This window comes from Moritella viscosa, assembly GCF_900120065.1.
GTDB lineage: Bacteria > Pseudomonadota > Gammaproteobacteria > Enterobacterales > Moritellaceae > Moritella > Moritella viscosa.
Map to the genome: position 1 here is coordinate 1 of NZ_FPLG01000037.1, position 57671 is coordinate 57671.

59 protein-coding genes and 1 pseudogene (1 of these 60 running past the window's edge) are annotated in these 57671 nt (G+C 39.8%); 40 read left to right on the forward strand and 20 right to left on the reverse strand.

Features of this window, described 5'->3' with window-relative positions; genetic code table 11:
- Window positions 1-293: 293 nt before the first annotated feature.
- The 20 genes from BT797_RS05460 to BT797_RS05555 all read left to right on the forward strand — a co-directional run bounded on the left by BT797_RS05460 (window position 294) and on the right by BT797_RS05555 (window position 17989).
- Complete coding sequence (locus BT797_RS05460) at window positions 294-1364, forward strand: class I SAM-dependent methyltransferase (protein WP_045109804.1); 1071 nt, start codon at window positions 294-296, stop codon at window positions 1362-1364.
- 205 nt (window positions 1365-1569) lie between these two features.
- Complete coding sequence (locus tag BT797_RS05465) at window positions 1570-2346, forward strand: beta-ketoacyl synthase chain length factor (RefSeq protein WP_045109805.1); 777 nt, start codon at window positions 1570-1572, stop codon at window positions 2344-2346.
- Complete coding sequence (locus tag BT797_RS05470; protein ID WP_045109806.1) at window positions 2339-3112, forward strand: lysophospholipid acyltransferase family protein; 774 nt, start codon at window positions 2339-2341, stop codon at window positions 3110-3112. The genes BT797_RS05465 and BT797_RS05470 overlap by 8 nt, the downstream gene beginning before the upstream one ends.
- Window positions 3105-3368 (forward strand): phosphopantetheine-binding protein, encoded by a 264-nt coding sequence (locus BT797_RS05475; RefSeq protein ID WP_045109807.1) that lies wholly within the window; start codon window positions 3105-3107, stop codon window positions 3366-3368. Before BT797_RS05470 ends, BT797_RS05475 begins: the two co-directional genes overlap by 8 nt.
- Window positions 3369-3381: 13 nt before the next feature.
- The gene (locus BT797_RS05480; protein WP_045109808.1) at window positions 3382-3633 is read left to right on the forward strand and encodes an acyl carrier protein; all 252 of its coding nucleotides are present in this window, start codon (window positions 3382-3384) and stop codon (window positions 3631-3633) included.
- A 30-nt stretch (window positions 3634-3663) separates the two neighbouring features.
- Entirely contained in the window at window positions 3664-4284 is a 621-nt protein-coding gene (locus tag BT797_RS05485) for a COG4648 family protein (RefSeq protein ID WP_075471290.1), read from the forward strand.
- Window positions 4285-4287: 3 nt separating this feature from the next.
- Window positions 4288-5730 (forward strand): AMP-binding protein, encoded by a 1443-nt coding sequence (locus BT797_RS05490; RefSeq protein WP_045109810.1) that lies wholly within the window; start codon window positions 4288-4290, stop codon window positions 5728-5730.
- Window positions 5723-6178, forward strand: a complete 456-nt coding sequence (locus BT797_RS05495) for an ApeI family dehydratase (protein WP_045109811.1) — start codon at window positions 5723-5725, stop codon at window positions 6176-6178. Before BT797_RS05490 ends, BT797_RS05495 begins: the two co-directional genes overlap by 8 nt.
- The gene (locus BT797_RS05500; RefSeq protein WP_075471291.1) at window positions 6175-6912 is read left to right on the forward strand and encodes a glycosyltransferase family 2 protein; all 738 of its coding nucleotides are present in this window, start codon (window positions 6175-6177) and stop codon (window positions 6910-6912) included. Before BT797_RS05495 ends, BT797_RS05500 begins: the two co-directional genes overlap by 4 nt.
- Before the next feature lie 19 nt (window positions 6913-6931).
- Window positions 6932-7876, forward strand: a complete 945-nt coding sequence (locus BT797_RS05505) for a lysophospholipid acyltransferase family protein (RefSeq protein WP_075471292.1) — start codon at window positions 6932-6934, stop codon at window positions 7874-7876.
- A gap of 13 nt (window positions 7877-7889) precedes the next feature.
- Entirely contained in the window at window positions 7890-9437 is a 1548-nt protein-coding gene (locus tag BT797_RS05510; protein ID WP_045109814.1) for an HAL/PAL/TAL family ammonia-lyase, read from the forward strand.
- A 62-nt stretch (window positions 9438-9499) separates the two neighbouring features.
- Entirely contained in the window at window positions 9500-9928 is a 429-nt protein-coding gene (locus BT797_RS05515) for an acyl-CoA thioesterase (protein ID WP_045109815.1), read from the forward strand.
- Complete coding sequence (locus BT797_RS05520; RefSeq protein ID WP_045109816.1) at window positions 9921-10559, forward strand: outer membrane lipoprotein carrier protein LolA; 639 nt, start codon at window positions 9921-9923, stop codon at window positions 10557-10559. The genes BT797_RS05515 and BT797_RS05520 overlap by 8 nt, the downstream gene beginning before the upstream one ends.
- Window positions 10546-12975: an MMPL family transporter gene (locus BT797_RS05525; protein ID WP_045109817.1), complete on the forward strand. Its 2430-nt coding sequence runs from the start codon at window positions 10546-10548 to the stop codon at window positions 12973-12975. Before BT797_RS05520 ends, BT797_RS05525 begins: the two co-directional genes overlap by 14 nt.
- A complete protein-coding gene (locus tag BT797_RS05530) occupies window positions 12972-13595 on the forward strand; it encodes a DUF3261 domain-containing protein (protein WP_170860721.1) in 624 nt (207 codons plus the stop codon). Before BT797_RS05525 ends, BT797_RS05530 begins: the two co-directional genes overlap by 4 nt.
- Window positions 13592-14809 (forward strand): beta-ketoacyl-ACP synthase, encoded by a 1218-nt coding sequence (locus tag BT797_RS05535; RefSeq protein WP_075471293.1) that lies wholly within the window; start codon window positions 13592-13594, stop codon window positions 14807-14809. The genes BT797_RS05530 and BT797_RS05535 overlap by 4 nt, the downstream gene beginning before the upstream one ends.
- Entirely contained in the window at window positions 14806-15285 is a 480-nt protein-coding gene (locus tag BT797_RS05540; RefSeq protein WP_420271257.1) for a hotdog family protein, read from the forward strand. The genes BT797_RS05535 and BT797_RS05540 overlap by 4 nt, the downstream gene beginning before the upstream one ends.
- Window positions 15278-16003, forward strand: a complete 726-nt coding sequence (gene fabG, locus BT797_RS05545; protein ID WP_045109819.1) for a 3-oxoacyl-ACP reductase FabG — start codon at window positions 15278-15280, stop codon at window positions 16001-16003. Before BT797_RS05540 ends, fabG begins: the two co-directional genes overlap by 8 nt.
- Window positions 16003-17229 carry a beta-ketoacyl-ACP synthase gene (locus BT797_RS05550; protein WP_075471294.1) on the forward strand — a complete coding sequence of 409 codons (1227 nt, stop codon included), beginning with the start codon at window positions 16003-16005 and terminating at the stop codon, window positions 17227-17229. The genes fabG and BT797_RS05550 overlap by 1 nt, the downstream gene beginning before the upstream one ends.
- Window positions 17230-17353: 124 nt before the next feature.
- Window positions 17354-17989, forward strand: coding sequence for a hypothetical protein (locus BT797_RS05555; protein WP_045109821.1), 636 nt, complete (start codon window positions 17354-17356; stop codon window positions 17987-17989).
- A 34-nt stretch (window positions 17990-18023) separates the two neighbouring features.
- Here the strand turns inward: BT797_RS05555 and BT797_RS05560 are convergent, their stop codons facing one another.
- The 3 genes from BT797_RS05560 to BT797_RS05570 are packed head-to-tail and all read right to left on the reverse strand — an operon-like array spanning window position 18024 to window position 20911.
- Window positions 18024-19130, reverse strand: a complete 1107-nt coding sequence (locus BT797_RS05560; RefSeq protein ID WP_082276014.1) for a FecCD family ABC transporter permease — start codon at window positions 19128-19130, stop codon at window positions 18024-18026.
- Entirely contained in the window at window positions 19131-20096 is a 966-nt protein-coding gene (locus BT797_RS05565; protein WP_075471295.1) for an ABC transporter substrate-binding protein, read from the reverse strand.
- Between the two features lie 14 nt (window positions 20097-20110).
- Window positions 20111-20911 (reverse strand): ABC transporter ATP-binding protein, encoded by an 801-nt coding sequence (locus tag BT797_RS05570; RefSeq protein ID WP_045109823.1) that lies wholly within the window; start codon window positions 20909-20911, stop codon window positions 20111-20113.
- Window positions 20912-21189: 278 nt separating this feature from the next.
- On the opposite strand from BT797_RS05570, the gene BT797_RS05575 reads away from it, so the two are divergent.
- Window positions 21190-21936, forward strand: coding sequence for a DNA-3-methyladenine glycosylase I (locus tag BT797_RS05575; protein WP_045109824.1), 747 nt, complete (start codon window positions 21190-21192; stop codon window positions 21934-21936).
- 11 nt (window positions 21937-21947) lie between these two features.
- Window positions 21948-22466, forward strand: coding sequence for a DUF1439 domain-containing protein (locus BT797_RS05580; RefSeq protein ID WP_244534141.1), 519 nt, complete (start codon window positions 21948-21950; stop codon window positions 22464-22466).
- A 62-nt stretch (window positions 22467-22528) separates the two neighbouring features.
- Here BT797_RS05580 and BT797_RS05585 read toward each other — a convergent pair whose 3' ends face one another.
- Window positions 22529-24445 (reverse strand): methyl-accepting chemotaxis protein, encoded by a 1917-nt coding sequence (locus tag BT797_RS05585; RefSeq protein ID WP_075471296.1) that lies wholly within the window; start codon window positions 24443-24445, stop codon window positions 22529-22531.
- 265 nt (window positions 24446-24710) lie between these two features.
- On the opposite strand from BT797_RS05585, the gene BT797_RS05590 reads away from it, so the two are divergent.
- Window positions 24711-25043 (forward strand): PBPRA1643 family SWIM/SEC-C metal-binding motif protein, encoded by a 333-nt coding sequence (locus BT797_RS05590; RefSeq protein WP_045109826.1) that lies wholly within the window; start codon window positions 24711-24713, stop codon window positions 25041-25043.
- A 472-nt stretch (window positions 25044-25515) separates the two neighbouring features.
- On the opposite strand, the gene btsR is transcribed toward BT797_RS05590, so the two are convergent.
- The 3 genes from btsR to BT797_RS05605 form a co-directional block, all read right to left on the reverse strand.
- Window positions 25516-26232, reverse strand: a complete 717-nt coding sequence (btsR, locus tag BT797_RS05595; protein ID WP_045109827.1) for a two-component system response regulator BtsR — start codon at window positions 26230-26232, stop codon at window positions 25516-25518.
- A gap of 3 nt (window positions 26233-26235) precedes the next feature.
- Entirely contained in the window at window positions 26236-27927 is a 1692-nt protein-coding gene (locus BT797_RS05600; protein WP_075471297.1) for a sensor histidine kinase, read from the reverse strand.
- A gap of 454 nt (window positions 27928-28381) precedes the next feature.
- The gene (locus BT797_RS05605; protein ID WP_075471298.1) at window positions 28382-28837 is read right to left on the reverse strand and encodes a GAF domain-containing protein; all 456 of its coding nucleotides are present in this window, start codon (window positions 28835-28837) and stop codon (window positions 28382-28384) included.
- Between the two features lie 229 nt (window positions 28838-29066).
- Between BT797_RS05605 and BT797_RS23795 the strand changes: the two genes are divergently transcribed.
- The gene (locus tag BT797_RS23795; protein WP_170860722.1) at window positions 29067-29237 is read left to right on the forward strand and encodes a hypothetical protein; all 171 of its coding nucleotides are present in this window, start codon (window positions 29067-29069) and stop codon (window positions 29235-29237) included.
- A gap of 6 nt (window positions 29238-29243) precedes the next feature.
- On the opposite strand, the pseudogene BT797_RS05610 reads toward BT797_RS23795, so the two are convergent.
- Window positions 29244-30296: pseudogene (locus BT797_RS05610) on the reverse strand (aldo/keto reductase).
- Between the two features lie 397 nt (window positions 30297-30693).
- On the opposite strand from BT797_RS05610, the gene BT797_RS05615 reads away from it, so the two are divergent.
- Window positions 30694-31548 (forward strand): sigma-70 family RNA polymerase sigma factor, encoded by an 855-nt coding sequence (locus tag BT797_RS05615; RefSeq protein ID WP_045109831.1) that lies wholly within the window; start codon window positions 30694-30696, stop codon window positions 31546-31548.
- A gap of 73 nt (window positions 31549-31621) precedes the next feature.
- Here BT797_RS05615 and BT797_RS05620 read toward each other — a convergent pair whose 3' ends face one another.
- On the reverse strand, window positions 31622-32116 hold the full coding sequence (locus BT797_RS05620) for a methylated-DNA--[protein]-cysteine S-methyltransferase (protein WP_045109832.1): 495 nt from the start codon (window positions 32114-32116) through the stop codon (window positions 31622-31624).
- A gap of 519 nt (window positions 32117-32635) precedes the next feature.
- On the opposite strand from BT797_RS05620, the gene BT797_RS05625 reads away from it, so the two are divergent.
- Complete coding sequence (locus BT797_RS05625; protein WP_045109833.1) at window positions 32636-32869, forward strand: hypothetical protein; 234 nt, start codon at window positions 32636-32638, stop codon at window positions 32867-32869.
- A 20-nt stretch (window positions 32870-32889) separates the two neighbouring features.
- Here the strand turns inward: BT797_RS05625 and BT797_RS05630 are convergent, their stop codons facing one another.
- The 6 genes from BT797_RS05630 to BT797_RS05655 form a co-directional block, all read right to left on the reverse strand.
- Complete coding sequence (locus BT797_RS05630) at window positions 32890-34401, reverse strand: methyl-accepting chemotaxis protein (RefSeq protein WP_075471319.1); 1512 nt, start codon at window positions 34399-34401, stop codon at window positions 32890-32892.
- 163 nt (window positions 34402-34564) lie between these two features.
- Window positions 34565-36292: an LruC domain-containing protein gene (locus BT797_RS05635; RefSeq protein WP_045109834.1), complete on the reverse strand. Its 1728-nt coding sequence runs from the start codon at window positions 36290-36292 to the stop codon at window positions 34565-34567.
- A gap of 14 nt (window positions 36293-36306) precedes the next feature.
- Window positions 36307-36786 carry a hypothetical protein gene (locus BT797_RS05640; RefSeq protein WP_045109835.1) on the reverse strand — a complete coding sequence of 160 codons (480 nt, stop codon included), beginning with the start codon at window positions 36784-36786 and terminating at the stop codon, window positions 36307-36309.
- 304 nt (window positions 36787-37090) lie between these two features.
- Window positions 37091-38809, reverse strand: coding sequence for an LruC domain-containing protein (locus tag BT797_RS05645; RefSeq protein WP_045109836.1), 1719 nt, complete (start codon window positions 38807-38809; stop codon window positions 37091-37093).
- Window positions 38810-38823: 14 nt separating this feature from the next.
- Window positions 38824-39330 carry a hypothetical protein gene (locus BT797_RS05650; protein ID WP_075471299.1) on the reverse strand — a complete coding sequence of 169 codons (507 nt, stop codon included), beginning with the start codon at window positions 39328-39330 and terminating at the stop codon, window positions 38824-38826.
- 301 nt (window positions 39331-39631) lie between these two features.
- Window positions 39632-39754 carry a hypothetical protein gene (locus BT797_RS05655; RefSeq protein ID WP_082276015.1) on the reverse strand — a complete coding sequence of 41 codons (123 nt, stop codon included), beginning with the start codon at window positions 39752-39754 and terminating at the stop codon, window positions 39632-39634.
- A gap of 162 nt (window positions 39755-39916) precedes the next feature.
- Here BT797_RS05655 and BT797_RS05660 point away from each other — a divergent pair, with 162 nt between their 5' ends.
- From BT797_RS05660 to BT797_RS05715, 12 genes are all read left to right on the forward strand, one after another.
- Window positions 39917-40717 carry an NERD domain-containing protein gene (locus tag BT797_RS05660; RefSeq protein WP_075471300.1) on the forward strand — a complete coding sequence of 267 codons (801 nt, stop codon included), beginning with the start codon at window positions 39917-39919 and terminating at the stop codon, window positions 40715-40717.
- Between the two features lie 174 nt (window positions 40718-40891).
- Window positions 40892-41086: a YwbE family protein gene (locus BT797_RS05665; RefSeq protein WP_045109839.1), complete on the forward strand. Its 195-nt coding sequence runs from the start codon at window positions 40892-40894 to the stop codon at window positions 41084-41086.
- Window positions 41087-41180: 94 nt separating this feature from the next.
- Window positions 41181-42905 carry a class I SAM-dependent methyltransferase gene (locus BT797_RS05670; RefSeq protein WP_045109840.1) on the forward strand — a complete coding sequence of 575 codons (1725 nt, stop codon included), beginning with the start codon at window positions 41181-41183 and terminating at the stop codon, window positions 42903-42905.
- Window positions 42906-43037: 132 nt separating this feature from the next.
- On the forward strand, window positions 43038-43733 hold the full coding sequence (locus tag BT797_RS05675) for a hypothetical protein (RefSeq protein ID WP_075471301.1): 696 nt from the start codon (window positions 43038-43040) through the stop codon (window positions 43731-43733).
- Entirely contained in the window at window positions 43730-44035 is a 306-nt protein-coding gene (locus BT797_RS05680; protein WP_075471302.1) for a hypothetical protein, read from the forward strand. The genes BT797_RS05675 and BT797_RS05680 overlap by 4 nt, the downstream gene beginning before the upstream one ends.
- Before the next feature lie 64 nt (window positions 44036-44099).
- Entirely contained in the window at window positions 44100-44855 is a 756-nt protein-coding gene (locus tag BT797_RS05685; RefSeq protein ID WP_045109842.1) for a hypothetical protein, read from the forward strand.
- A 65-nt stretch (window positions 44856-44920) separates the two neighbouring features.
- Window positions 44921-46078 carry a viperin family antiviral radical SAM protein gene (locus tag BT797_RS05690; protein WP_075471303.1) on the forward strand — a complete coding sequence of 386 codons (1158 nt, stop codon included), beginning with the start codon at window positions 44921-44923 and terminating at the stop codon, window positions 46076-46078.
- 48 nt (window positions 46079-46126) lie between these two features.
- Window positions 46127-46264, forward strand: coding sequence for a hypothetical protein (locus tag BT797_RS23800; RefSeq protein ID WP_170860723.1), 138 nt, complete (start codon window positions 46127-46129; stop codon window positions 46262-46264).
- A gap of 75 nt (window positions 46265-46339) precedes the next feature.
- Entirely contained in the window at window positions 46340-47587 is a 1248-nt protein-coding gene (locus tag BT797_RS05695; RefSeq protein WP_075471304.1) for a B12-binding domain-containing radical SAM protein, read from the forward strand.
- Window positions 47587-48171 (forward strand): dTMP kinase, encoded by a 585-nt coding sequence (locus BT797_RS05700; protein ID WP_075471305.1) that lies wholly within the window; start codon window positions 47587-47589, stop codon window positions 48169-48171. Before BT797_RS05695 ends, BT797_RS05700 begins: the two co-directional genes overlap by 1 nt.
- A gap of 5 nt (window positions 48172-48176) precedes the next feature.
- Window positions 48177-49091, forward strand: a complete 915-nt coding sequence (locus BT797_RS05705; protein WP_075471306.1) for an NYN domain-containing protein — start codon at window positions 48177-48179, stop codon at window positions 49089-49091.
- Between the two features lie 586 nt (window positions 49092-49677).
- On the forward strand, window positions 49678-50592 hold the full coding sequence (locus BT797_RS05715; protein WP_075471307.1) for a DUF726 domain-containing protein: 915 nt from the start codon (window positions 49678-49680) through the stop codon (window positions 50590-50592).
- A gap of 152 nt (window positions 50593-50744) precedes the next feature.
- Here the strand turns inward: BT797_RS05715 and BT797_RS05720 are convergent, their stop codons facing one another.
- From BT797_RS05720 to BT797_RS05740, 5 genes are all read right to left on the reverse strand, one after another.
- Window positions 50745-51563 carry an alpha/beta fold hydrolase gene (locus BT797_RS05720; protein WP_075471308.1) on the reverse strand — a complete coding sequence of 273 codons (819 nt, stop codon included), beginning with the start codon at window positions 51561-51563 and terminating at the stop codon, window positions 50745-50747.
- A gap of 245 nt (window positions 51564-51808) precedes the next feature.
- The gene (locus BT797_RS05725; RefSeq protein ID WP_075471309.1) at window positions 51809-52264 is read right to left on the reverse strand and encodes a MarR family winged helix-turn-helix transcriptional regulator; all 456 of its coding nucleotides are present in this window, start codon (window positions 52262-52264) and stop codon (window positions 51809-51811) included.
- Complete coding sequence (locus BT797_RS05730; protein WP_075471310.1) at window positions 52227-53255, reverse strand: DUF2955 domain-containing protein; 1029 nt, start codon at window positions 53253-53255, stop codon at window positions 52227-52229. The genes BT797_RS05725 and BT797_RS05730 overlap by 38 nt, the downstream gene beginning before the upstream one ends.
- Window positions 53255-54304, reverse strand: coding sequence for an HlyD family secretion protein (locus BT797_RS05735; RefSeq protein WP_075471311.1), 1050 nt, complete (start codon window positions 54302-54304; stop codon window positions 53255-53257). The genes BT797_RS05730 and BT797_RS05735 overlap by 1 nt, the downstream gene beginning before the upstream one ends.
- 173 nt (window positions 54305-54477) lie before the next feature.
- A complete protein-coding gene (locus BT797_RS05740; RefSeq protein ID WP_075471312.1) occupies window positions 54478-55089 on the reverse strand; it encodes a TetR/AcrR family transcriptional regulator in 612 nt (203 codons plus the stop codon).
- 276 nt (window positions 55090-55365) lie between these two features.
- Between BT797_RS05740 and BT797_RS05745 the strand changes: the two genes are divergently transcribed.
- Together BT797_RS05745 and BT797_RS05750 are read left to right on the forward strand one after the other, a co-directional pair.
- Complete coding sequence (locus tag BT797_RS05745) at window positions 55366-56595, forward strand: efflux RND transporter periplasmic adaptor subunit (protein WP_075471313.1); 1230 nt, start codon at window positions 55366-55368, stop codon at window positions 56593-56595.
- 2 nt (window positions 56596-56597) lie between these two features.
- A protein-coding gene (locus BT797_RS05750; protein ID WP_075471314.1) for an efflux RND transporter permease subunit crosses the window boundary here: on the forward strand, window positions 56598-57671 show its 5' end (the start). 2085 nt of this gene lie beyond the right edge of the window; 1074 of the gene's 3159 nt are visible here — the first part of the coding sequence; its start codon is at window positions 56598-56600; the stop codon falls past the right edge of the window.

The window sequence follows — 57671 nt, forward strand, 5'->3', positions numbered from 1 at the left end:
CCTTCAGTCGCCCCATATTAAAAAGCCTGCTTATATAAGCAGGCTTTTTTGGTTTTTAGCACTGTAAAATATCAATTACTCTTCATTATTAATTTTTCTTAGGCTTCCAAGTCTCAATTGTCATTGATTATTATCTCTATCTTTCTGATAGATAATTATGTGGCTAGCTATGCATCTTTTTGTTTATACGTATAGCGATGATCTTAATCGGAAAATATAATCAAAATACGTTAAACTATTAAAATAACTTATATTAATACATTTTAAAATTAAATTCATTCATGGAGTTAATGATGGCGTTTTATGATAAACCGGCTGAATTATCAGCGTTTAATGCAAAATTTGAAGCACAGAAAATCGCATTCGCACCCGTTGCATTTCAAGTTGCGCGTTGCCTATTAAAGTTTGGTATTTTAAAAGCGGTTGATGAAGCTGGCAAGCAAGGTATTCGTTTATCAGCATTGACTGACAAGCTTGATACCAGTGAATACGGTATCAGTGTATTACTTGATATGGGACTAAGCATGGGCTTGGTGTGGCAACAAGATGATCACTTCATTTTAGATAAAGTAGGCTATTTTTTACTAAACGATGACATGGCATTAAAGAATCTCGACTTTACCCATCATGTTTGTTATCAAGGCCTGTTTGATTTAGATAAAGCCATTGAAACGGGCACGCCTGCTGGTTTGCATGTATTTGGTGATTGGAAAACAATTTACCCGGGTCTAAGTCAGTTACCAGAAGAAGCAAAAAGAAGCTGGTTCGAATTTGATCATTATTATTCAGATCATGCCTTTCCTGAAGTACTCGCGTTATTGTTTGAACACAAGCCTAAACACATTTTAGACGTGGGTGGTAATACGGGTAAATGGTCATTAGCATGTACTAAGTATGATGAAAACGTCAACATTACTATTATGGATTTACCGGGGCAGCTTAATGTTGCGTTGGAAAATGCGAAAGAGGCTGGAGTTGACGACCGTGTTCACGGCCATGAAACTGATTTACTTGATGAAAGCCGTACCTTCTTTGACGGTGCAGATACAATATGGATGAGCCAGTTCTTAGATTGCTTTAGTAAAAGTGAGATCTTAAGTATTCTAAAACGTGCCGCAGACGTCATGACCGCCGATAGTCGTTTATATATTTTAGAAACGTTCTGGGATAGACAGCCCTACGAAGCAGGTGCTTACTGTGTGAATGCAACATCCATCTACTTTACTGCTATGGCAAATGGTAATAGTCGTATGTATCACTCAAAAGATATGATGCGCTTGATCCAAGAGGCTGGTATGTACGTGGACCAAGATACTGATGATTTAGGCCTTGGGCATACACTTCTTGCTTGTAAGAAGAAATAAGAAATAAACTAGAATATCAATTGTAAGTGATATTATTGTTGTATTAACAATCAAATAGCCTTTATTAGTTTATAAAATAGCATAAATTGAATGTTGTAACGTATTGATAGTTATTAATTTTATATTTAGCTATTGATTTGTTATTAACGATTAATTACTATGGCGGCAATATATATTGTCGTCATTTTAGCTTTTGGAGAAACCATTGAAGTTATATATAGAAAGTATTAGCTCTTGGTCAACCTCTAACGCTGAACACGCTAATACTTCTGAAAAAATACAAGTTAAATCATCCGTTTGGCCTAAATTAGAATTTGTACCTGCAATGCAGCGTCGTCGTTTAAGCCCTTTCGCGAAGATTGCACTGTATACTGCTGAAAATGCGCTATCAGAACCGTTAGCCGTCCCCGAGCAAATTGATATTATATTCTCAAGTCGACATGGTGATTTACATAAAACGGTTGAATTACTGACTGAATTAACGGCAGATCAAGATATATCACCGACGGCATTTAGTACTTCTGTACACAATGCCGTGCCGGGGTTATACAGTATTTTGAAACAAAACAAACAAGCAATTAATGCTATATCTGCAGGTAAAGATAGCTTTTTTTATGCTTTTGTTGATGCTTATGCGCGATTAAAGTCAGGTCGTGCGAATAAATTACTTATTGTGCATGCCGATCGTGAGTTACCTGAGTCATATTCACAATTTAAAGATGAACAACAAATCGACCACGCCGTTTCTATGGTTGTCACTTTAATACCAACCACAACGACATTGGCCGCCATCGATGTTAGTTTTTCAGCATTAGCAGCACCTAGCATTGACGATGAGAAACAGTCGCTTGAATTGAATTTACCTGCTGGTTTGTGTTTTATAGATTGGTTTAATCAAGAAAACACTGATTCTACGCTAAAGTTTGCGTCAGAACGGCATCTTTGGACATGTGATCTAGTCTCTGGTTCTGCACATGTATAAACAGTTAAATTACCTTTGGCGCTTACTTGCCACTGCGACATGCTTTAGTTTATTTGGCGTTGGTGGCTTAATACTGACATTGTTCGTCTTCCCAATTCAAAAACTGTGTATTCGCGACGAGCAAGCACAAAAACGCGTTGCGCGTAAAACCGTACATTATAGCTTCCGGTTTTTTGTTACCACCATGGCATTTACGCGAATCTTCGAGTTCGATCTGCGTGATAGAGCAGAGCTAGCTCAGCAGCAAGGGCAATTGATCCTGGCTAATCACCCATCATTGATTGATGTGGTCGTGTTGCTTTCTATTATTCCAAATGCTGATTGTGTGGTTAAAGCGCATTTATTTAGTAATCCCTTTATTCGCGGAGTGATTAAAAATGCGGGCTATATTAGTAATGCTGACCCTGAAGCCTTGTTGGATGCATGTAAATCATCATTAGAACAGGGTAACAACTTGATTATTTTTCCTGAAGGTACACGCACAGTACCGGGGGAAGAATTGGTCTTTCAACGTGGCGCAGCCAATATTGCTTTACGTTGTCAGGTGCCAATAACAACCGTATTAATTAATGTAACGCCAAGTACATTAACTAAAGCAGAGGCTTGGTATCAAATTCCAAGTGAAAAAGCTAAATTTATGTTGCAGTTGACGCGTGATGTACCATTGCTTTCAGTTGCAGACGCCACACCAATGAGTAAACAAGTTCGCCAATACTGCCGTGAACTTGAAAGTTATTTTAAACAGGAACTACTGACCCATGACTGAATTAAAAACAGAACTAAAACAGCTTATTATTGCCGAATTAGACCTTGAAGATATTGAAGTTGATGATATTAACGATGCGGATGCATTGTTTGTCGAAGGCTTAGGTTTAGACAGCATCGATGCGCTTGAGCTAGGTCTGATCTTAAAGAAACATTACGACATCAAAATCGATGCAAACTCGGAAGAGATTAAACACCATTTTTCGTCTATTGATGCACTAAGTGCATTTATTACTCAGACTCGTGCTACGGCTTAATTAAGGACTTTACATGCAATCTAGAGAACATATTTACCAAACATTAGCCGATATCTTAGTTGAAGAATTTGAAATTGATGCAGACGACATCAACCTCAGTGCCAATTTATATACTGACTTAGATTTAGACAGTATTGATGCCATTGATTTAGTAATCAAATTACGTGACATTACTAACGAGAAAATTGAACCTGAAGTGTTTAAATTAGTGCGTACAGTAGAAGACGTTGTAAACGAAATCGAAAAACTTACGTTAGTAAAATAATCACAGCACATTAGTGCGCAGTTGAATTATATGTTGAAAAAACTACTTACAGTGATCTTGGGGTTATGCTTATTGCTTTACCCCTTTGCAGTATATTTAGGACTAAATTACGTTAGTCCTTTTTGGCTTGCGCTCGGCTTATTAGCTTTGTTACTGTCGCGCTTGGTGATGTTACGTGGTATCTTGAATAAAATGCCTTGGTTATTACCCGCGACGACTCTGGGAGGCTTGGCGATAGTTACCTCGTTATTCACAGACTCAGATATTGGTTTTAAGCTATATCCGTTGATGGTTAACTTTGCCATGCTGGCGGTATTTGCATATTCATACCTTAAACCGCCCACTGTCATTGAAACATTTGCGCGATTACAAGACCCGAACTTACCTGAGCATGCTGTTAATTACACACGTAAAGTAACCTTAGTTTGGTGTGGTTTTTTCATCATTAATGCCAGTATTTCATTGTATACGGCTTTATATAGCTCATTTAAAGTGTGGACTATTTATAACGGTTTTATCGCGTACATCTTGATTGGTAGTTTATGCGCCGTTGAATTTGTTGTACGCCTATTTGTGCAGCGAAAGCATGCGAATAATAGCGAAGTGATCAGTACTAATCCAAGTATTGCAACTACGCAAAAGGAATACTGAATAATGACAGAACTGTCGCTACGTCAGCGTGATATTTGCTTTCATATTAACAAGCAAGCATATAGTTTTGAGCAGTTTAGTGCTGATATTCACGATACAAGACAAGTGATTCGCCAAATGGATGCAGACAGTGTGTTACTGTTTCATCAATCAAGCTATCAGTTTAGTGTTGGTTTTTTCGCTCTGGCACTGGAAGGTCGTCATATTGTTATGCCACCGAATGCACAGCAGCAAACGCTCATGCATATCGCGCAACAATGTCAGGCTTCGCTCGGTGATATTAAAGTTGATGGGCTAGATGCGATTAATGCTGCATTAATCGACACGCCTTTGATTAACACGAACAGTATTGCTAAGCATGATGTAACTGCTGTTCAAAGTCAGCTATTACAAGACAGAGCTGCTCTGTTTACGCCATTAGACTGCCAAATTACATTCTTTACATCAGGTTCGACCGGGCAGCATAAACCGATTGTGAAACTGTTTAGTCAGCTTAACTGTGAAGTGGATGTATTAATAAACACCTTTACTGCGCGTTTAGATGCTTCACAGTTATTATTAAGTACAGTTTCCCATCAACATATCTATGGTTTGTTATTTAAACTGTTGTTGCCGTTAAAGTCCGGCTTAGCAATTGTTAATGATACCTTTGAATACCCTGAACATATTAGTCAGCTTTTGGTCGAAGAGCTAGGTAAAGAGTTAAGCGAAGAGTTAACTAATGATGACACCCGAACTGCGTTATTGATCTCCAGCCCAGCACATTTAAAACGGCTGAGCTTAGATAATGTCTTGATGGTTAACAAAGCTCAATTACAAGGTGTCTTTAGTTCTGGTGGTCCGTTACCGTTTAAAATTGCGAAAACGTTATTTAAGCAATTATCACAAGCACCTATTGAAGTCTTTGGCAGCACTGAAACAGGCGGTATAGCGTGGCGACAGTGCCAAGAATTAAGCCCAAGTGCGTGGCGGGTCTTCCCCGATATTAGCTATCGTGTTATCCCTGAAACTGCGCAGTTAGTCTTAACATCACCTTATATTAATGATGCTAATTACGTCACCGAAGACCGCGTTCAGCGTATTGATGAACAACATTTTGAAATGTTAGGCCGCGCCGATCGTACAGTGAAACACGAAGAAAAACGTATTAATCTCGACCATATGGAACGCTGTTTACAGCAACACGTTTTGGTCAACGAGGTGCGTGTGATCGTACTCGATGGCGTGAAAAAACAAGTATTAGCCGCAGTGGTTGAATTGACTGCTGAAGGTCTGGCGATACTGACAGCACAGAATAAAAAATCACTGAATGATAGCTTTAAGCAGCATTTACTCGGTGAATTTGAACGTATCTGTTTACCTAAAAAATGGCGTTATCCAGCACAAATGCCATTTAATACCCAAGGTAAATTAGTAATTAAAGAATTGGAGAAATTGTTTGACTGAATTAGTAAAAGTGAATGCAACCATTCTCAGTACTGAGCTTTTGAATACAGATAACTTAAACACAGATAGTGTAGAAAGCCTTGGTAATACAGTTGCATTAACCTTGCATATCCCGACAGACTTGGACTACTTTAAAGGTCATTTCGATCAAGCGCCAATCTTAGCGGGTGTGGTTCAGCTGCACTGGGCGGCTGAGTATGCGAAGCAATATCTAAACATGGGCACAGCTGATGTGATGAATATTCAAGTGTTGAAGTTTCAGGAAATGATCTTACCAGGTCAAAACGTGGTGTTGACGTTAACTAAAAAATCAGCTGAAAAAGTGCTGTTTAGTTATCAATCCACAACGTCAAACGGTGATATTAAATCTCATTCTTCTGGTCGACTTATTTTTGCTGAAACCGTTGCAGTATATAGTGCTGAAAAGAATACGGTAGGTGGTCTGTGAGTTATTGCATTGTGATCCCCAATTACAATCACACGATAGTGATTGATAAGTTGTTAGGGGATTTAGCGGAATACAAGTTACCTGTGATCATGATTAATGATGGCAGCGATGCTGACAGTAGCGCATTTATGCTGGGATTAGCGGAAAAATACAGTTATGTCACTTTGATCAGCCATGTGCAGAATCAGGGGAAAGGTGCGGCAATACAAACTGGTCTAAAGTATGCCGATAGTATGGGCTTTACTCACGCTGTTCAAGTGGATGCCGATGGTCAGCATAATATTACCGATATCAATAAATTGGTTGAGTTATCACAGGCACAGCCAAGTCAGTTGATCAGTGGCCAACCTATTTATAATGAATCTGTGCCTAAACACCGTTATTATGCGCGTTATTTAACTCATGTTTGGGTGTGGATTGAAACACTCTCGTTTGAAATTAAAGATACCATGTGTGGTTTTCGGGTATATCCATTAGCTGAGACGCTCGGCTTGTTAGCCAAAAATAACAATATTGGCGAATATATGGCGTTTGATACCGAAATTATGGTGCGCTTATATTGGGATGGTGTAAATACCATCTTCTTACCAACCAAGGTTAATTATCCTGAAAATGGCGTTTCACATTTCCGGTTATGGGAAGATAATGTGGCCATTTCATGGATGCACACACGTTTGTTTTTTGGCATGTTAAAACGTTTACCGCAGTTATTATTGCGTAAGTTTAGGACTTAATTATGGGCATAATAACGATATGACTACCACAGTTCACTGGTCGGGAATGCAAGAGCGGGGTACCTATATAGGTATGAAAATACTGCTGCTTTGCTACCGAATTCTAGGCCGTACTGGTTTATCTATTATTCTTTACCCTGTCATTGTGTATTTGTATTTTACTGGCGGAGAAAGCAAAAAAGCATCTTTAAATTACCTTGGCAAAGTTGCAAAGCGTAAAGGCAGCTTGAAACAACCGGGTCATCGAGAAGGTATTAAGCATTTCTATACTTTTGCCCAAGGCGCATTTGATAAGATAGATGCTTGGACTGGCAAGATTTCGATCGAACAAGTGCAATACAGTTATGATGAAAAATTTAAAAAATTACTCGAAGATAATAAGGGCGCGGTATTTATTGGCTCGCACTTGGGTAATTTAGAAGTATGCCGCACACTCAGTGTTGGTAAGTATAAAACCCGTATTAATGTACTGGTCTTTACTCATCATGCTATTGAGTTTAATAAGATAATGCAAAAGATTAACCCCAATGTGAATGTTAACTTCATTCAAGTGTCTGATGTGGGTGTCGACTTAGCCATTTTATTAAAACAACGTGTAGAAGCGGGTGAGAAGGTCGTTATTGTGGGTGACCGCACCAGTACGACGTCTCCTGGACGAGTTGTTTATGCCGAGTTTTTAGGTCAGCAAGCGCCGTTTTCACAAGGACCATTTATTCTAGCTTCTTTGCTGGAATGTCCTGTGTATTATTTGTTTTGTTTGAAAGACGGTGACAAATATCGCCTTATTTTCGAACATGTATCAGATAAATTGAAGTTTGCACGTAAAACCAGACAAGCCGACATTGGCGAGCTGATTAATCAATACGCACAAAGGTTAGAATACTTTTGTTTGCTGTACCCGTATCAATGGTTTAACTTTTTTGATTTTTGGCAAGAAGACCATAAAGTAGAACGTAAGAAATAGTTTGGAGAAGTCAGTGGCTACCACTAAAGCAACAATTAAGTTTGGCGAATCACGTTTAACGATTGAAGATATCGTTGCAATTGCGAAACAAGAAAAGCACGTCAGTATCAGTGATGCACCAGAATTAACGAATAAAATTGATTCAGCGCTCGCGTTCTTAGATAGCTTATTAAAAGAAGATGGTGTTATCTATGGTGTAACAACAGGTTATGGTGATTCTGTTACAGTAAAAGTACCGCTTCATCTAGTACATGAATTACCATTACACCTTACTCGTTTTCATGGTTGTGGTTTAGGGCAATTATTTAGCACTGTTGAAGGCCGCGCTATTTTAGCTACCCGTCTTAACTCTTTAGCACAAGGCTATTCAGGCGTAAGCTGGGAAATGCTGCATTTACTGGCAGCCTACTTAGAACACGATATTGTTCCAGCTATCCCACAAGAAGGCTCGGTGGGTGCAAGTGGTGACCTTACGCCATTATCTTATGTTGCTGGCGCATTAGTTGGTGAACGTGATGTGTATTATAAAGGTCAGATTCGCAACAGTGGTGAAGTGATGGCTGAGTTGGGTCTAACGCCATTAGTGCTACGACCTAAAGAGGGGCTCGCGATCATGAATGGTACGGCAGTAATGACAGCCGTTGCTTGTTTAGCCTTTGATCGTGCTAACTACCTCGCTAAATTAGCGGCGCGAATTACTGCCATGGCGAGCCTGTCTATTCAAGGTAATAGCCATCATTTCGATGAGATCTTATTTTCGGTAAAACCACACCCAGGTCAGCAACAAGTTGCTACTTGGATCCGTAATGATTTGAATCATGCAGAACACCCACGTAATGCTGACCGTTTACAAGATCGTTATTCGATTCGTTGTGCGCCGCACGTTATCGGGGTATTACAAGATTCACTGCCTTGGTTCCGTCAAATGATTGAGAACGAGCTGAACTCTGCAAATGATAACCCAATTATTGATGGCCAAGGTGAACATGTATTACACGGTGGCCATTTTTACGGTGGTCATATCGCGATGGCAATGGATAGCATGAAAACAGCAGTTGCTAACCTAGCAGATCTTGCTGACCGTCAGTTAGCGTCTTTGGTTGATACCAAATATAGCAACGGCTTGCCATCAAATTTATCAATGAGTGATGAATCACGCCGTTATATTAACCACGGTTTTAAAGCAATGCAGATTGGTGCATCTGCCTACACCGCGGAAGCATTAAAACAGACTATGCCTGCAAGTGTTTTCTCACGCTCGACTGAATGTCATAACCAAGACAAAGTGAGCATGGGCACGATTGCCTCGCGTGATGCAATGCGTGTTTTACAGCTGACTGAGCAAGTATTAGCGACAACATTATTGGCGACAGTACAAGGTCTACGTATTCGTATTGAACGTAAGGAGTTAGATTTAGAAAGCTTACCTGCCGCTGTTCAAGCCATGCATAACGACATTTGCAGCTTCTTCGAACCCTTAGTAGAAGACCGCCCAATGGAAAGTCTATTACGCTTTACAATTGATGCGATTCAAACACAGCGTTGGGCGCTTTATCAATAATCTCTATACAAGATACAAGATACAAGATACAAGATACAAGATACAAGCAAGGTAATACATAAATGAGCAAAAATAGTCTGTTATCAGAATCCGTTATTATTGACGTACCGTTTCATGATTGCGATCCGATGCAAGTCGTGTGGCACGGTAACTATGCACGTTACTTTGAAGTCGCTCGTAGTGCACTATTACGTAAAATGAATTATGACTATGAAGATATGAGTCAATCAGGTTACGTGTGGCCGATTGTTGATATGCGCGTGAAGTATATTGCTTCAGCACGTTATGCTCAGAAGATAAAAGTGGATGCACATTTAGTTGAAGTGGAATCTCGCTTGAAAATGGAGTATGTAATCACCTGCTTAGATACAGGTCAGAAGTTGACTAAAGCATCGACTATTCAGTTAGCTGTTGATTTAGAAACACAAGAATTGCAATTTGTGACACCTGCTGTCTTTACTGATAAGTTAAAGGGTGAACTGAATGGGTAGTTGGCTACGACTGCTGCTCTTACTGTCATTGGCTGGCAATGTGTTTGCTGCCGATGATGCTAAAGATTTAAGCTCGGGTCAAATTAAAGGCTCTGTAGCACCACTGGTACTATTATCGCAGTTTAAACCGCTGGCGATAGCCAGTGGCACATTTGTGCAAAAAAAGTATTTCACGGTACTGAAGAATCCAGTGATCTCCAATGGTGAACTGTTTTTAGATCAAGCATTGGGTTTTGTCTGGCATACCAGTAAACCAATTGCATCGACCATGATACTCAAGGAAGAAGGGCTATTTTCCATCGACCATCGTCAACAGCAGAAGCAGATCAATAATGCCACGCCAATTGCAACCGTACTCATGAGTGCATTGTCTGGGGATCTTGCGGCGCTAGAAAGCCAATTTAGCTTAGCGACAACATCATTAACAAAAGCAGCACCTTCAAGTCAAACTTGTATTGAGTTAACGCCAAAAGACGCGGTGATAGCTAAAGTTATGCGGGTGATTGAGCTATGCGGGAAGGATACTGTCGATCATTTAGTATTATTTGAAACCTCTGGTAACCGTACCGAGATTGAGCTTAGTTTGACTGCGGTTGATGAACTGCCAAAGGCTATTCGTGAGCAACTCTAATTTTAGTAGCTGTAATAATAGCAGCAATAATAGATTTGGACTTAAATGTTACTTGCTGCAATTGATTGTGGTATTGCTATTAGCGGGTTATCAACTCGGTTGGGGGCAATGGAAAATAGAGACTAATATTCTGTCGTTATTACCGACAGACAGTCAAGCGCAAGCGAATCAGCAGCAAGATATAAGCCAAGCAAAATCTGCCTTATTCCAACAAGCTAATCAACGGGTATTAGTGGCGATTTCAGGTGAAAAAGCTATTCCTGCATATTACCAATTAGCTAATACTATTACGTCGTTTAGTGGCATTGAAAATGAATCAATGACCGTCCCTGATATCAGCGATGTTATCGCATTTTATCAGCCTTATCGTGACAGTGTCATGACTGATGACTATCAAGCCTTGTTAACCGAACCACAAGCGATTAATAATTTTGTCTTAGGTAAACTGACGCAAGTAAGCGATCCGTTCGTTAGTGGTAGTTTAGCTATTTCCCCGCGACTGAATTTGGCTGATTTTTTAGCGACAGGTTTAACCCAGTTACAATCGTTTGAAACTGAACAGGGCATTATTGTCGTCAATAAAAATGGGCTAAAACATTACATCATGCCGATTAAGGTGGATGTTGATGGCTTCTCGGTGAAGCAAACTCAAGCATTTTCGCAACAGTTACAAGCAGAATTCCAACGGTTGAAAACAAAGTTTGATGTGGATGTGCTTTACAGCGGGGTATTATTCCATACTGCAGAATCAAGTCAGCAGGCTGAATATGAAATGTCGACCTTTGGCGTGATCTCATTATTGGCTGTGTTATTGATGATTTTAGCGGTATTTCGCAGTGCAAAACCGGTAAATTTGGCGCTACTGGTATTAGCCATTTCGGTGGTTTATGGCTTAACGGCAGTCGTTACTTTATTTAATCAATTACATTTACTCACTTTAGTCTTTGCTGTGACCTTAATTGGCATTGTGATTGATTATTGTTTTCATGCCTTTGTTAGTTTCAGTGTTAGTAACAATAGCAATACTATTGGTGGTATTAAATCGATTCGCACCGCCTTGTGTTTAGGATTTATCACGACTGCATTGGGCTATGCAGCACTAATCATGTCGCCATTATCCTTATTGAGTCAAGTTGCCGTATTCATGATCTTTGGTTTGTTCGGCGCACTCTTAACTGTGCTGCTATTACTGCCTTATTTCAATCTAAGTGGCAAAATAAGTGTGACGCCAAGTGTTTGGACGTTAACTGATAAGCTAAACATTTGGTTAACAAGATTGCATCAGCAACGCCGTATCCTCTTTGTGATATTAAGCTTAGGATTCGTCAGCGCGATCGTCCTCGATGATATCAATTTTAATGACGATATTCGGTTGCTTAATTCCAGCCCCGCATTTTTGATTGATAACGAGATCAAGATGGCAAAGTTAATGGGCTACCAACACAGTCAACGCATTGTGATTACCGCGGATGACAGCGAAGCTTTATTACAACGTCAAGAAGTTTTGTTAGCACGTTTACAATCAGAGCAGCAGCAACAACCGGACTTAGTGGTGAAGAGTATTGCCAGTTTATTACCGTCTGTTGCTAAACAACAAGTAAATAATGACCAGCTTAAAGACGCTGAGCAACAACAGGTTTTCCAGCAGGGATTAGCAATCTTAGGTTTAACTGATACGGTAGATGAATTTAAGCCGTTAACGTTAGATGCGTTTAATTCTGGTCCATTACAGCCTCTATCTGCGGTGTACATTTATCAATATCAAAGCCAAGATGCCAATAATATAGATGAGAGTGTAGACAAGGGAGCTGCGATGAAGCACGCCTTGTGGGTTGAAACCTCAGGGGTGGCATTAAATACTGACTTACAGCAATGGATCGCCACGCAACCTGACATGAGTATTGATAATAAACCTGCGGAAGTGTCTGCGGCATTAAGCCATTATCGCCAAGCGTTATTATTACTGTTCGCGGGTGCGATATTAGTGGTGACGATTGTGTTGTGTTTACGTTTTGGCTTGATACAAGGCTTATTAGGGTTATTAAGTATTGTCGTTAGTGCTGGCGGCGCCTTGCTATTAACGCAACTCAGCTTAGGTCATCTTAATATTTTCAATCTACTAGCGGTATTACTTATTCTCGCCTTAGCCATTGATTATGTTATTTTTTATCAAGAGCATGGATTACAGCGTAATACCGTTTTAGCGATAACTTTATCGGCTATTTCATCTGCGCTAGTATTTGGTGTACTTGCTTTAAGTGTGACTCCTGCGGTAGAAAGTTTCGGCTTAACTGTTATGTTTGGGATTATGTTAGTGTTTCTACTCGCGCCATTAAGTGCAAAGCAAGTAGCACAAGTTGAGAGTGCAGATACTGGTCACGATTTAAATGACAAAACCATTGAGGTAGTAAAATGAAGTGGGCCCATTTATCTGCATTACGTGTACTGGGATTAAATGTACCGCAATTAAGCGCTATGTTATTCACGGTGTTGTTATTAACTGGCTGTATTAGTATGCCACAAAGTCATTTAGTGACAATGGCACCCAATGTCACCTTACAATTAACTGCGCCACCGGAAGTATTACAGATGCAGGCGAAAACGCAATTAATTGAAGCGCAGTTTAATGGTGAAACCCAAAGTTTATTAGCACAAGTTGAGTTTACTGAAACGCAAATTAAATTGGTGGCGATGACACCCTCAGGTATACCGCTGTTTGATGTATTGTGGAGCGTGAATGACGAGGCTGTGATTAATCAATATGTGCCCGTACCTGGATTGGATATCAGTTATGTGATCGCGGATCTACAATGGGTTAACTGGCCGTTGGCGCAGCTACAGTCGGCGACAAATGGTTCATTTAGAGAAGAATTTAGTAATCATGAGGGGCAAATCTCAACAGATTGGACGCGTATATTAACGCAAAATGGTCTGGTTATTTTGACCGTCGAAAAGTTCGATAATCGCTATATCCTTAAGCATTTACTGCGCGATTATCAAATAACAATAACAGAATTAAGTAAGGTGTCACTGTGAGTATCTGTCTAAAAGATTTTGGTGTGGTATGTGCTTTAGGTGATTCGAAAGTATCTGTCGCCGCTGGACTACTACAGGGCTTTCGAGGTGGTTTGGTGCTTGATAGCGAGTTGCCGAATGCTGAACCTCAGTATGTGGGTCGTGTGGCAGATTCAACTTTTGATAAAATAGTAGCCGGTTTAGATACTGATACTAACGATAAAATACTTACCCGTAATGATAAGCTTGGTAAGTTGGCTTATTTACAAATTGCCGATACGCTTGCGCCTTTGATTGCTGAGTTTGGGGAACAACGTATCGCAGTAGTGATAGGAACCAGTACCTCGGGTATTGAATACGGCGAGCAAGCATTAAAACAAAAAATAGCGACAGGTGAATACCCTGATAGTTACCATTACAGCATGCAAGAAATGGGTACCACGGCGCAGTTTATTGCTGATTTATGCCAAGCCAAAGGACCTGTTTACAGTATATCGACAGCTTGCTCATCCAGTGGTAAAGCCCTAGTGAGTGGGCAAGCATTACTCGAAGCAGATTTAGCTGATGTGGTAATAGCGGGTGGCGTTGATAGTTTAGCAAAATTGACTGTTAATGGTTTTAAAGCATTAGCATCAACGGCGGCTGTGCAAAACAACCCGTTTTCGGCAGATCGTGATGGCATTAATATTGGTGAAGCGGCTGCATTATTTGTCATGACTAAAGAGCAGGGTGGCATTCAATTATTAGGGGCTGCTGAAACCTCTGATGCCCACCATTTATCGGCCCCGCATCCAGAAGGCGAGGGCGCATTACGGGCGATGCAAGCGGCATTGGCTGAAGCGCAGTTACAAGGTTCACAAATAGATTATGTAAACCTACATGGTACAGGCACGCCAAAGAATGATGACATGGAAGCCAAAGCCATGTTTAACGCTTGTGGCAGTAAGGTATTGTGTGGTTCATCAAAAGGTATGACCGGGCATACATTAGGTGCTGCAGGTGCATTAGAAGCGGGTATTTGCTGGTTATTGCTTCATGATGAATATAACCCAGATCATAAAGTGCCAGACAATGTGAGCGATGGTGAGGTGGATAACAGCCTTGCTACGATAAATCTGGTGAATGCAAAGGCCAACGCAGATCGTACGGCTAAGAATAAGTTACAAACCTGCATGAGCAATTCATTTGCTTTTGGCGGTAATAATATCAGTTTAGTGATAGGAAAACAGCAGTGAACCAATCTACAGTAGTGATAAAATATCCAATAGCGGATGTTTTACCGCATAGCGCACCGATGATCTTACTCGACGAATTGGTGAGTTATGATGACGAAAACGTCAGTTGCCGAGTGACCATCACACCAACGATACCTTTCTTTGATAGTGCTAAACAAGGCGTACCAAGTTATGTCGGCTGTGAATATATGGCGCAAACAATCGCGGCCTATGGTGGTGCGCATGCTCTGGATGATGCAGGCGAGGTGAAAATTGGCTTTCTATTAGGTTCTCGTAAATATAACGCCGAAGTGGGTGTATTTAAAGTCGCGCAAACCTTGTTAATAGAAGCCAAAAAACTAATTCAAGACGAATCAGGACTGTGTGTTTTTGATTGCGTTATAAAAGATGAAGACGATGCGGTGCTAGCAAAAGCTAAAATCAATGTATTCCAACCGCAAGATCCAGCACAATTTTTAAAGGATAATCATGAGTAAACGTATTCTAGTAACAGGCTCAAGTCGTGGGCTGGGCAAAGCGATCGCACTGCAATTAGCAAAAGACGGTTTTGATATTACGGTACATTGTCGTTCTGGCGTTGAAGCTGCGCAGGATACTTGTGCTCAAATTTCTGAACTAGGTCAAAGCACGAGTTTATTACAATTTGACGTATGCGATAGAGCTGCGGCAAAAGCAAGCATCGAAGCGGATATCGCTGAACATGGCGCGTATTATGGCGTGGTGTGTAATGCGGGTATTACGCGTGACATGGCGTTTCCATCAATGGAAGGCGAAGACTGGGATGATGTGATCCGTACTGGTTTAGACGGTTTTTACAATGTGATCCACCCAACGGTAATGCCAATGGTACGCGCTAAAAAAGGCGGTCGTATCGTTACTATGGCCTCTGTTTCTGGCCTCATGGGTAACCGTGGTCAAGTGAATTACAGTGCAGCGAAAGGCGGTATTATCGCGGCATCAAAAGCATTATCGCTTGAGCTAGCAAAGCGCAAAATCACCGTAAATAGTGTCGCACCAGGGTTAATCGAATCAGACATGACCAATGACTTACCTCTCGATGAAATCAAAAAAATGATCCCATTAAAACGTATGGGTAAACCGGAAGAAGTGGCGGGTACAGTGTCATTCTTAATGTCTGATTGTGCGGCTTATATCACTCGCCAAGTTATTTCTGTAAACGGTGGACTAATCTAATGAGAAGAGTTGTTGTAACTGGGATGTCAGCGGTCACTGCACTTGGTGACGATTGGGCTACGTTTAAAGCTGGCCTAGAAAAAGGTGAAAATGCTGTTAAAGTGATGCCTGAATGGGATTATCTTGATGGGCTTAATACCCGCTTAGCAGCACCTGTCCTGCATTTTGAAAAACCAGCACATTATAAGCGTAAACAAGTTCGTTCGATGGGACGTGTATCATTAATGTCGACACGCGCAACGGAGTTGGCGTTAGAACAAGCGCAATTATTAGACCACCCAGCATTAAAAGATGGTCGCACGGGTATTTCGTACGGTTCATCTGTTGGTTCGACTGAACCACTGGTTAATTTTAGCCGCATGATGGACACGGGGAACATGTCTGGCGTAACAGCGACCAGTTATATCCAAACTATGTCACACACGGCACCAGTGAATGTCGGTGTATTCTTCGGTTTGACCGGACGTGTTATTACCACTAGTTCGGCCTGTACGTCGGGTTCACAAGGCATTGGTTATGCATATGAAGCGATTAAATTTGGCCGTCAAGACTTGATGGTTGCTGGTGGTGCCGAAGAGTTGTGCATTACTGAAGCGGCAGTATTTGATACCTTGTATGCAACCAGTGTTAAAAATGATACACCAGCGCTAACACCACGACCATTTGATACTGATCGTGACGGTTTGGTTATTGGTGAAGGCGCATGTACTTTGATTCTCGAAGAATTGGAACATGCCCTTGAACGTGGTGCGACTATTTACGCTGAGATCATTGGCTTTGGTTGTAACTCTGACGGTAAGCATGTAACCCAACCAACCGCGGCTACGATGCAAATTACCATTGAACAAGCGGTTAAAGATGCGAATGTTGACGTCGCCGAAATTGGTTATGTATGTGCCCATGGTACAGCGACGGACCGAGGTGACATTGCAGAAACCAACGCCACAGCTAATGCGCTAGGTAAAAAACCAATCAGTTCATTAAAGAGTTATTTAGGTCATACCCTTGGCGCTTGTGGTGCAATTGAAGCATGGGCATCAATCAACATGATGCAAGACAACTGGTTCGCACCGACAATCAACTTAGATAATATCGCGCCTGAATGTGGCGATCTTGATTATATTCTTGGTGAAGGCCGTGAGATCCACACTGACGTAGTGATGAGTAATAACTTTGCTTTTGGTGGGATTAATACATCACTGATATTTAAACGCTGGCATAAATAAAATTTCGAGAATATACGCGCCATATTTTTCATTAAGTGGCGCTTTTTTGTAATTTAAACTGGAGTAATGGTTCTACTTGCCGATAATAGGTTATATCTTAATGTAATCAAAAGAGTAGACATTGATGTCGATTAAATTTGTTTTATCTGCAGTGAGCTTAGTTACTTTAAGCCCATTAGTTGCAGCGGAATCTTTTTACCATAGCAATATTGAATTGAGTTATGCTGAAAAGACATGGACGCTTAATACCGAAAATGAAATGTCGGAAAATGTACATTTCAAAACATTAATTGATAAAAAAAGTAACATATCAGAAGTCAGTGGCGCATCGGCAGAATCAACGGACTTTGTACTTGGTTTGGCCAAAACACTGAAAGTGAACGAGTCTATTGAAGTGTACGGTTCGATTAACCTCGGTGTGAATGCGTTAGTTGCTGGCATCGAAGGGCAAGAAAAAGATAAAAATGTCGCGATACTCACATCTCCTGTACTCGGTATAACCTATTCAGACTCACCTGAATATGAAATCGATTTTAACGTTTCATACGACCTGGTAAATCTCGATCATGAGGTTGATGCCATTCAATCAATCTATAACTCTACAGCATTCAAAATCGGCGCTAAATACCACTTAAACTCTGCGATTACGCTTGGTATGGGCTATCACTGGACGGTTACCGAGCAAGATAGGCTAAACCTGAATAATCTTGTATTGTCACTCAGAGTCAATCTCGAGCCTGTTGCTATGTTTTTGATGTAGTTTATATAATGTTATAAACCACATCAAAATAAGGTTATTTTTTTGCCATTAGATAGATAAAGAAAGCACCTCCAATAACGGATGTTACGATACCAACGGGTAAATCTTGCGGTGCAATTATCGTGCGGGCAAGGGCGTCAGCCCAAACTAATAACAAAGCCCCTACTAATGCGCTGATTGGTAATACTTTGTTGTTATCGGCACCGACAAAGATTCGAACGATATGTGGAACCATTAAACCGACAAATCCGATTGCACCACTAAATGCCACCATGGTACCTGTCAGTATTGCACACAATAAAAATACCATAAAACGCATGCGGTTTACGTTAACACCAAGGGTTATGGCTGTTTCATCGCCGGCCATAATTGCATTGAGCGAATTAGCCCAAGACAGCATGATTGGTAATGCAAAACACAATGCTAGCAGAGGATAAATGAGTTGCGACCATTGCGCAGCACCTAAACCTCCTAACATCCAAAAAATAGCGGATCCCGCTATTTTTTGGTCACCAGAAAAGATCAAATAATTGGTTATAGACATCAACATAAAATGTATAGCTACGCCACTTAAAATCAGCTTGTGTTGGGATAATGATGATCCTTTTTTTGCTAAATATAAAACCATTAACATCGAAGAAAATGCCCCAATAAATGCCGCAATTGGTATATTAAAAGTGTTGTTAAATGATGTTACAAAGGTACCTGCATATAAAATCACAGATACTGCTCCGAGTGATGCGCCTGCCGAAGCACCAAATAAATAAGGGTCCGCCATAGGGTTACGGGTTACGGCCTGTAAGCAAGTACCAACTAGAGCTAGGCCTGCCCCGACTAGTACCGCAAGCAGAATACGCGGTAGGCGAATAAACCAAACAATAGATTCTTGTCCTTTACTCCAAATCACGTTGATGCTGTCTGGTATTAGCTTATTGATTATAATAGATGTAATTGTTTGTATTTTAAGAACACTTGAGCCGAATGTTGTACTGACTGCAATTGAAATAAGTAACACACATACTAATGCGCATAATATAATCCCCAGCTTTATTGTGCATTTATTTAGACATAGTTTACTTTGCTCTTGGGTATCTTGTCGTAATCCGGCGCTTAGGGTTTTGTTGTGAAGTAGATTACTCATTTATTTAAAACGCTCTGGGTGTAAATCATGGGCTAATTGTTCAACAGCACCTACATTCTCAACACCCGGTGTCGCAGCTGTATAATCGATAATAGTAAAACGGTTTTGCTGTACAGCGGTTAAATTTGCGGTGATAGGAAAATGTTTTAAGAAGGCAATATTGTCTTCAGCTTTGGACGAATTATAGTTAATTATCACGATATGTTCAGGGTTAGCGTTTACAACGGTTTCCCAGTTGACTGAGCCCCAACTTACGGCTAAATCATGGAGAATATTAGTACCACCTGCCGCTTCAATAATCGCATTCGGTGTCGCTAATCCACCTGCTGTGAATGGCTTTTCTATGCCACTATCATAAACGAATACAGTGGTTTTATTGACCCCCTTCAATTGTTGCTTTATGGCAGATAAACGCTGTCTAAAAGATGAAATTAAAGTCTTTGCCCTTGTTTCAATATCGAATATTTTTCCTAATGCCATGATGTCGTAAAATGTATCTTCTAAGCTGGTACTTGCCTTATTTTGTACGTGTGCACAAGACTCTTTGATTAGATAAGTTTTAATGCCAAATCTAGCTAAGGATGCAGGCGTAGTCGGACCGCCCACAGGCATGCCATAATTCCAACCGGAAAAGAAAAAGTCTGCATCGATATTGAGTAAATTTTCTACAGTGGGCTGTTTTGATGCTACCTCTGGTAAATTTATAATTTGAGCAGCAAGTTTTGGCGATATCTTGTTGTATGCTGAGACTCCAGAGTAGGCGACCATATTGTCTTTTAGGTCTAGAGCGAGCATGATATTAAGCATGTTAATATCATTGGCAACTGCACGTGTTGGAACGTTTGGATAATCAACCTTGTCACCGCATACGTCAATAGATACGGCTGCCCTTGATATAGAGGGCATCAATAGGGCAATGAATACAATTTTTGTTAATTTTGAGCAAAATATTTTTGTTGTGTTCATTTTTAACTCTTTCTTTAGTATATATTTTTATGAAGTGAGGAGGGTTTTGATTTAATCGGTGCTAAATAACGAATATAGGGGGTGTCGTTATCATCGTGCTGATGAACAATTGCATCCATCGCAAAATACTGCTGAAGCGTATGTTGCGTTAGCACTTGACTTGGTGAGCCTTGTGTTACAATTTCACCGTTATTTATTAGGTATAAATGATCGCAATAACGTGCGGCAATGTTTAAGTCATGCAAAGTACATAATACTGAAATACCGAGTGACGCGATAAGGTCTAACAGTTCATATTGATAATGAATATCTAGGTGGTTTGTTGGCTCATCGAGAATGAGTAACTGCGGTTTTTGTACCAAGGCTCGCGCTAATAGACAGCGCTGTTTTTCACCACCCGATAATTGGTCGAAACATTGGTTTTTAATTGCAGTTAAATTAACTTTATGCAATGCATCATCAATGTCATCCTGATATGCCCCTGGATTTGAAAATAATCCACAGTGAGGTGTTAACCCCATCGCTATAACTTCTTTGACTGTAAACCCAAATTCAGCTGGTATTTCTTGTAATACGACAGCGACATGTTGAGCAAAATATTTTGCAGATAAGCTATGTATGTTTACTTGATTTAATAATATCTGTCCTGAATCTGGTCGATAAAGACGATAAGCACAACGTAGTAGCGATGATTTACCTGAGCCGTTGGCGCCGATTAAACCGACGAATTGACCATGTTTAACTGTCAGATTAATATTTTTTAAAATGGCTTTATGGGTAACAGACCAATTAAGTTGATTAATCTGCAGGTGCATAAGCTCTCCTAATAATTAAATTTAATGAACGTATATTTAGGTTTATATCCTTGATCCTATCACTAAATTTGTTAAGTAACAAAGTGATGGGGTGTCGTTATGAAATTTAATGTTGACATGTTAATGATTGTCGGTCGATTACACTTTCGTTTAAAGGGGGCTTTATTTACTCTATTTAAAATTAAGCTGTAAATGAAAGTAATTGATTTTTAGCATTGTTGGGCCGATCAAAATTGCGATAAACTACAGGCATATATTGATACAGGTTATAAATATTCATGGAATCATTCGACAAAATATATCACCGAGCTGCGGAACGTAAAGGCGGAGAACAGGCGTTAGCGTATTTATTATCTCAACCACTGACAAACGATGAGCTTGTCAGTGTACCTGACAGAGATGTGCTGGCTGAGTTTACTCGGGCTATCTTTAAATCAGGTTTTGTATGGCGAATTATTGAAATTAAGTGGGATGGATTTGAAGAGGTGTTCTGGGGCTTTGATATTGATAAGCTGATCTTAATGCCTGATGATATGTTAGAGCGTAAAGCGGCTGATACTAAAATCATTCGTAACTATACCAAAGTAAAGACAGTACGTGATAATGCTATGTGGCTCAAAGAGATCTGTGACGAACATGGCTCTGTTGCTAAGTGGTTAGCACAATGGCCTGCTGATGATATCGTGGGCTTGTGGCAATATATGAAAAAACACGGCAGTCGTTTAGGCGGTAATACTGGCCCGTATGCATTGCGTCGATTAGGTAAAGATACATTTATTTTGAGCAGTGACGTTGAAGCTTATTTCCGTGGTCATCAACTCATCGATGGTGGGCTTATGACAAAACGTAGTTTAACCACGATCCAAAATACCTTTAACCAATGGCGACTAGACTCGGGTTACAGTTTGCAAGAACTTAGCCAAATTGTCGCTTATTCAGTCGGTGATAATCGCGTTGGTTTTAGTGGCGCAGTGCAGAATAATACCGAAGTAGATAATAGTTCCGAAGTAGAGAGTGTTAAATAATGAAAATATGTATGGATAAGTTAATTATTACCGTGGTATTAATGTGCTCATTTGCATTCCCCGTACAGGCGTTGACGGTAAAGTTTAGCGAAGCAGACTTGCAAGAGAAGGTCTCGAGTGTCATGCCGCTAGTGAGAAAAACTTCATTTCTGACGGTTGAACTGAGTAAGCCTGTACTCGCGTTAGCGAAAGATAAGAATGAAATTGAGCTGCAATTAAATGTTAAACTATTAATGGCAGGGTTAGAATACCGTGGTTATACGCGACTAACTGGTTCACTGAGTTATAATTCCGAAAAATCAGCGTTCTACGTAACAAATATGAAGGTGCGTGAAGTGAAGGTGGAAGGCATGCCGGACTTGTTTGCACCACAAGTGATCCAAATGGCAGAGCAAGTGGTAAATCCTGTTCTTAATCAGATGCCAATATACAAGCTCAAAGATGATTTAACAGAAAATATGATTAAAGCTGTTCTAGAGTCAATTGAAGTGCGTAACAAGGAATTAGTTGCGACACTCAAAGTCATTTAACAAAAAATACCGCGTAACGCTAATGTTAAGCGGTATTTTAATATTTAGATTCAGCTAGTCCGCTATAACTTAAATACGCCGACCATATCACCAAGACGCATCGAAAGATCGCGTAATGCATGACTTGACTTCGCTAAGCCTTCTGCAGTATCTGCTGTGCACTGAGTGATATCATTAATTTCAACGATGTTTTGATTGATTTCATTGACCACTGTTGATTGTTCTTCTGTTGCTGTTGCGACTTGTGTGTTCATGTCCGAAATATGGCCAATCCGCTCACCAATAGACACGAGTGCTGTCGAGGTATCAGTTGTCGCGATTGTACCCTGTGTGGTTAACTCTCGGCTTTTTAGCATAGCTGCTACTGCGCTGCTGGCCTCATTTTGTAAGTTATCAATCATGGTTTGAATTTCGTTGGTAGATTGATCAGTACGGCTTGCTAAATTACGTACTTCATCCGCTACCACGGCAAAGCCACGCCCCTGTTCACCCGCACGTGCCGCTTCGATCGCTGCATTAAGGGCCAGTAGATTCGTCTGTGCTGAAATGCTGCTTATCACCTCTAAGATACCCCCAATTGCCTGAGTATTATTAGCTAATGAGTCGATAACTTGGCTAACTTCATCCACATCACCTGCAAGCTGGTTAATAACACTACTAGCTTGGGTTACAACATGTTGACCATCTCGGGTTTCAGCTTCTGCATTCTGGGCTTCAACGGCTGCCGCAGATGCGTTATTAGCGATCTCGTTAACTGTCGCGCCCATTTCATTAATTGCAGTCACGACCAAAAAGGTGCGGTCACGTTGGTTATGGCTATTATCTAACGTGATTTGCGCTTGGCCAGCCACTTCTGCTGCGGCTTCCTGGAGGGCTTCACCAGTGCGAGATACTTCTTGCATTGAATCGTGGATCTTAGTAATAAAACTATTAAAGCCTAATGACAATTGCGCAATTTCATCGTGTCCTTGAATATCAATACGCTGACGCAGATCACCGTCGCCATTACCAAGTTCAGCAAACACATCTGCGATACGTTGAATTGGACGCGTAATGTTGTTACCTAACCAGATTGCGATGAAAGTAAAAGCAAGGGCTATTACAAATGTCCATAACATGATCTTGTTATTGGCTTGCGCTAAGCTGGCGAATGCTTCCTCGGTTGGCAACTCAGCTATCACATACCAATCCATTGATGGGATATAGCTACTGGCAATTAATGTGTCGTGACCTGAAATAGTCGTATCTGCTAGATTGAAAGCTGTTTTTTGCAATAGGGTAGTGGCTACTTTGCTATCATATTGTTGGACTAGGCTGGTCTTACCCATAAGCGCATTGTCATTATGTAAACGGATCATGCCTGCTGCATCCACCAGATAAACAAAACCACTCTGCTCTAGCTTAAATTGATTGATAAAGTCGACCATTTCATCGAGAGATTTTGACAGGCCTGACATGCCTTGCCCACTACGTTGCTGGTAGTTAATAAAGAGTTTCATCTCACCGTTACTTTCTCTAAATACACTCACAGACTGCTGTTGATTACTGTTGGTAAAGTCGAAAAACCAGCTATCTTGTTGCTGGTTAAGTTGACGTAAAAACCCGTTTTGATTCCAATAGTCACCAGTCTTGCGGTTAGCAAAGGAAGCATCAATAAGCTGATATTGGCTTTTTACATCATTTAGTACTTGCACAAGCTGGGCTTCTTGCGCAGGGGTTCGTTCCGTTTGCAATAACTCAAGCATAAACTGGTTACTCGCCAGTTGCTGGGCTGCTTGTTGTAAGCTTGATATCTCTTTATCAACCTGGTTACGGATCTGCATTAATTTAGCGGGCAGTTCAGAAGTGGTTAAGCGTGTTTCAATGACGTCTTTAGCTAGGTTTTGACTCACGAAGCCGACGAGTAAGGTCGCGGTAATAACGGCACTAATCATAGTGATGATCAGTTTTTGCTTGATACTAAATTGACTGAAATTCATTAGGGTATTGTCCTAGCCTGTCGATAAGAGAATTCAAATGTAAAAATTACTGGATTTGAGTAATAATCAGCACTTTAATTTGAATTATTATAATTACTGTTTAACATTATACTTTAATTAACGGCATTAATAACGAAACCTTTAGCCATATAGACTATGTTTATGTGTGGTTTTAATTAATTAAGTGGCTTATTGTTTAAAACATGGCATTTTTATAGTATAAGAGCCAGCTGAATTGAGAATATCTAAAAATTAGGAACTGCAGATGTCTAAAATGTTTTTCAAAGGTCGTATTGACGCGAGATTAAATCACGTTAAATCTGGCTATAACACTAAACGTGATATTAAGCTTGGGACTGACGAGTTACCTTTAAATTTGACCGTGCAAACACCAGAGCGTAAAACTGAAATTGAAGCGATTTTAGCTGACACTAAATTAGTTGCGAACATTGAAATAAATGCAGAAAAAGAAGAAAACACCCGTGATTTAGACGGTATGTTAAATAAGCCAAAAACAACTGTATTCGAAAAAATGCCTAGCCGTAATGATCCTTGCTTATGTGGCAGTGGTAAAAAATACAAAAAATGTTGTGCTTAATTTATAGTGACCGTCATTTAATTAAATAACGTTGACCCTATTTTGCATTAAGCCCTTAGTCATAATGATTAAGGGCTTTTTTATACCTGTTACTTAATGTGAGCTGTGACCATTTATTTCAATAAATGAACAATTTTACCGGTAACATCGGCCACTTAAATTGCCATACAACCACTGACATAATCAACACTATTAATATAGCTATATCTTACTAAAATTACGCCCATATAAATAAGGAGATCTATATGAGTTTGTTGTATTTTTTTTGGTGGCTTGCGCTCATCAACTAAACTCGTACAGCGCTGTTGCTGACAGGGATGCAAAGGAGATTGGATATAGATCAGCCTGGCAGGGGGTGAAAGAAGTGCTTCTACACATTAAGTAATGTTTCTTTATATTCAGTCTTTAGCATAAAATGGCCTTACTCACTTTGGTGGTAAGGCTATTTTTTTGCACTTTAACTCCGGATGTTTTATACAATACCAAAGCTTTGTTTTAATAGTTTTAGGTAACGGCGGCTTACGGGTAACTTTTTACCACTTGTCGTCACGATTTCGGCTAAACTATTATCCAATAGTTGGATCTCTTTAATTGCTTTAAGATTAACAAGGTACTGACGATGGCAGCGAATTAAAGGGGTCTTTTCTTCTAGTACTTTCAATGTTAATTGGCTCGTTGTTTCTTGTTGAGCAGTATTAATGTACACACCTGATAATCCGCTGTATGCAAATTCAATATCTTCAGTGGCTATAATGAGAATACGGTTGTGACCAATGCAAGGAACTTGCGCCAACTGTTTATGCTCCTCTATCGCAGAGTCGTTCTGCTGTGCAGCTGACTTGATTAACCTGTCTACCGTTTTTTGTAAGCGTGCGGGATCGATAGGCTTAAGTAGGTAATCAAAAGCGTTCTCTTCAAAAGCCTGTAAAGCATATTGATCATATGCTGTTGAAAACACAACTTTAGGCATATTGTCAGGATTAAGCATCGAGAGCATTTTAATGCCCGTAATCTGTGGCATCTGAATATCTAAAAATATAATATCGGGCTTTAATTTGTTAATGAGTTGCAAGCCTTCGATTGCATTTTCTGCTTGTTGAATTACTCGAATTTGTTTGGTTTCATGTAATAATTCGATTAACTCTTCACGAGCATACTGTTCGTCGTCAATGACGATAGCATTGAGCATGAGCTAGTGTTCCTTATTATTAATTGTTATCGTGCTTATCGGTAGCAAAAACGATATTTGAGTTAGCTTATTTGCTATGCTTGAAATCTGTAGACTTGAACTTTCATTAAAATGATTAATTAGTCTTTTATCTACTATTTTCAGCCCTAAACCTTTTGTATCTTCTTCTGTTGTGACAAATGTACCTGCATTGTCGGTGACAAAAATAAGCGTCCCTTTGGCTGTTTTTTTACTGTATATCTCTAATTTACCTGACCCTAACATAGTTGAAATGCCGTGCTTAATGGCATTTTCGATGAGGGGTTGTAGGGTAAAACTCGGTAGTCTTATATCCATTAAATCTGGGTCGATATTAATATTGACCGTTAATCTATCTGTTAATCTGGCTTGTTCAATGGTTAGATAAGCGTTTACGTGAGATAGTTCTTCACGCAGGGTCACCGATTCAATGTTCTGTTTAAGGTTACTACGGAAAAATTGTGAAAGGTGCTGGATCAAAGCCCTGGCTTTATCTGGTTCACGGCGCGTCACGGCACTGATTGTTGTTAGCGCATTAAATAAGAAATGTGGGTTAACTTGAGCATGTAATAATTTAAGTTCTGCTTGTGTTAATAGTGTTTGTTGCTGCTGGTAGTGACCAAGTAATATCTGACTTGACAGTAATTGTGCGATCCCCTTTGCCATCGATATATTGATATTAGACACTAGCTTTCGGTGTAGTTCGTAGAATTTGATTGTGCCTACGACCTCATTGTTACCATTACGTAACGGCAAGATTAATGCTGACCCTAATCGGCATTTGTTATCAATAGGGCAGCGATAGATACTTGTACTGTTGAGATCTATGATGTGGTTTTCATTAATCGCTTGCTGAATGTAATCTGAAATGGGCACGTTCGCTTTATGATGTCGCTCACCGATACCAACAAATGCCAAAATATTATGTCTATCTGTAATCGCTATCGCACCGACATTTGTTTCTTCATAAATAATGTTTGCAATGGTTCTCGCACTTTCGGTATTAAGGCCTTGATTAAGGATACCGACACTGCGATCTGCAATTCTTAATGCGCGTTGTGAAAATGCGGTTGAATACTTTTCAAAAATAGATTTTCTATCCTCGATAATACTCATAAATAAGACGGCGCCAATCGTGTTTGCAGTGATCATAGGCAGTGCTATTTGACTGACCAATGTTAATGCTTGTTCGTAAGGTTTGGCGACAGCGAGTAAGATTGCCATCTGTGTTAGTTCTGCAATCAAGGTAATGAGAAAAATGACTTGTGGTTTAAATAGGTCGTTAATTTTGTTTTTACGTAACAGATAGACATGTAACAAACCACCAATCAAACCTTCTACGGATGTCGAAATAGCGCAAGCGAGATCAGTAAAACCGCCCATAAAATAACGGTGCATACCGCCAGTCATGCCGACGCCTAATCCGACAATAGGGCCACCAAATAGCCCACCCATCACAGCGCCAATTGCTCGGGTATTCGCTATTGCATCTTGGTATTGTAAACCAAAATAACTGCCCATGATGCAAAACACCGAAAATAATAAATAACAGCTAAGCTTATGTTCCCAGCGTGAAGATATATTTAATAGGGGCATGAAAATAGGTGTTTTGCTGAGTAGATAAGCGAACACGAGGTAAACACACATTTGTTGTAATAGAGAGGGGATCAAATCCATAATATCATCTCAATTTTATTGATTAATAACAAACAGTAACGAGAATTATTTTCATCTTAAGTGCTGAATGCGCTATTCATTTATGAATTAGGCAGCATACTACACACTTACTAAAAAAACCTATTGAATTTAATCATTTAGCTTTGTTTTAGTTGTTTTTTAACCGATAAATAGTAGTTAGCTTAAATCAGGAACAGCTTTATTACTTTTTGTTATATTTCAGAGACTATAAAGTTAGTTATTTCAATAATATACCTTGGATTAATACGAAATGATATTATAAGCTAAATTAATGTATAAATAGGATGATTTACCAGTATCGTGAACAAGGTGACATTAATACAACTGTTTGCCGTGTAAATATGGGGGAATCTGTTGCGGCTGGATGCGGATTTATCAGGGATGTTAATAAGGACGTTAGCAACATAATCTAGGCTGCTAACGTTGAGCATCATTAGAATGCTAATTCGATATCCGCTTTTAATTGCACTAACTCACTGCATACTGATGGTGAGCCTTCGTTAAAATCAAATGTTTTATCATTTAAGGCGCAGATTGTACCGACGACAACTCCTTTAGCCATCAGTGGAAACCCAAGGTAAACACCGAGATTAAACTTCACGTAATCTTCGTTGCCTTTCCATTCATCATCAATACTTGCATCTGGGATAAATACCGGTTGTGCTGTATCTACAACACGTTCGCAATACAACTCATGACAACCAGGCTGTCGGCTTTTAGGACCACAGTCTCCCACGTTATAAATAGGTTGTTCATTAGCAACGACAACTTCCATCGTGTCGGGTTTTGACTCCATAATCAGGATTGAATGTAAGCCTGAATGATTGGCGAGCGTATTTAGACGCTCTTGCCATTCAGAGAATGATTGTTTGATGTTAACAAATGGCATATTTGATTCCTTATATCCTTATTTGGAGGTAGTTTTAATTATACGTCTTCAGTGTGTATTTTTAGTTGATTAGATCTCACTTTTACAATCTTTACAGTAATTTTTTGTCAGTTAAACGATATGTTATAAGCATATATAACTGTGTTTATTATGTTTTACTTACCCAACTTAACCCTATCTTAACCTTCCATTATTTATACTTGCTTCAGTTTAATTGAGGTGATAAACAATGGCTTATTCTGGTCCATTACGATATTCAGTGTTAGCACTACGTCATTCAATGTTAGCACTTACTTTAATAACCGTCGTAGGCTGTAGTAATACCGTGCGTTTTAACTGGCCTATTGAACGCTTAGTCGAAAACTCAAGGGATAAAGTGACCGTTAACTTTCCCCCCTGAATGAGACTAAAATGGTGCTGGATAACGTTTTAATACCGATTCAATATCTGTTAATGCTTGTGGTGTTAGCTGTGTTGAAAAGGCTCTGATGTTTTCTTTTAATTGAGGAAGTGTTGTCGCGCCAATAATCGTCGACGTTACACCATCAACTTGATCGCACCAGGCTAAGGCTAATTGCGCGGGCGTGATGCCATGCTGGTGGGCAATGTCTACATACTCTGTTGTCGCAAGGTGGGCATCTTCAGTATTTCTGTATAATTTATTGCGTTGTGAGAATGTCCAGCGACTGCCTTCAGGTCGGGCATTGTTTAAATATTTTCCTGATAACATACCTGTCGCCAGCGGAGACCAAGGTAGGTAGGCGATATTTTCATGTACGCAGTTTTCGATTAAATAGGGCTAGTCTTTTGCGTGTAATAAGCTGAATTCATTTTGAATTGAAACCATACGCGGCAGATCATATTGTTCACTGAGCTTAAGATAAGTATTAATTCCCCATGTTGTATCATCAGACAAACCACAAAAGCGGATCTTACCTGTATCAACACAATGTTTTAACCCTTGTAAAATATCAAGCATTTGTGCGGTATGGTCGGCCGCATTGATATTACTAAAGCGGATCTTATTGGGACTGTGCTGACTAAAGTGCGGATTAGGGCGGTTTGGCCAGTGGAGCTGGAATAAGTCGATATAGCTGGTCTGTAAACGTTTTAACGAGGCATCAACGGCCTGAACGATAGCATCTCCGGTAATCGGTCCACCGTTACGTACCCAAGGCAATCCGGGACCTGCAATCTTAGTCGCTAATACTATGTCTTTACGACGATGCGGGTTGGCTGCTAGCCAATTCCCAATAATAGTCTCTGTTTTACCATAGGTCTCTGCCGATGGTGGCACGGCATACATTTCAGCCGTATCAATAAAGTTCACGCCCTGTGATAACGCGTATTCAATTTGTTGATTAGCATCTTGCTGGTTATTCTGAACCCCCCACGTCATGCTGCCTAAACAGACTCGGGACACAGACAAACCGCTACTACCTAGTGTTGAAAATTGCATTATCATCCTTATGCTACTTCTTTTTTATCATTATACGTCTGCTAATACCATTAATCGAGTATAACTAGATGTAAATTTGCATAAGTTAGCGGTAACTTTATATTATAGCTAGTGATGTTGCTTTATCTTTTAGTATCAGTCGCTTACAAATGAAATGCTATGTAATCAACAACAGCTTTGTCAATGCCAATTGAGCTGATTAGGTATTTTTGATCAGTATTATTTGAAGTACTGCACATAAACGTGAAAGCTTGTCGCATTATTTTATTATTACATTATGAGTACCTAGTTATTAATGCTTTTGAGTGTTCTAATGATTTTATAATGTGATTGATGACAGTATTAGACCGAAATATTTACATAAGGTTAAGCCGTTAAGACTTTATAGGACTGAAAAATGGAATTATCTCACGAATCAAATGCGTTAGATGCGTATATGCAACAAGTGAATAAAAACAGCACGTTGCTGACAAAAGAAGAAGAATATGAAGTTGCAGTCGCTGTCGGTAAAGGGGACTTACGCGCTAAAAATCGTATGATTGAAGCCAACCTACGCTTAGTGATCAGCGTTGCTAAACGTTATCAGTATAGCGCTATTCCTTTAGTCGATATCATTCAAGAAGGGAACACTGGATTAATTCGTGCGGTTGAAAAATTTGATGCGGATAAAGGCTATCGTTTTTCTACTTATGCTATTTGGTGGATAAAAAATAATATTGAGCGCTGTATCATGAATAGTGCTCGTACCATTCGCATCCCCATTCATGTTGGTAAAATGTACAAAAGCATTGTTAAGGTTGCCAGAGAGCTCGGACTAGATGTTAGCTGTGATAACGATTTGGTTGTGATTGCCAAGGTACTCGAAACAGATGTAGATGAGGTAATGGAAATCATGTCACATTATTTCAATGAATTAAGCCTAGACAAAGGGATTATTACTGGGATTGATTCAGTCACAACACTTGTTGATATCATTAAAGACGAATCGGTAAGTACACCGAGTGAAGAGATTGAAGGTGGTAGCACGCGGAATTATCTTTTAACGTTATTAGAAAATTTACCAGATTGTGAGCGTCGTGTCGTTGAATTACGGTTTGGGTTAACAGGCGAGGAGCCATTGAGCTTGTTACGAATTGGTGAGCGTTTATCCATTTCTCGTGAAAAAGCGCGGACTATTATTCGCTCCAGTCTGAGAAAGCTAAAGCCTAAATTATTAGTGGACTGTGTACAGCAACATGATTACATCTCTTAATATCAGATTACAGTAACACTGCGCTGTAGTCGCTTGCTGGTACTTTATTCGTTGGTAACAGCAAGTGCGTTGATTATCTCTCTTTTTCGAGTGAGAGTAGTTGCTGTTTTAATTCCAAGCCATAAGCATAACCCACTAGTTTCTTATTCGCGCCAATCACTCGGTGGCACGGAATTATAATCGGGATAGGATTTTTGTTATTAGCCATACCTACTGCTCTTGATGCATTTGGATTACCCAATCCCGCTGCAATGTCCTTATAACGGCGTGTTTCGCCATACGGTATTTTAGTTAATTGCTGCCAGGCATGACGTTGAAATACGGTACCGGTAGGGTTTAATTCTAACTTAAAAACGTGGCGTTCATTATTGAAGTATTCACGTAGTTGTTGTTTCGCGTCATTAAAAAAAGTACTGGAGTGTTGCCACTCGGTATCAATGTTAATCTCTTTGGTGTCATTATCAATCAATAGCTGGCTAATGCCTTTTTCATCTCCGACTAGGATGATGAGGTAATCAGGTTCATCTGAAGGTGTCGCTAGTTGGACGGTGAATTTATCGTAATACATAAAGGCTTTACAACTTGGGTTGAGAATATCGAGGCCTAAAGTTTAGTTTAATCTTACAAAATTTATTGTTATCTGGATCGGATAAATTGCACCGTAATACACCCATATAAAAATAATGTATGTGTATTTTCATTTATCAACCCTTAAGGGATAGGTTGATTTTCTCGTTTTTCTCCTTTAGCAAATATTTCTAATTTGTTTATACAACTAAAGTCGGTATTTTTTTCCTGTGCCTCAACCATTAGTCTTAATCGATTTATTGCGATCTGTTATTGAAAACAACAAACCACTAAATATTATAAAGCCTATCTGATATACCTTTTAGTGAGGGGAGGTATACCCGTTTAACAATATCGCAATGTTGAATGAGACATTAGTATTAGTGAAAAGAAGTGAAGTTGATATGTTGCAGTTACGTCGAAATGAGAAGGATTTTTTAACCCGACTAGATGTTAAGTATCAGACCAAATTTGAGTGTAATTATCCATTTCTTACTCTATTAATACACGTTTGGAATTGTTGAAGTCGCACCTTCGTAATGTTGCCGCCAATTCTGCTGAAGAAGCGAATAAATCAGTATTACAAGGTAAAGCGACCATTCACCATGTTAGCCATTCGATTAATGCGCTTGCTGAACAGCTACAGTCCTCGGTAGACGTTGCGAATAATCTCGCTGAAAATGGCAATAGCATTAGTATTGTTTTAGATGTCATTTGCGACACATCGGTTTTAAACGGTTATAAATGGAGATAACCGTTTAAAGTAATACACCTTTAGTTGGCTGGAATAAAAGTTTTAGCCAAGTTACTGATCGTATCAATATCGGTTTTCAACTCATCCATTTGTGTCACCACGGTGTCGGTATGTTGCCAGTTCAGCTCTGAACCTTGCTTAATATCGATAACGTGGTTGTTGATCTCATTTGATACCATACTTTGCTCTTCAGCTGCCGTAGCAATCTGCATCGATAGGTGTGACAGTTGCTGCATTTTTTCATGAATGATGGCAATGGCTTGATCTGATTGTTCTGCTTTCTCGACACATTGATCGGCATTGTTTTTATTTTTTTTCATCATAATGAGCCAGTCATTAATTGTTTCTAGCATGGTCGATAAGCTAGAATGAATGTGTTCTGCAGTATCTTGTGTGCGTGATGACAAGGTGCGAACTTCATCTGCCACCACTGCAAAACCACGGCCTTGTTCACCTGCTCGCGCAGCTTCAATCGCAGCGTTCAGCGCCAAAAGGTTGGTTTGGTCAGCAATAGCTTGAATGTCGGTCATCAAACTGCCCACATTTTGCGCTTCGGTATTGAGTTTGTCTGCGGCAGTCGATGCTTGCTCCACTTCATTGGCTAATTGTTTAATGTCAATGGTGGTTGTGTTAATCCCATCTTGGGCCATTTCACACAGTTTAAAAGTGGCGCTAATTTCATCTGATGTTTCGACACTATTACGTACAATTTCATCCGTCGAGGTGAGCATTTGTGACATAGCCGTGCTTACTTCGGTTAACTCTTGTTGTTGATTCACCAAGTTCGTTCTGATTTTCTCTGCACCGAGTGAGACCGTGTTAATCACGTTTTGTACTGGCTTAGTTGAATCTAAAGTACGTTCTAAAATGGCTTTTATTTTCGTTTTTAAAAGTCCCATATTAAAATCAAAGACGCTGGCGGTCCCTTTACCAAAATATACTTGGCGGCTGACACTATCAAACGTGGATTGCATACGTTGCGCTTTTTGTGCCATTGGGATGATGTCTTGCCAGAATACAAGCATTGGTGTCACCGCGGCAAAAAAGGCAATAACGGAGGCTGCGAAACCTAAATAGTTGTAGATAAAGACTTGTGAGACAAGACTGATTAAGGTTAACAGGATAAAGCGTTGAGTACGCGTAAACTCAAATAGTAGCCCTTTACCTTGTAGTTTTTTGTATACATTACTTGCTCGGCTTACCATTTGCGGTGTCGCAGGTGTAGCGACTTCTTGATGACCAACTATTCTGCCATTTTCAAATTGCGGGGTAATGAAGATATCAAACCAAACATCATTATCTTTGTTTGTTGTTTTACAAATAATCCCCTGCCAAGAGAAGCCTTGTGCCAAGGTTTTTCTTATTTCTTCTATCACGGATGAAGGCATGGTTGACGAGTTCAGTTCTCGGCTATTCTTTCCTAATAATACGTCTTGTGCATAACCTAATGCGTCACAATAATGATTGTTAACATAAGTGTATTCACCTTTGTCGTTTACTAATGAAATTAACTGCGCTGCGCTGTCTGTCATCAAATTACCTATAAATGAATAACATGAAAAAAACCAAAATAACATTGAACTTACCTTTAGTCATCTTATAGTTACTTTTTATGTGGTTATTCGTGATGCAAAAACCAAAAAGCCTAGGAGTTAACCTAGGCTTGGGTATTAACCAACTATTTACTATCCGTTATTAGCATCGCCAACAATAATTAGTGTCAGGGTCGGTATACCAAATGAAGTTGGTTGTACCTCCACTTTCTGCCCATGATTGCATTTGTGGGTAAGCAAGTAATATATCGATATATTCATGTGGGTGTGTCCATACAGAAGGAACAAGCAGTACCCAAGGGTGACCTGTCACGGTTTGATAGTAAGTATTTGTGCTGTCATTTGAGACATCATCACCTGTGCCAAGTAATGTGAGATCCGCTAAATCAGATGGCTCTCTATCAATAAGATGAATTTCTTTACCTCGTTCACCAACACGAAATATGAAGGCGTTGTACGGTGCATCTCCAAGTGTTGCGACAGTAACAGGCGTGGTAAATACAGCATTGAACGAGAGTGATATGAAGGGTCTATCATCGCCACTTTGTGTATTATAGAAAGGATATGTACCGGATGGTAATACATCGAACACATTTTCGATAAGTACCATTACTGTTTCGCCAGTATGACCTGCTTCTGGCGTTAGTGGACTGACGCTACCATCGATACTTACTGTCGCGCTTTTTATATTAGACGCATTCGTGCCTGGCAAACTAATCGCGAAAGCATTCGCATAACTGGCCCCTCGAGCAATGGCCAAACCTGTCATCGCTATCTCTTTTATATTACCGGCCGCATTTGTGATTTTATTGAATGTATGGCGAAGTACAAAATCATTAAAGTCATAATCACCTCTGTTTGGCCATTGGTCCTCAAATGCTAATGCGCCTTCCGGGTAGTAGTTATTAAATGCCCGTTCTGGATCGGAAGGATAATCATCATAGGCATCATTGATACCATCGCTATCACAATCGACACCAATGTCTTCCCAAGTCGCGAATTCGGGGTTACTCATCAGGCCGTTTAAGTCAGTTGCAGTGACTTGTACACGCCAGGTTTCGCCTACAACAATTTGACTAGCAATGACAGTATTGCCTTGATGATTTGTTTTACCCGCGACTTCATCATCAACCACGCTACCTTGACCAACGTCCACAAACCATCGATATGAATAGGTCACGCTATCGCCATCTGGATCGGGCTGTGTTGGACCAGTGACATTAATGACCAAGTCATCTGTGGCTTGGGTACAACTGATTGGCGTCATTGCTAGTGTTGGTTGTGATGGTGGGTTATTCGTCGTTTCCATATAAGTAATCGTTAACAAACTGTAATCGAGGATTGTCACCCAACCAGAGGCATTCATATCAATATCGATGAACACATTGATTAAACCGTCATCCGTCATTGAGGATGTTGGGATATCAAACGTTGTCTCTGACCATGTGTTATTTGAGCCTTGTAACAAACCTGGGTTTAAGTCGACGCCATCAATACTGATACCATCATACTCACCGGTTGTACTGTGAAATATTTCTGAATCAATATCATAACCACGTATTAATAAGGTCGCACTTTGAATTTGAACTAAGGGGTTAGTGATAATGTTTGTGAAACTGTGTTGCCAGCCAAAATCCTGTGATGCATTAGTGTAATAATTGAATCCCCCATTTTGTGGGCCGATACCCGGAGGTGTATAATGTGGTGCTGTACTCGACACATCAATTTTTTGCGTGTAGGTGAATGCACCATAACCCTGATCAACAGTATCTTCTGTTGTGGCTAAGGCTAAAGCTGAATTTGTTACTAAAGCACAAGATAGTGCAAGTAGAGCAAGGTAACAGGGTTTATCGAATTTAAATTTATGCATACTTATACCTACTTTTACAATAAATCCGAATCAAAAACAACGTCACAACCTAGAGGTTGTGTTGCTGCGATTTGTTCTTTATATAGTGTATTAATGCAAATTGAATCATGTAGTTGAGTCTTTACTGTAATGCCTTTCCACGAATTTAAAAGAGTAAGCAATACCTCAACGTCACCTTCACTGGTGGTCATGGCTTTTAAGAAGGGACTTGAACTGGTGTTGTTATTCTTATCAATGCTGTAGATCTCGATATAGTGTTTACCTGTGATGTTAATTGGTATGCCGTCAAGTTGGCTAATATTACTAACATGTTTAAAGTTAACCCATTTTGAACTTCGCATCTCCCAATTGAAGCCTGCAGGTATGATTGTGTCTGTAAAAGTAACGGGTGCAGAAGCTACACTACGATTGTTTACACTGGTACCCGAGCTACTATCGCCACAGCCAGCCAGTAACATTGATGTCATAAAAAATACAAGAGGAGTTGTTTTCATTATATACACCTTATTTCATGATTATCGGTTAAAGCAAAACTCAAGGCTTTATCAATAATAAATAAGGATTAGGTTTACCTTGAATTTTATAAAGATACTTGCAAGTGGGATACCACTTATTAATGTGTGTATAAGCAATGGAGTGTGGTTGTATTAAACGTTTTTGGTTTATTGCCTCGCATTTTGCAATGCAAATTAGGACTAAATACTGAGCAGATGGTAAAAAGCCTAGGGGTCACTTCAAGTTCAAAGCGACCCCTAGGCTTGGCGTGTGTTAATAAATTATAAGTTATCAACTAATAAGTTATAAACATTTCCAACAGAAAGTATTGTCAGGGGCGTTATACCAAGTCGGGTTCGTTACACCACCACTTTCTGCCCATACTTGTAGTTGTGGATAAGCAATTAATACATCTACATACTCATATGGGTGGCTCCATGCTGAAGGAATGAGTAGTGCCCAAGGATGACCCGCTGCTGTTTGATAGTAAGTACTCGTTCCAGCATCTGAAGCATCATCGCCTGTGCCAAGTAACGCGAGATTGGCTAAATCAGTTGGCGTTTTATTCATCAGATGAATTTCTTTACCACGTTCACCAACACGATAGATAAATGCGTTATATGGTGCATCGCCAAGTGCTGCGACAGTAACTGGCGTCGTAAATACAGCATTGAACGCGAGTGATATGAACGCTCTGTCATCGCCATTTTGGGTATTGTAGTAAGGGAATCCGCTAGTCGGTAATACATCGAACACATTGCCGATCAGTACCATCACCGCTTCACCTGTATGGCCAGCTTCAGGTGCGAGTACGCTTGCACTACCATCAATGGTCACAGTTGAGCTTTCAATATTAGATCCTTCTGTGCCTGGTAAACTAAGCGCGAATGCATTTGCATAACTCGCACCTCGAGCAACTGCTGAGCCTACCATCTCAATTTCTTTTATATCACCAGCAGCATTGGTGATTTTATTAAATGTATGGCGAAGTACCAGATCATTGAAGTCATAATCACCTTTATCAGGCCATAGATCCTCATACGCTAGCGTGCCTTCAGGGTAATAATTATTAAAGGCGCGTTCTGGATCGGTAGGGTAATCATCATTGTTATCATCGACCCCATCGGCGTCACAATCGACACCAATATCTTCCCATGTAACAACTGATTGATCACTCATTAAACCATTTGAATCGACAGCAGTGACCTGCACACGCCATGTTTCACCTTGGAGTACTTCATTTGCTAGCACTGTATTGCCTTGATGATCCGTTTTACCTGCGACTTCATCATCGACTACGCTGCCTTGACCAATATCTACGAACCAACGATATGAGTAAGTAACTACATCGCCGTCCGGATCTTCCGGTGTAGGACCTGTGACGTTGACAACTAAGTCATCTGTAGGCTGAGTACAGGTACTTGGTGTCATTGATAATGTTGGCTGGAATGGTGGGCTATTACTTGTTTCAATATAAGTAATAGTGAGTAAGCTATAATCAAGCTCTGTCAGCCAACCAGAGGCATTCATATCGATATCGACAAATGTATTGATGAACCCGTCATCTGTAATGGTGGATACAGGCACGTCAAATGTAGTTTCAGACCATGTATCATTAGTACCTTGTAATAAACCTGGATTTAAATCGACACCATCAATACTAATACCGTCATATTCACCACCTGTACCATGATGTGCTTCAGAGTCTACGTCAAAAGCCCTTATCAGCAATGTCGCACTTTGAATTTGCACTAACGGGTTCGAGATAACTTCTGCAAAGCTATGTTGCCAACCAAAATCTTCAGTATGGCCACTGTAAATACTAAAACCACCTGAAGCTGGCGGCGTGTAATGTGGTGCGGTACTACTTATATCAATTTTTTGTGTATAGGTGAACGTACCATCACCATTATTGACTGTGCCTTCTGTCGTTGCGGCGGCAAGGACGGAGTTTGTAAATACCGAACTTGATAATGCCATTAGGCCAAGACAGCAGAGCTTATTTGATTTAAATTTATGCATACCGATATCTACCTTTATAATAAGTCAGAATCAAGAACAACGTCACAGCCAAGCGCTTGTGTTGCTGTTATTTGTTCTTTGTATAATGTATTGATGCAAACGGAATCGTCGAGTTGAGTCTTCACCGTGATGCCTTTCCATGAATTTAAAAGCGTTAGCAATAGTTTTGCTTCCCCTCGTCTGTTGGTCATGGCTTTTAAGAAGGGCGTTGCACTTGGCTTGTTGTTGGCATCAATACTGTAGATTTCGATATAATGTTTACCACTGATACTAAGAGGTGCGCCGTTTCCTTGGCTAATGGTACTGACGTGTTTAAAGTTAATTAATTTCGAATTTCGCATCTCCCAGTTGAAACCTGCTGGTATTATTGTGTCTGAAAAAACTGCTGGTGTAGGGGCGGTACTACTGTCGCTATCCTTTGCTCCCGAGTTACTCGCGTTACCGCCTGGGCTCGAGTCACCACTTCCACAACCGGCAAGTAATATGGATGTCATAAAAAACATAAGAGGAGTTTTCTTCATAGCTTACACCTTAATTTTATTAAGTTTCGTAAATTAAAATCCAAGAATTTATAAGCAACAAACTAGTATTACGGTTACCTCGAATCTTGTAAGGGGTATTGCAAATGAAGTGCCATATTTATATCTGTTAATAAACAGCAAATTATGATTTTTATAGAATTGTTTTTTGGGTGTATTTGCATTTTGCAATGCGATATGTGGCGCATAATATAGTGTTACGCCCACTTGTTGGAGTTGTTTGAACTAGGTTGGTTGTTTTGACAGTTGACATGTTCGGAGGTGAAGCGAGGTGAACGCTTATCTAATGGGTTATATTAGCATCGGAAAATAGGTAACAGTTGTGACCATGCCAGAAGATGCCATGAACGAATATTACCGCGTTATATTTTTTCAATACAATATTGGGAGTACCGAGTAGTTTTATAGCCTGAACTTCTCATCACATGCTTGTTATTTAATTTATCAGAGATATAGCTAATTGATTTTGAAACAGACTAACAGTTTGTATTATGTTTTTCTTAGGGTAGGATAAGGTCCTAAAACAAAAATGATATTTATAACATAAGCTTAACTAAAGGTTAGTAAAATGGATTCAGCTTTATTATTTAGTGCAGTTATCAACGCGATCTCCCAATTCTGGTTTGTGATTCCTTTTGTATTGTTGACGATTTTATTACGCTCTCCGACGATCAAAGGGTTGATTGGAGAGTGGTATGTGAATAGGAAACTAGTAAGCGCACTTGATAATCAGCAATATGAGTTATTTAAAAATGTAACTTTACCTACAGAAGATGGTACAACCCAGATAGATCATATTCTGCTTTCTCCTTTCGGTTTATTTGTTATTGAAACAAAAAATATGCAAGGCTGGATTTTTGGTTCAGAACGACAAGCTAAATGGACTCAGCAGATATACAAGCATAAAACATCGTTTCAAAATCCATTACGACAGAATTACAAACATACCGAAACATTACGGGAGCTACTTGAACTACCGAAAGAGGCGGTACATTCTGTTATAATTTTTACTGCTCGAGCAGAGTTTAAAACTACAATGCCCGCTAATGTCGGATACATTAATCAAGCAATCAAGTTTATTAAAAATCATGATCAGGTATATTTTACTGAGCTGCAACGTATTGAACTTGCGTATAAGCTAGCGGCTAAAAAGTTACAACCTAGTATTAAGACTCATGTTGCACACATAAAACATGTGAAAGAGATCATCAAAGATAAAGAGCAAATGAATAAAATCACCAATGTTGAGTTACCAGAGTCACTTTGTCCTCGTTGTAATAGCGAATTAGTTCCTAGAAAAAATCGTAAAACAAAAGAAAGTTTTATTGGTTGTAGCAGCTACCCTAAATGTCGCTATATGAGCCACTGATTTAGCTTATTCCTCGATAAATCCAATTTCTTTATTAGACGTCGTACACGTGCGGCTTTCATTAGACAATAGGAATAGTAGCCAAGTCGTTGTTTATTTTGAACCGCGTCATTGACCTAACGTCCCGTCATAAGGCAGAATCTAAATTAATAACTAGCGAACAGGAAAACAAGTATGAACGGTACTAACAGAACGAATATCAAAAAGGGCTTAACAGTATCTATTGTGTTAAAGAAAGACCAACGCACTGGTACATTAACTGACGGGGTCGTTAAAGATATTCTCACTAATTCACCTAATCATCCACATGGCATTAAAGTACGTTTAGAAAGTGGTGATGTAGGGCGCGTTAAGATTGTTAAAACTTAATCTAGTTTATTGATTTACCTATATATATTTAGAATACCAATTATGCTAATCTACCTCAGTTCCTACGCATTCGAATCTGAGGTTAAGATTAGCTATGCACGCCAATTTTTATGACAATCATGCTCATCAACTTGCTGAGCAATACCTATCTAAATCCTTTGAAGATGTACATGCCGCTTGGTCTGAATTCTTACCGCCAATTTTAAATAAATCTAACGCACGTATTCTTGACTTAGGTGCTGGGGCAGGGCGTGACAGTAAATACCTTGCAGAGCAGGGACATGTAAACGACATTAGTATTGTGGCCGTCGAACCTGCAAAACTATTGGCAGAGATAGGTCAGCAACAAACACAGGGATTAAGTGTTAAATGGGTGGAAGACTCATTACCTTCATTGGATGTTGTTAGTCGTCAAGAAATCAGTTTTGATCTTATCTTACTCAGTGCTGTATGGATGCATGTCCCTAAAGGCGAGCGTCCTCGTACTATTCGTAAATTAGCAAATCTACTTAAACCCGGTGCTAAATTAGTTATTTCTCTTCGTCATGGCCCTAGTGGTGATGAGCGTAAAATGCACGAGGTCAGTACTGAAGAACTGGAACGATTGGCTAAATCCATCGGATTAAACGTCGTTCTTAAAACAAAATATGACAGCGATAAGCTTGGCCGCGATACCATTTTTTGGCAAACAGTCGTATTGCAGCTTCCTGATGACGGCTCTGGTGCATTTCCTTTTATTCGTCATGTGGCATTGAATGATGGTAAATCCGCGACTCATAAACTGGCGTTAATGCGAGTACTATTACGCATTGCTGATGGTCACCCTGGTGCGGTGATTCGTCGTGAATATTCGCTGCAGGGAATGAGAGTTATATTACCTGTAGGGCTGGTGGCTTTATATTGGTGTCATCAATACAAAATACTGATTGATGACCATGGCTTATATCAGACCCCAAACAAAAAACCTAATATGGGATTCATGACTGATACTGGCTGGCATCAACTCACGAACAGATCTGCCGCAGATTATCGTATCGGTCACCTGTTTGTTGGCAAAGATGCTATCGCGTTGCACCGAACATTATCAGCAGCAGTCAAAAATATTAAAGAGATGCCGTGTAAATACATCACCTTGCCTAACAGTGAAATAACGGTATTTGAAGTCGAGAGCAAAACAGTACAAGCCAAAGACAGCCTGTTTTTAGATATGGCGTCTTTATCTCAATGGGGTGAACTGTCATTACCTGAAACTGTGTGGCAGGCATTCAATCGTTTCTCTTGTTGGATTGAACCCGTACTTGTCAGTGAGTGGATGAAAACTATGAAGGGTTATCAGGGTAACAAAAGCCCTGAACAGCAATTCGCAATCGTTAATTCATTAGATTGGTTAGAGGCTAAGCGTTCAACAGTCGAGAGTCGTGAACGTTTTAAGCTGTTACAGCAGGTACAAAGTCAACAATGTGTGTGGTCTGGTAAGGTTTTAAAACAAAAATTTGCAATAGATCACTGCATGCCATTTTCACGTTGGCCGAATAACGATTTGTGGAATCTATTACCGAGTGATAGTGACGTGAATAGCAAAAAAAGCGATAGTTTACCCACAGCTAGAAAGCTCAAAGACGCTAAACCACGTATTATAGATTGGTGGCAACAAGCTTGGATAGATGATGACATACAATCAACACGATTTTTTGCCGAAGCTAATATTGCTTTGCCGGGGCTAACTATTAACAACACGTCTATTGATGATCTTTTTGAAGCGCTGGAATTACAACGCGGGCGATTAAAAGAAATGCAGCAGTTGAGGGAGTGGGGGTAGTAGTAATTATCGGGTTAAAGTGTGCGATATGCCTTATAGGGTATAAAAACTGTTATAAAAATAGTGGTTGAATATAAAGTGTTTTTCTAATGTGATATTATTCAATGACTTATTATTTACACTGGAACAATAATGGAAACCTTACAACCTGTCAATGACGATGGAAATAGTTTAAAAACATCAACTACAACCTCTGAAAGTAAAGACAAAATAGAACCAGAAATTACATCAGAGCCCCAAAATATTACCAAACCTGAATTTATCCCTAGGGAAATTGAATTCCTTAATTGGCATCGTGGCAAGCTTAGACTATGTGATCCTAAAGGTGTATATAAATTCAGGCATATCAAACCAACGTTATTTCAATCATTTCTTCAGCTCATAACGATGCTGATATCATCAGCCAGTTTGTTCTACTGTTACTATTTAACTTACACGGAACCGAAATTTTTAATTGCCGGTGTGGGTGAGGTGTCAAGTCTGACCTGGGTTGATGTCCTTGCGTTTATCGCTATTGCCGTGATCATTGTCACCGCATTGAAAAATCTTGGTATACAGTTAAAACAACATTACTTGAAATCGTATTTACTGGCGATGTTTTCTAACTCTTTAAATCGAGTTATATTGAATAATGTACGTATTTTTATTTTTATTCTTATAGGGGTGGGTATTGTTGTGGGCATTCAAGATCCAACATATGAAACGATAGATTTAGAGTTTCTTAATGAAGGCGTTATTGCTGATATTTTTTCCGCATTATATTCATTACTTACAGTCATTATAACTTTCCGTGCATTTCGGTTTTGTCGCAAGGAACTAGCAGAATGAGACTGCTATTTATCATATTATCCTTAGTATTGTCGCTGAACTGTATGGCTAGTGCATCAGTGCCCTCAAAATGTAAGGATATTGCCAGTCAAGTAAATCGTATTGATCTAATTATGTTTGATAAAGCGGAACTTATGGAACTAGGTACATGCGTTGGTGTTGAGTTAGCAAAACATAACAAGCTTGAAAATTTGTCAGAAGCCTGTGATGAGGTGGTTGAAGATAGAATAAATCCTTTGGGTATGCTTAGTTTAAGCAAAAAAGAGGCTGTTCAAATGGGGCAAGAGCTGTTAATACATTGAGAGAGAGTGGGGAAATACTCTCTTCTCGCGAAGCTATTCGTGACGTATTGTGTAAGGTATCACGATGATAACGCCAACAAATTCATCAACCGAAACTCGTTCAATTAATGAGTGTGCCAAACATTTTCTAAAGCTTGTGAACAAACCATTGCCGACAAAACTACACAGTGCTTTAAATACTGTTTTTACCAAGCCAAGGGATGATGACAAACCTGAAATAAAGGCTTTCAGAAAGCGAGTTATTGTTACGGTAAAAGGCTATGGTAATGATCATTATCAAATTATGAGCGGGAAGGCTAATGCGATCTATAATGCTCTGTGTTTGATCGCGATTGTCGGTGTAGGGCCAACGAAAAAAATTTTTCAGTATGCAGTACAAACACCGAAGAAAACCAATGTGTTGACCCGGCTTGAACAGAATCCGGAGCAAGCGTTGATCTTTTTTTGTCTTGGAGTTCAATCATCCAATCTTGCCAGTATAGAAGCACTGTTATTGTCTGATAATTTTGATCTGTTTAGTCAAAAATTACCGTCTCCTTTTAGCGTAGATGATAATGATCAGTATAACTTAACGCCGATGCTCGCTTTTTTTGATAAAAAGATTCCCTGGCCGGATTATGTTGCTGATTACCAATGTGCAGCGGCAAGCTATGAAAAGAAAGCATTTGATCTCGCCAAGTTGCAACTTGCGGCTCTGAAAGAGAAGGCTGTAATCCCCTTACCCGTCGTTACGGCGTTAAGTCGTAGGATTGCTGCTAATGAAAAAGAGGCTGATGAGGCGTTTACCTATATACAGTCATTATTAAACTCTTCATTATAAAATAATGCTTTATTGTTCCCGGAACAATATCATGATAACTCCTGTTAACTAAACAGGAGTTATTTATGAAAACATTTACCCCGTTAAATGAATTAGTCATCAACTACCATATCACTGAGGCCTGCAATTACGCTTGCAAGTTCTGTTATGCAAAATGGAATAAGCCTAATGAGTTACACAGTCAAAACGATCAGGCTGAGCAATTATTACAGCAGCTAGCTGATTTTTTTATCAAAAATAGGGATAACCTAGTCCAGCAACAAATGCCTTACCGTAACGTTCGGCTTAATTTAGCTGGTGGCGAACCGCTTATCTTAAAGCAGCGCTTTGCTGAAATAGCTAATAAAGCGGTTGAGTTGGGTTTTAATTTGTCCTTGATCACCAACGGGCACTACCTCACCAATGAATTTATCGATAACTATGCCAGCTTGTTTTCGATGATTGGGATCAGTTTCGACAGTCAGTTCAGTTTGGGCCGTATTCAAATAGACCGTGTTGATCGTAAAGGATATTCGCTGACCAACGGAGAGCTGCTCAGTAAAGTTGCGCGATTACGTGCCGTTAATCCTGCGATTAAAATTAAAATTAATACAGTCGTTAATTCGGTAAATCAAGATGAAAATTTTAACCAACTTATTACCCAAATAGCACCATATAAATGGAAAGTATTGAGAGTACTTCCAGTACTTAATTATAATTTAACCATAAGCAAAGCCCAGTTTGGTGCTTTCGTTACACGCCACAGCAAACTACAACAACTAATGTCAGTAGAAGATAACCAGAGCATGATTAATTCATATTTAATGCTCGATCCTAAGGGGCGTTTTTACAAAAATAAAATGGTAGATGGTGATTATCAATACAGCGATTGTCTTCTTGAAGGCGGCGTCAAAGCTGCACTCATACAAGTGAACACAAATTGGCAGCGTTTTGCACAGCGTTATCAAACAGAGAGCAAATCATTTTTTCGAAAAGCTAACAAAATAAAGTTATTACCTGATTTTCTACAGATAAAAAGTGCGGGAGTTGCAACAAAGTTAGCTGAAGGTATTCATCCCCTAGCGCTAGGAGCAAAAAAAATCCGTTGCTTGCCGAATATGTATCGTATCCGCATGAGTCATAGCTACCGCATGCTTATTGGCTTGGAAGGTAACCACTGGACGTCATTGGGTCTTTATTCCCGTCAAAGCTTTACCACCTTACTAAATCGTCGAAGGCGCTAGTCATAAGGCTGCGTATTTTTAATTTAACAAACAATAAGGAAATACAAAATGACTAAAAAAATCAAACCTCAAGACAATGCTGCGAATCAACCAAATGCAAACAAGGGCTCTTCTGGTACGAACCGCCAATACGATCAAGCCCAAGGTAACCGTGGTAAGCAAATACAGCAAAAAAATAAAAAGTAGTGTTAATTAACAATAAATAGGAAAAGTGCTCATAGCAAATATGAGCACTTAATTTATTACGATGGAATTCAAGACATGGAAAAAATTAAATACGCTTTATTAGTGACCTTTGATTTCACTCAAAGAGGAAAAAGCGGAACCGGATTTGCGGCCGGCAGCTTATTATCAGCCTGCTGTAGTCACGAGCAGTATGGGAAACAGTTTACTATTGAGCATTTAGCCATACCTATGTCGACTGTTGCTAAAGAACGATTATCAGTAGCAAAGATTGTCGATGAGATCCGTCAATCTATACCTCTTGCTAACTTAGATAGTCTGGCATTGGCTTGTTATGTTTGGAGTTCATCACTTATTGAACCCATTATTAAATTATGCCGAGAGTATGGGTTTAAAGGAAAAGTGATACTTGGTGGTTACCAAATTAACAGTAAAAGTTGTCGAGAGCTTTATCCTAACGGTGACTTCTATATTCCCGGATACGCTGAAGCATCATTACCGGAAGCTATCCTTGACGAATATTCGATTTCGAGTCGAATTGTCGATGTCCCTGTTAACTTTGAAAAATTGGCATCCCCTTATTTAGATGGCAGCTTAATGCTAGATCAAGGACAAGATATGATCCATTGGGAAACACGTCGAGGTTGTGTCTTCAAATGTAACTTCTGTGCTCACCGAGACCTTAAAAATAAAAAGGTACATCTACTTGGTATGGATAAAATAAAGCAAGAGCTAGACCTGTTTAAACGAAAAGACATTAAGAAAATTAATGTACTTGATCCGATTTTCAATAATGAAACAAATCATAAAGAGATCCTTAAATACGCGATTGAAATCGACCTAACTGCGTTGTTGTCATTACAGGTGCGTTTCGAGCGGATCAATGAAGAATTTCTCGAACTTTGTTCACAGCTGAATGTTCATCTGGAGTTTGGCTTACAGACTGCTGTGAAAAGTGAATCCCAAATTATTGAAAGGGCAAATAACATGAATAAAGTAGATAAGAGCATTGCCTTAATACAGCAATGGCAGCAGCCTTTTGAAGTCAGCCTGATTTACGGATTACCGGGTCAGACGGTCGACAGCTTTCAATACAGCATTGAATATTTACAGCAAAGAGGTGTAACGATTATTAAAGCTTTTCCGTTGATGTTACTCGAAGGCACTCAGTTATTTGAAGATAAGAACAAGTTTAATATAACCGAAGATCTTATTGATGATAGTGGTATTCCACATGTAGTAGCTTGCGATAGTTTCACCCGTGGTGAATGGAAACTGATGCATCAATATGCCCAAGATTTATCTATATCAGAGGACGCTGCATAATGTTTATTGTAATAGAAGGCCTAGATGGCGTGGGTAAATCAACGATCACGAAAGCATTAGCTACAGCGATTGATGCCGTGGTGTTAACAACACCTGGAGATAAGTTTAAAGGCATACGTGACCAGTTAGAGGTTATTTATCAGGACAACCATCAAGCAAGACAACTATTTTATATGTCGACTGTAGTTAGCATATCTGAGCAAGTACTTGATCTCATTAGTAAAGGAAAGAATGTTATTGTTGACCGTTATTGGCTATCAACGCAGGTTTACCATCATTGGAAAAGTGATAATAGTCATTTCGAACTATTGGATGTAGAAAAAACTTTATTGGCACCTGATATTACGTTATATCTTGAATTACCCCTAGATCAACGGAAGAAACGTTTAGCTGGCCGTACAGTAAATACTGTGGAAGATAACCTTACTCTGACTGAAACCGTAGATACTGAACTAAACAATCTATATGCACAGTATAGCAATGCAAGTATTACTGGACGTTGGCTTCGTGTTGATGCTAACGCGACAATTGCTGACATAGTCAAAACAATATGCAATAAACTGCAAGAATTTGAACAAGGATAGTCAAAATGAAAACAGAATTAACGTTTGCGGTACTCGTGGATGCTGAAAATGCCTCACATAATGATTATATGGCGATGTTAGAGGAAGTTGAAAATTACGGCACTGTCGCGATTAAGTGGGTGTACGCAGATTGGACCGATCCACATCAAAAAGCATGGAAAAACATTTTACACGAAACGGCATCAAGTCCTAAACAGCAGTTCCACTATGGTAAGGATGCTGCGGATCATGCACTGATGATGGATGCAATTGAAGTCACTAATAATAACTCGCGTGTTAATGCAGTTTGTATCGTGTCTAGTGATGGCGGATTTTATAGTGTCGCACAGCGAATTAGAGAATACGGCATACATGTCATGGCTATAGGTAAGAAAAATACTCCAGAACGCTTTAGAAGAGCATGTCACAACTTTGTATTCATTGATAATTTATTTGAAGTCACTCAAAATAATCATGATGATTTAGATACGTTATTGTTGAATGCTTATGATCGTTGTGTAGAACGAAATGATCCTGTTTATCTGGGTGATATGGGCAGTATGATTAAGCAAATTGATTCTTCTTTTGATCCGCGAACTGAGGGTTTTCAGAGTTTAAAGAAACTGATTAAAAGTAGAGACTCGCTCTTTGATATTGTGCAAGAAACCAGTGATCGCTGTTTTATTTCATTAAAATCTAAAAATACCACAGATAAGACAAATGCATTGAGCGGAAAAGTGCGTAAATGGGAACCAAAGAAAAGATTTGGTTTTATTAAATCGAAGGGTGGGGATTATTATTTCAATGCCCGTGAATTACAAAGCAGTGAACGAATGATAAGAGAAGGAATTACGGTCACTTTTAATGTTGCAAACGTTTCTGATGCTAAAGCTAAAAAAGACAGCGAAAGTCCATCTGCGTTCAATGTTGTTATTGCTTAGGGGCATTTTTACTGGGTATCGCTCAATTTAACTCTGTATTCGATATATGATTATGGAACTTATATCAGCATTCAGTAATATCATATATAGATTATAGATTATAGATTATAGATTATAGATTATAGATTATCAGCGTCATTCAATCTTTTTGTGGCAACACTCACTAAGCGGACAATGCTGACATTGAGGAATCTTGGTGCAGTAGCGTTTGGCGTGTTCAACCAGCAAAGCATGGTATTGCTGATAGGTGGTGATGTTTCGTGGAATGTTATGCTCTAGCATTAATCTGAGTTTATCATAACCTGTTGGCAGTTCGAGCCCTACGCGATGTAGGATGCGGTGAGTAGCTCATTACGCAAGGTTGTCCCTTCGATGTTGGGTGTTGTTGTTTTAAGCATAGCGTTTGAGGTCGTTTTGTTGAAATTAGGAATGCTGCATACATCGAAGATATGTGGATAAAGATATAAATTCTCCTATAATCTTGTTAACTTGGTGATTGATATGGATATTGTCGTGGTACATGCAGACAAATCGCTTAGTTTAACCATTCATTAATGCGTTTATAATTCTGATTAGGATATTTTTAGTGACTAGTTTATTTGAAAACACACTTAATATAGCGAAAGACATAGAACCAAATGACGTATTAGTGAGCCAAGTACTCGATCAAATAAAAGGGCTTTTACCTGCACATGGTTATACCGAGTTTATTGTCAGAGAGTCATCTTCAATAACATTAGCAACAGTGCGAGAAGGCGAGTCCCCTTGTATTCTTGTTATTAATGGGTATCTCTCGAAAGAGGGTAGAGACATGTCAGACTGGCTAAGTGTTGTTGATGAACTGTATCCTAAAAACAAGATTATTCATGTGCGCTGGAACGCGGGTAATGTTACCGACATCGCGCTTGATGACAGTAACATTACTGGTGATGTGAAAGATACAGATGCAGATAAATGGTTGGCGGCCGCAACGCTTGCAAGAGATATGAGTCCAGCAGATTTTGCAGCTTTGGTTGGTGAGATTGTCACAGATAAATTCGTCGGGCACTGGAAAAAATCGTTTAACGAAACATTGCATGCAGGGCATGATTTAGCGAAAGCAATACAAGATGACGAGCAATTACAGGATGCGATCTTAATGGGTTATTCATTAGGTGCGGTCGTTGTTTGTCAGGCATTGAACAACCTTGATGCGAATAAAGTCACCGCTTGCTATCTTTTGGCGGGGGCTGTGTCTGCTGAAGCGGAACAATGGACACCTATCTTAGAAAAACACACGGATCTGCGTCTGATCAACTGTTACAGCGATAATGATGATGTATTAAAGAGTGCATACGGCGCAGGGACGATACTTGATCATAAACCTGCAGGGCTGACTGAAATAGAAAACAGTAATACGAAGCAAGTGGTGAATTTAAATGTAACAGAATATTCACCAGGGCATATGAACTTTAAAAACGAAAAAGTCGGTAAAGCATTGGCGAGCATTTTTAAGCCTTAAACCCTAATATGTGAATGATTTTACGCTCTATGGCTTATATAGAGTGTGAGATGAAAAGAGGGAAGGAACTGTCCCAATGGGATGCGGGCTGTTAGTGATGACAAGCACATGAAGCATGTGCTTGTTTCTTCATTATCACCGATTGGTTCAAATTATGCGGTGTGTACGTTTTCCATAAAGCTTAACAATTTTGCTGTAACGACAGCTGGTTGTTCAAGGTTAGAAATATGTCCAGCATCTTTAACCACAAGCAGTTCACTACCCGAGATCACATCTTGCATTAGGTAAGATTCTAATGGCGGGCGAGCTGTATCTTGCTCACCAACAATAATCAATGTTGGTAATGCGAATTTTTCGATATCTTCAAATGCATCACGACGTGTAATAAACATGCGACCCATTTTTGTGATTTGTTTAGCGCGTTCACCTTCCAAGCTAACAAGGTAGTCACGTAATCTTGCTACTAACTCTGGGTTTACTTCTGCTGCATTTTGCGCAAAGAACATTGGCGTAATGATATCTACCAATGGTGCTGGAACCTGTTGTGCGTCATCAATTGCACTAAGCATGCCCAAGTATTTTGTACGCATAACTTCAGACTCAACCCCTACGAAGCTATCCATTAATACTAATGATTTAACACGTTTTGGAGCAATAATCGTTAATTCAGCGCCCCACATACCGCCAATAGACAGACCGATAATCGAAAAATCATTAATAGCTAAGTGATCCATCAACGCTAGAATATCGCGTGCGTAATCTTGTAGGCGGATTGTTTTTTCTGGTGCGTCGTCCGATTTACCATGACCCCATAGGTCAGGAACAATACAGCGATAATGTTGGCTTAGAGCATCAAGCTGCGGCGTCCACATTTCACTATCCCATAAATAACTGTGACCCAAAATAAGCACAGGGCCCTGACCCTTGTCGATATAGTGCATTGTTTTATCGTCAATCGTAAACGTATTCATTTTGTTTCCCTTTAAATATGTCTTTTTGTTTTATATCTAAACTATTTTAAGGTACTCGTTTTGCGAGTACAATTCGCGAAAAAGGAGTGGCGGAAAGACCATCCTTTACCAACTTATTGGAGAAAGAAACGGACTCACTATTCACTTCCAAAGGGCGAGTTTTTGTATATGTAGATAGTTGTTATTACAGCGCAATAGTAGCAGTATAATATATTGATGCATATCAGATTAGTGTAAATATTGAGTTACTCAATAAACACACCTTCTTGTACCAGTTTTTTGCATATTGACAGTAACTGATCGCATTCATTGCTGCTTAGTGGTGAATAGAACTCAGCAATTGATGCCTGTAGCAAGATGTCGGCATTTATTTTGGTGGTGAGGCCATCGGCAGTAAGGGCTAGATAGCGGGCTTTTTTATTTATATCACTTTTATGTACTTCAATTAGTCCGCGTTTAATGCAGTTGTCAACCAGACGCTTGGTTACCGAGCGTTCTCGGTGCAGTGCTGTTGATAGGGTTTGCTGTGGTACTTTGCCCAAATAATCTAATACTCGCAATGCACCTAACATCTCTAGTGTTATATCAAATTCGGCCGTGAGTTTTTGATTCGAAATTGTGCGGAACTGCTTATAAGCGAGTCCCATCATAAAGGCTACGTTCTCATTCAGTTCTGGGATTAGGGTGATTTTCTTGCTCATGTTTGTCTCGTGAAATGGTTAACCGATAACCAATAAATAAGATAGTCAACGTGATAAAGAGTTGCCACGCACGTAAAAACGTATTGTCTAAACCAAAGCTATTGTTGCCCATATAAAGTTGAATTGGCAGTATCGTCGCTAATAATGTATCTGCATGAACACCACTGGTAAACCCGGTTGTTGATAGCATACTGCTAGTCAGTATAAAGATAACGCTACCAAGTGATAATGCATAAAATCCGAGCGTACTTTGATGGCCCGACATCAGAAAGATAAATACACCTGCAATAGCACAACCTGCAATTTGAGTGATAAAACGCTGCTCTATAAGCTCAATGAACGTGCCGCGATTAAACTGAATTGCTGCGGATATTACAGGTACCATGCAAAACGTAGCCGGTAGCATATCAACAACCAACAAAAAACCTAAACCAGAACCGATTAAGGCTAAAGACACCAATCGGTGACCGTATGTTACTGATTGCGGTTTAAACTGAGGTAGTTTACCCAATTTAGGTACAGGAAACAAAGTAATCATCAATTTTGTCACTGTAGCTGCAATCACCATTGCTGCAAAACATTCACGGATCATACCTGGCATATCGAAATGACCGCTTTGCGAAAATATCACCATCAATACCCAGTGAAAACAAGGTAGTATCATTTTAGCTAATTTAATCGGTGTATCTGCTCGACGTCGTAGCTGATCAAAAAAGAGTAAACTTATAGTCCAACTGATAAAAGGATGACCGTAAAATAACTCACTGACAAAGACTGCCAGTGCTGCTGATATAAGCGAGGGGGCGAGAGTCCGTGACATCGCCAGCCAAGAAAAATCTCTACCTTTAGTGATTAACATGGTTGGATACAAAGCCAGATAAACCGGGTTATCAAAGTTAAGGATTTTACCCAACATCATACACAAGGTAATTGTGAATGAGATCCGCAGCGCCTCTTGCAGATTATTTTTCGGCTTGAGTGACTGAGGCATTAATAAATATATCTAAAATAAGAAACAAAGGTGATCCAACTGTAACCGATAGTAGACAGCAGGCTATTACTATTTTGTACGATAACACTGGCTTTAGCGCCTGACATTAATGCGCTGTCAATGCCCTCAACTTGTATACGAGTACGTATTTTTTGTTGTTCACGGATCCAACGATTATCATTCTTCACCGTTGATAGTTGGTTCGTTAAATTAGAGGCGTCATAAATGGCGCTATCTTGATTTAATAATGTGCCATTAAATACCTGCCCCGGGATAGCATCAAATACGACGGCGACTTTAGTACCAATGCCTAACAAGCTCATTCCTTTTTCGTTAAAATCAGCACCAAGCCAACTGCTGGACTCATTAACTAAAAATAATGCCACCGAGCCCTTAGCCACATAGCTACCCACCTGCAGTTGCAGATTACTTACTGTACCTTGGCTTTTGGCTTTAATGTCAGTATTAGCAAGCGCAAGTTTAGCTTGATCTAGCTTGGCAATGGCAAGCTCAATTTCTGCAGTATCATTGTGATCTGAAAGTGTCGATTTAATACGTTGGATCTCTGCCTTAGCAATCGCCACTGCACTTTTAGACAGATTAAAACTGAGTTGTACATCTTCAACATCTTGCTGAGTAATGAGGTCTTTATTAAACAGTGATTGATAACGTCGTAACTTGGTATGTGCATTGGTAGATTCGGCTTGACGTTGATTTAAGGTTTGCATCGCTGATGTTAATGTTTGTAACTTCGACGAGTTAGCCTCTTGGGCCAAATGTAGTTCAGCTTCAGCTTGGCGTACCGCTACCTTATACGCTGCCTTGTCTAAAGAAAATAAACGCTCGCCAGTATGCACTTGTTGGCCATTCTCGACATAGACCTGAGTGATGACACCTGTTACTTCAGGCGCAATATTTGCCACATTCTTATGTAAACTCGCTTGAGTCGTAAAGGGAAGAACATTGTCAGAGGTGACTAAAAATGCAGAAAAGCCAACTGTAGTAGCCAAAACGGCATAGATAATAGATTTATAAACGACATGCTTCATTTTTGTTGCTCATACAACTAAATAGGTTGCTTGATTATACATCCTTATGTTGCATGTGCAACAAAAAGTGAAAATGGTATAGAAAAAAAGCGAATGAATGAAATAAGATATCGGAAGGGGGAGACGTACCGCTGATCGCGCGATACGAAGTCATGATTAAGTATTATTGTCGATTAGTTTTGTTCTAATCCGGGAAAATGGCTTAGGGCGAGATCGGCGATGTTCTGTAATTCAGCTGCGCTGATGCAGTTGGTTGCCTGAATCGTCATGCCTTGAATAATTGTCGCCAAGTATTGAGCAAGCGACTCAGCACTGTACTCCGTGGTTAAATCCCCTTGCTGTTGAGCTTCTTCCAAGCGTATTTTTAGTTCGTTTTGATGATTCCGGCGGCGATTTATTAATGCTTGCTTTACCGATTCACAGGCATCGCTCCCGGTTAAGGCGCTTTGAATAAGCATGCAACCTTGTGGGTTATTATGATCTGCTAAACTTTGCGCCGCGCCATTGAGCATGGCTGCAATAACCGCTTTTGCAGTCGTTTCTTCTAATGCGGGACGGAAATAACCACAAGGTCTTTGCTCATATAAATCAACGGATTTAAGAAATAATCCTTCTTTATTGCCAAATGTTGAATACAGGCTTGGCTTGTTGATCCCCATTGCTTGTGTGAGATCACTGAGTGATGCACCTTCATACCCTTTAGCCCAAAATACTGCTAATGCCTTTTCTAAGACGTCATCAACATCGAAGCCTTTAGGGCGACCAACGCAACTTGTTTTAGACATATTTTTTAGACCTTTTATTACCTTTATTTATGCGCATAGGATAGACAGAGTGTTGCCTTCTGTCCAGTGTCTTTACAGATGAAAACTATTGACTCTATTTGAAAAATATATACTATACCGATCGGTACATAACATTTTGTACTGATTGGTATGTAATATTTCTTACCAGTTGGTATGAAATGATAGACCAATGCTGTGCAATAAGCGCCGTATCGACAGACACTAATTATCTTGATTTGCTGATTGCAAAATAGCGTAACGAAGGGACACCATCACATGAGAACAAGCAATATATTCCGCACATTCATGCTCACCAGTTTAACTGCACTGGTATTAACCGCATGTGGTAGTGAAGAATCGCCACAATCCCAAGCACAGAGTCGAGCTGCACCAAAAGTGAGTGTTGCCAAGGTGCTGAATGAACCTGTCACGGAATGGGACGAATTTACTGGCCGCTTAGAAGCGCCAGAACAGGTCACCTTGGTCCCTCGGGTATCAGGTTATATCAATTCGGTGAATTTTGACGAAGGTGCTTTAGTTAAAAAAGGCGCTATTTTATTTCAAATCGATCCCAGTGTATTTATGGCAGAAGTACAGCGTTTAAAAGCGAAATTAAGCAGCGTGACAGTCGCAGAAAAATTGGCAAAAAATGATTATCAGCGCGCCTTTAAATTATATAAAAAAAATGCCGTGTCAGAAGAGTTAATCGATACCCGCCAAGCTAATATGCATCAAACTACAGCTGAAGTTGCCTCGGTTAAAGCCGCGCTCATGAGTGCCGAACTCGATCTTGCTTATACTCGTGTTAAAGCGCCTATTTCTGGACGTGTTTCTTATGCGAGCGTCACTATGGGTAACTATGTGACAGCCGGACAAACAGAGTTAACCAGTCTGGTATCTACCGCACATATGTACGCCTATTTTGATGTTGATGAACAGACTTACCTTAAATATGCGCAGTTAACGGCGCAACATAAACGTAATGACCAGCGTTCTGATGGCAATCCTGTATTTATGGCACTCGCGAATGAAAGTGATTTCCCTCATACAGGTGTGATTGATTTTGTTGATAATGCGATTAACCATAACACTGGTACGATCCGAGTCAGAGCGCGCTTTGCTAATAACAGCAATGATTTATTACCGGGGTTATTTACCCGTTTACGTATTGCGGGCAGTGCAACTTACACTGGTATTTTGATTGACGATAAAGCCATTGGCACGGACTTAAATAATAAATTTGTGTTAGTTGTCGATGCTGATAATAAACTGCAATACCGTGGGGTTTCACTGGGTGAAAAAGTACAAGGCCTACGGATCATTAAACAAGGCTTATCTGCTGAAGATAAGATTGTGGTGAATGGATTGCAAAAGGTACGTCCAAATATGGTCGTTGAACCGAATATGGTTGAGATGGCAACACCTGATAATTTATCGGCATTGCGCCATGAGCAAGCGGTATTAGAGCAAGCGCGCGAATTAGTATTAACACGAGTAGCGGGATAAATATGTTTTCTCAATTTTTTATTAAAAGACCCATCTTTGCAGCGGTGATCTCATTGCTGTTTTTTATCTCGGGTGCGATATCCGTCGGTTTAATGCCGATCACTGAATATCCCGAGGTGGTGCCGCCAACTGTGGTTGTATCGACAAGTTATCCGGGTGCGAATCCTAAAGTGATTGCCGAAACTGTCGCGTCACCCTTAGAGCAAGCAATTAACGGGGTGGAAAACATGTTGTACATGTCTTCACAAGCTACCTCGGATGGTTTGTTAAAATTAACTGTCACGTTTGAGATCGGCACCGATGTTGATAAAGCCCAAAGCCAGGTTCAAAGTCGTGTTGACCGTGCTGTACCAAGGTTACCTGAAGAGGTTCAGCGTTTAGGGGTTGTAACTGAAAAATCATCGCCAGATCTAACCATGGTTGTGCACTTAATCGCGCCTGATAACCGTTATGACATGTTGTATTTATCCAACTATGCCGCATTAAATGTAAAAGATGAATTAGCCCGTATTGACGGTGTCGGCGCAGTAAATCTATTTGGCGCGGGTGAGTATAGTTTACGCATCTGGCTTGATCCAAATAAAGTGGCGTCTTTGGGACTGGCACCTGCTGATATTATAAATGCGATACGTGAGCAGAATAAACAAGCAGCAGCGGGTAGTTTAGGTGCGCAGCCAAGTGGCGCAGATTTTCAATTACTGATTAATGTGAAAGGGCGTTTATCGACTCAAGAAGAATTTGAAGGCATTATTATTCGTGTTGGTGGGCAAGGTGAGATCATTCGCTTAAAAGATGTAGCGCGCGTTGAACTAGGTGCGCAAACTTATGCACTGCGTTCATTACTTGATAATAAAGAAGCGGTTGCTATGGGTGTGTTTCAAGCATCTGGTTCTAATGCGATCCAGATTTCTGATGATGTACGTGCCACTATGGACCGCTTATCACTGAATTTCCCGGATGGTTTGGAGTATTCAATAGTTTATGACCCAACGGTATTTGTACGTGGTTCGATTGAAGCGGTAGTGAAAACCTTGTTTGAAGCGGTATTACTCGTAGTGTTAGTAGTGGTGTTATTC

Coding starts and splice junctions, on each gene's coding strand:
- BT797_RS05565 (WP_075471295.1), bottom strand. CDS start 20,096: ATGAACACAACAAAAATATTTTGCTCAAAATTAACAAAAATTGTATTC.
- BT797_RS05590 (WP_045109826.1), top strand. CDS start 24,711: ATGTCTAAAATGTTTTTCAAAGGTCGTATTGACGCGAGATTAAATCAC.
- BT797_RS05585 (WP_075471296.1), bottom strand. CDS start 24,445: ATGAATTTCAGTCAATTTAGTATCAAGCAAAAACTGATCATCACTATG.
- BT797_RS05550 (WP_075471294.1), top strand. CDS start 16,003: ATGAGAAGAGTTGTTGTAACTGGGATGTCAGCGGTCACTGCACTTGGT.
- BT797_RS05475 (WP_045109807.1), top strand. CDS start 3,105: ATGACTGAATTAAAAACAGAACTAAAACAGCTTATTATTGCCGAATTA.
- BT797_RS05460 (WP_045109804.1), top strand. CDS start 294: ATGGCGTTTTATGATAAACCGGCTGAATTATCAGCGTTTAATGCAAAA.
- BT797_RS23800 (WP_170860723.1), top strand. CDS start 46,127: ATGACTAAAAAAATCAAACCTCAAGACAATGCTGCGAATCAACCAAAT.
- BT797_RS05615 (WP_045109831.1), top strand. CDS start 30,694: ATGGAATTATCTCACGAATCAAATGCGTTAGATGCGTATATGCAACAA.
- BT797_RS05725 (WP_075471309.1), bottom strand. CDS start 52,264: ATGAGCAAGAAAATCACCCTAATCCCAGAACTGAATGAGAACGTAGCC.
- BT797_RS05690 (WP_075471303.1), top strand. CDS start 44,921: ATGAAAACATTTACCCCGTTAAATGAATTAGTCATCAACTACCATATC.
- BT797_RS05700 (WP_075471305.1), top strand. CDS start 47,587: ATGTTTATTGTAATAGAAGGCCTAGATGGCGTGGGTAAATCAACGATC.
- BT797_RS05530 (WP_170860721.1), top strand. CDS start 12,972: ATGAAGTGGGCCCATTTATCTGCATTACGTGTACTGGGATTAAATGTA.
- BT797_RS05490 (WP_045109810.1), top strand. CDS start 4,288: ATGACAGAACTGTCGCTACGTCAGCGTGATATTTGCTTTCATATTAAC.
- BT797_RS05640 (WP_045109835.1), bottom strand. CDS start 36,786: ATGAAAACAACTCCTCTTGTATTTTTTATGACATCAATGTTACTGGCT.
- BT797_RS05505 (WP_075471292.1), top strand. CDS start 6,932: ATGACTACCACAGTTCACTGGTCGGGAATGCAAGAGCGGGGTACCTAT.
- BT797_RS23795 (WP_170860722.1), top strand. CDS start 29,067: ATGGCTTATTCTGGTCCATTACGATATTCAGTGTTAGCACTACGTCAT.
- BT797_RS05705 (WP_075471306.1), top strand. CDS start 48,177: ATGAAAACAGAATTAACGTTTGCGGTACTCGTGGATGCTGAAAATGCC.
- BT797_RS05660 (WP_075471300.1), top strand. CDS start 39,917: ATGGATTCAGCTTTATTATTTAGTGCAGTTATCAACGCGATCTCCCAA.
- BT797_RS05665 (WP_045109839.1), top strand. CDS start 40,892: ATGAACGGTACTAACAGAACGAATATCAAAAAGGGCTTAACAGTATCT.
- BT797_RS05730 (WP_075471310.1), bottom strand. CDS start 53,255: ATGCCTCAGTCACTCAAGCCGAAAAATAATCTGCAAGAGGCGCTGCGG.
- BT797_RS05670 (WP_045109840.1), top strand. CDS start 41,181: ATGCACGCCAATTTTTATGACAATCATGCTCATCAACTTGCTGAGCAA.
- BT797_RS05520 (WP_045109816.1), top strand. CDS start 9,921: ATGGGTAGTTGGCTACGACTGCTGCTCTTACTGTCATTGGCTGGCAAT.
- BT797_RS05600 (WP_075471297.1), bottom strand. CDS start 27,927: ATGGATTTGATCCCCTCTCTATTACAACAAATGTGTGTTTACCTCGTG.
- BT797_RS05685 (WP_045109842.1), top strand. CDS start 44,100: ATGATAACGCCAACAAATTCATCAACCGAAACTCGTTCAATTAATGAG.
- btsR (WP_045109827.1), bottom strand. CDS start 26,232: ATGCTCAATGCTATCGTCATTGACGACGAACAGTATGCTCGTGAAGAG.
- BT797_RS05580 (WP_244534141.1), top strand. CDS start 21,948: ATGGATAAGTTAATTATTACCGTGGTATTAATGTGCTCATTTGCATTC.
- BT797_RS05695 (WP_075471304.1), top strand. CDS start 46,340: ATGGAAAAAATTAAATACGCTTTATTAGTGACCTTTGATTTCACTCAA.
- BT797_RS05635 (WP_045109834.1), bottom strand. CDS start 36,292: ATGCATAAATTTAAATTCGATAAACCCTGTTACCTTGCTCTACTTGCA.
- BT797_RS05735 (WP_075471311.1), bottom strand. CDS start 54,304: ATGAAGCATGTCGTTTATAAATCTATTATCTATGCCGTTTTGGCTACT.
- BT797_RS05570 (WP_045109823.1), bottom strand. CDS start 20,911: ATGCACCTGCAGATTAATCAACTTAATTGGTCTGTTACCCATAAAGCC.
- BT797_RS05515 (WP_045109815.1), top strand. CDS start 9,500: ATGAGCAAAAATAGTCTGTTATCAGAATCCGTTATTATTGACGTACCG.
- BT797_RS05575 (WP_045109824.1), top strand. CDS start 21,190: ATGGAATCATTCGACAAAATATATCACCGAGCTGCGGAACGTAAAGGC.
- BT797_RS05680 (WP_075471302.1), top strand. CDS start 43,730: ATGAGACTGCTATTTATCATATTATCCTTAGTATTGTCGCTGAACTGT.
- BT797_RS05675 (WP_075471301.1), top strand. CDS start 43,038: ATGGAAACCTTACAACCTGTCAATGACGATGGAAATAGTTTAAAAACA.
- fabG (WP_045109819.1), top strand. CDS start 15,278: ATGAGTAAACGTATTCTAGTAACAGGCTCAAGTCGTGGGCTGGGCAAA.
- BT797_RS05555 (WP_045109821.1), top strand. CDS start 17,354: ATGTCGATTAAATTTGTTTTATCTGCAGTGAGCTTAGTTACTTTAAGC.
- BT797_RS05620 (WP_045109832.1), bottom strand. CDS start 32,116: ATGTATTACGATAAATTCACCGTCCAACTAGCGACACCTTCAGATGAA.
- BT797_RS05745 (WP_075471313.1), top strand. CDS start 55,366: ATGAGAACAAGCAATATATTCCGCACATTCATGCTCACCAGTTTAACT.
- BT797_RS05480 (WP_045109808.1), top strand. CDS start 3,382: ATGCAATCTAGAGAACATATTTACCAAACATTAGCCGATATCTTAGTT.
- BT797_RS05470 (WP_045109806.1), top strand. CDS start 2,339: ATGTATAAACAGTTAAATTACCTTTGGCGCTTACTTGCCACTGCGACA.
- BT797_RS05740 (WP_075471312.1), bottom strand. CDS start 55,089: ATGTCTAAAACAAGTTGCGTTGGTCGCCCTAAAGGCTTCGATGTTGAT.
- BT797_RS05645 (WP_045109836.1), bottom strand. CDS start 38,809: ATGCATAAATTTAAATCAAATAAGCTCTGCTGTCTTGGCCTAATGGCA.
- BT797_RS05630 (WP_075471319.1), bottom strand. CDS start 34,401: ATGACAGACAGCGCAGCGCAGTTAATTTCATTAGTAAACGACAAAGGT.
- BT797_RS05720 (WP_075471308.1), bottom strand. CDS start 51,563: ATGAATACGTTTACGATTGACGATAAAACAATGCACTATATCGACAAG.
- BT797_RS05650 (WP_075471299.1), bottom strand. CDS start 39,330: ATGAAGAAAACTCCTCTTATGTTTTTTATGACATCCATATTACTTGCC.
- BT797_RS05560 (WP_082276014.1), bottom strand. CDS start 19,130: ATGAGTAATCTACTTCACAACAAAACCCTAAGCGCCGGATTACGACAA.
- BT797_RS05485 (WP_075471290.1), top strand. CDS start 3,664: ATGTTGAAAAAACTACTTACAGTGATCTTGGGGTTATGCTTATTGCTT.
- BT797_RS05605 (WP_075471298.1), bottom strand. CDS start 28,837: ATGCCATTTGTTAACATCAAACAATCATTCTCTGAATGGCAAGAGCGT.